Origin of the sequence: Streptomyces sp. CB03238, from assembly GCF_002099185.1 — a bacterium.
Lineage (GTDB): Bacteria > Actinomycetota > Actinomycetes > Streptomycetales > Streptomycetaceae > Streptomyces.
Genome location: NZ_NBCN01000018.1, coordinates 53,639 through 111,309 on the forward strand (window position 1 = coordinate 53,639; position 57,671 = coordinate 111,309).

45 protein-coding genes, 1 pseudogene and 1 riboswitch (2 of these 47 running past the window's edge) are annotated in these 57,671 nt (G+C 72.0%); of the genes and pseudogenes, 21 read left to right on the forward strand and 25 right to left on the reverse strand.

Features of this window, described 5'->3' with window-relative positions; translation table 11 throughout:
• Together BKD26_RS28330 and BKD26_RS28335 are read right to left on the reverse strand one after the other, a co-directional pair.
• On the reverse strand, window positions 1-2,357 hold the 5' portion of the coding sequence (locus tag BKD26_RS28330) for a nitrate- and nitrite sensing domain-containing protein (RefSeq protein WP_084903859.1). 193 nt of this gene lie to the left of the window's left edge; 2,357 of the gene's 2,550 nt are visible here — the first part of the coding sequence; its start codon is at window positions 2,355-2,357; its stop codon lies off the left edge, out of view.
• A gap of 65 nt (window positions 2,358-2,422) precedes the next feature.
• A complete protein-coding gene (locus BKD26_RS28335; RefSeq protein WP_084903862.1) occupies window positions 2,423-3,199 on the reverse strand; it encodes an MHYT domain-containing protein in 777 nt (258 codons plus the stop codon).
• A gap of 162 nt (window positions 3,200-3,361) precedes the next feature.
• On the opposite strand from BKD26_RS28335, the gene BKD26_RS28340 reads away from it, so the two are divergent.
• The 3 genes from BKD26_RS28340 to BKD26_RS28350 all read left to right on the forward strand — a co-directional run bounded on the left by BKD26_RS28340 (window position 3,362) and on the right by BKD26_RS28350 (window position 5,493).
• On the forward strand, window positions 3,362-3,961 hold the full coding sequence (locus BKD26_RS28340; protein ID WP_084903865.1) for a methyltransferase domain-containing protein: 600 nt from the start codon (window positions 3,362-3,364) through the stop codon (window positions 3,959-3,961).
• A gap of 164 nt (window positions 3,962-4,125) precedes the next feature.
• Window positions 4,126-4,461: a hypothetical protein gene (locus BKD26_RS28345; protein WP_241518887.1), complete on the forward strand. Its 336-nt coding sequence runs from the start codon at window positions 4,126-4,128 to the stop codon at window positions 4,459-4,461.
• A gap of 96 nt (window positions 4,462-4,557) precedes the next feature.
• The gene (locus BKD26_RS28350; protein ID WP_084903867.1) at window positions 4,558-5,493 is read left to right on the forward strand and encodes a hypothetical protein; all 936 of its coding nucleotides are present in this window, start codon (window positions 4,558-4,560) and stop codon (window positions 5,491-5,493) included.
• 20 nt (window positions 5,494-5,513) lie between these two features.
• On the opposite strand, the gene BKD26_RS28355 is transcribed toward BKD26_RS28350, so the two are convergent.
• The 4 genes from BKD26_RS28355 to BKD26_RS28370 form a co-directional block, all read right to left on the reverse strand.
• On the reverse strand, window positions 5,514-5,708 hold the full coding sequence (locus BKD26_RS28355; protein WP_084903870.1) for a hypothetical protein: 195 nt from the start codon (window positions 5,706-5,708) through the stop codon (window positions 5,514-5,516).
• Between the two features lie 50 nt (window positions 5,709-5,758).
• Window positions 5,759-6,301, reverse strand: a complete 543-nt coding sequence (locus BKD26_RS28360; RefSeq protein ID WP_084903873.1) for an MOSC domain-containing protein — start codon at window positions 6,299-6,301, stop codon at window positions 5,759-5,761.
• 126 nt (window positions 6,302-6,427) lie between these two features.
• On the reverse strand, window positions 6,428-6,610 hold the full coding sequence (locus tag BKD26_RS28365) for a hypothetical protein (protein ID WP_073759351.1): 183 nt from the start codon (window positions 6,608-6,610) through the stop codon (window positions 6,428-6,430).
• An 86-nt stretch (window positions 6,611-6,696) separates the two neighbouring features.
• The gene (locus BKD26_RS28370; RefSeq protein WP_084903876.1) at window positions 6,697-7,794 is read right to left on the reverse strand and encodes an acyl-CoA desaturase; all 1,098 of its coding nucleotides are present in this window, start codon (window positions 7,792-7,794) and stop codon (window positions 6,697-6,699) included.
• 259 nt (window positions 7,795-8,053) lie between these two features.
• Here BKD26_RS28370 and BKD26_RS28375 point away from each other — a divergent pair, with 259 nt between their 5' ends.
• Entirely contained in the window at window positions 8,054-11,020 is a 2,967-nt protein-coding gene (locus BKD26_RS28375) for a DEAD/DEAH box helicase (protein ID WP_241518888.1), read from the forward strand.
• Entirely contained in the window at window positions 11,017-12,324 is a 1,308-nt protein-coding gene (locus BKD26_RS28380) for an SWF or SNF family helicase (RefSeq protein WP_084903881.1), read from the forward strand. Before BKD26_RS28375 ends, BKD26_RS28380 begins: the two co-directional genes overlap by 4 nt.
• Window positions 12,325-12,426: 102 nt before the next feature.
• On the opposite strand, the gene BKD26_RS28385 is transcribed toward BKD26_RS28380, so the two are convergent.
• A complete protein-coding gene (locus BKD26_RS28385; protein WP_084904068.1) occupies window positions 12,427-13,254 on the reverse strand; it encodes a bifunctional 5,10-methylenetetrahydrofolate dehydrogenase/5,10-methenyltetrahydrofolate cyclohydrolase in 828 nt (275 codons plus the stop codon).
• Between the two features lie 52 nt (window positions 13,255-13,306).
• Window positions 13,307-13,395, reverse strand: a riboswitch (ZMP/ZTP riboswitch).
• A gap of 119 nt (window positions 13,396-13,514) precedes the next feature.
• Between BKD26_RS28385 and BKD26_RS28390 the strand changes: the two genes are divergently transcribed.
• The 4 genes from BKD26_RS28390 (at window position 13,515) to BKD26_RS28405 (ending at window position 18,160) form a co-directional block, all read left to right on the forward strand.
• Window positions 13,515-14,816 (forward strand): GAF domain-containing protein, encoded by a 1,302-nt coding sequence (locus BKD26_RS28390; protein ID WP_084904071.1) that lies wholly within the window; start codon window positions 13,515-13,517, stop codon window positions 14,814-14,816.
• A 49-nt stretch (window positions 14,817-14,865) separates the two neighbouring features.
• Window positions 14,866-16,389, forward strand: a complete 1,524-nt coding sequence (locus tag BKD26_RS28395; protein ID WP_084903884.1) for an aldehyde dehydrogenase family protein — start codon at window positions 14,866-14,868, stop codon at window positions 16,387-16,389.
• 74 nt (window positions 16,390-16,463) lie between these two features.
• Window positions 16,464-16,697, forward strand: a complete 234-nt coding sequence (locus tag BKD26_RS28400; protein ID WP_084903886.1) for a hypothetical protein — start codon at window positions 16,464-16,466, stop codon at window positions 16,695-16,697.
• Between the two features lie 242 nt (window positions 16,698-16,939).
• Window positions 16,940-18,160, forward strand: coding sequence for a metallophosphoesterase (locus BKD26_RS28405; RefSeq protein ID WP_084903889.1), 1,221 nt, complete (start codon window positions 16,940-16,942; stop codon window positions 18,158-18,160).
• Between the two features lie 168 nt (window positions 18,161-18,328).
• Here BKD26_RS28405 and BKD26_RS28410 read toward each other — a convergent pair whose 3' ends face one another.
• The 6 genes from BKD26_RS28410 to BKD26_RS28435 form a co-directional block, all read right to left on the reverse strand.
• The gene (locus BKD26_RS28410) at window positions 18,329-19,285 is read right to left on the reverse strand and encodes an amino acid ABC transporter permease (protein ID WP_084903891.1); all 957 of its coding nucleotides are present in this window, start codon (window positions 19,283-19,285) and stop codon (window positions 18,329-18,331) included.
• Window positions 19,282-19,947 (reverse strand): amino acid ABC transporter permease, encoded by a 666-nt coding sequence (locus BKD26_RS28415; RefSeq protein WP_084903894.1) that lies wholly within the window; start codon window positions 19,945-19,947, stop codon window positions 19,282-19,284. The genes BKD26_RS28410 and BKD26_RS28415 overlap by 4 nt, the downstream gene beginning before the upstream one ends.
• Window positions 19,948-20,022: 75 nt before the next feature.
• A complete protein-coding gene (locus tag BKD26_RS28420) occupies window positions 20,023-20,859 on the reverse strand; it encodes a glutamate ABC transporter substrate-binding protein (RefSeq protein WP_084903897.1) in 837 nt (278 codons plus the stop codon).
• A gap of 72 nt (window positions 20,860-20,931) precedes the next feature.
• Window positions 20,932-21,660: an amino acid ABC transporter ATP-binding protein gene (locus BKD26_RS28425; protein ID WP_179166741.1), complete on the reverse strand. Its 729-nt coding sequence runs from the start codon at window positions 21,658-21,660 to the stop codon at window positions 20,932-20,934.
• A 235-nt stretch (window positions 21,661-21,895) separates the two neighbouring features.
• Window positions 21,896-22,756: a hypothetical protein gene (locus tag BKD26_RS28430; protein WP_084903901.1), complete on the reverse strand. Its 861-nt coding sequence runs from the start codon at window positions 22,754-22,756 to the stop codon at window positions 21,896-21,898.
• A gap of 476 nt (window positions 22,757-23,232) precedes the next feature.
• Window positions 23,233-26,511 (reverse strand): DEAD/DEAH box helicase, encoded by a 3,279-nt coding sequence (locus BKD26_RS28435; RefSeq protein ID WP_084903904.1) that lies wholly within the window; start codon window positions 26,509-26,511, stop codon window positions 23,233-23,235.
• A gap of 164 nt (window positions 26,512-26,675) precedes the next feature.
• Between BKD26_RS28435 and BKD26_RS28440 the strand changes: the two genes are divergently transcribed.
• Entirely contained in the window at window positions 26,676-27,164 is a 489-nt protein-coding gene (locus BKD26_RS28440; protein WP_084903907.1) for a hypothetical protein, read from the forward strand.
• Entirely contained in the window at window positions 27,161-30,283 is a 3,123-nt protein-coding gene (locus BKD26_RS40570) for a tetratricopeptide repeat-containing protein (RefSeq protein ID WP_084903909.1), read from the forward strand. Before BKD26_RS28440 ends, BKD26_RS40570 begins: the two co-directional genes overlap by 4 nt.
• A 300-nt stretch (window positions 30,284-30,583) precedes the next feature.
• Here the strand turns inward: BKD26_RS40570 and BKD26_RS28450 are convergent, their stop codons facing one another.
• From BKD26_RS28450 to BKD26_RS28480, 7 genes and pseudogenes are all read right to left on the reverse strand, one after another.
• A complete protein-coding gene (locus BKD26_RS28450) occupies window positions 30,584-31,099 on the reverse strand; it encodes a hypothetical protein (RefSeq protein WP_084903912.1) in 516 nt (171 codons plus the stop codon).
• Window positions 31,096-31,479, reverse strand: coding sequence for an NAD(P)-binding domain-containing protein (locus BKD26_RS28455; protein WP_084903914.1), 384 nt, complete (start codon window positions 31,477-31,479; stop codon window positions 31,096-31,098). The genes BKD26_RS28450 and BKD26_RS28455 overlap by 4 nt, the downstream gene beginning before the upstream one ends.
• Before the next feature lie 175 nt (window positions 31,480-31,654).
• A complete protein-coding gene (locus tag BKD26_RS28460; protein WP_084903917.1) occupies window positions 31,655-32,074 on the reverse strand; it encodes a DsrE family protein in 420 nt (139 codons plus the stop codon).
• A gap of 101 nt (window positions 32,075-32,175) precedes the next feature.
• A complete protein-coding gene (locus BKD26_RS28465) occupies window positions 32,176-35,046 on the reverse strand; it encodes a helix-turn-helix transcriptional regulator (protein ID WP_084903919.1) in 2,871 nt (956 codons plus the stop codon).
• Between the two features lie 9 nt (window positions 35,047-35,055).
• Complete coding sequence (locus BKD26_RS28470) at window positions 35,056-35,277, reverse strand: hypothetical protein (RefSeq protein ID WP_084903922.1); 222 nt, start codon at window positions 35,275-35,277, stop codon at window positions 35,056-35,058.
• Window positions 35,278-35,616: 339 nt separating this feature from the next.
• Window positions 35,617-36,888 (reverse strand): annotated as a pseudogene (locus BKD26_RS28475) (FAD-dependent monooxygenase); the annotation flags it as partial.
• A gap of 16 nt (window positions 36,889-36,904) precedes the next feature.
• The gene (locus BKD26_RS28480; RefSeq protein WP_084903924.1) at window positions 36,905-38,278 is read right to left on the reverse strand and encodes a deoxyribodipyrimidine photo-lyase; all 1,374 of its coding nucleotides are present in this window, start codon (window positions 38,276-38,278) and stop codon (window positions 36,905-36,907) included.
• A 160-nt stretch (window positions 38,279-38,438) separates the two neighbouring features.
• Between BKD26_RS28480 and BKD26_RS28485 the strand changes: the two genes are divergently transcribed.
• Window positions 38,439-38,960, forward strand: a complete 522-nt coding sequence (locus BKD26_RS28485) for an SRPBCC family protein (protein WP_084903927.1) — start codon at window positions 38,439-38,441, stop codon at window positions 38,958-38,960.
• Window positions 38,961-39,020: 60 nt separating this feature from the next.
• On the opposite strand, the gene BKD26_RS28490 is transcribed toward BKD26_RS28485, so the two are convergent.
• A complete protein-coding gene (locus tag BKD26_RS28490) occupies window positions 39,021-39,407 on the reverse strand; it encodes a VOC family protein (RefSeq protein ID WP_084903930.1) in 387 nt (128 codons plus the stop codon).
• A gap of 432 nt (window positions 39,408-39,839) precedes the next feature.
• Between BKD26_RS28490 and fusA the strand changes: the two genes are divergently transcribed.
• The 7 genes from fusA to BKD26_RS28525 all read left to right on the forward strand — a co-directional run bounded on the left by fusA (window position 39,840) and on the right by BKD26_RS28525 (window position 49,918).
• A complete protein-coding gene (gene fusA, locus BKD26_RS28495; RefSeq protein ID WP_084903933.1) occupies window positions 39,840-41,918 on the forward strand; it encodes an elongation factor G in 2,079 nt (692 codons plus the stop codon).
• Between the two features lie 136 nt (window positions 41,919-42,054).
• Window positions 42,055-43,218 carry an L-rhamnose isomerase gene (gene rhaI / locus BKD26_RS28500; RefSeq protein ID WP_084903936.1) on the forward strand — a complete coding sequence of 388 codons (1,164 nt, stop codon included), beginning with the start codon at window positions 42,055-42,057 and terminating at the stop codon, window positions 43,216-43,218.
• A gap of 153 nt (window positions 43,219-43,371) precedes the next feature.
• A complete protein-coding gene (locus BKD26_RS28505) occupies window positions 43,372-45,417 on the forward strand; it encodes a bifunctional rhamnulose-1-phosphate aldolase/short-chain dehydrogenase (protein WP_084903938.1) in 2,046 nt (681 codons plus the stop codon).
• Window positions 45,418-45,470: 53 nt separating this feature from the next.
• Entirely contained in the window at window positions 45,471-46,892 is a 1,422-nt protein-coding gene (locus BKD26_RS28510; protein ID WP_084904074.1) for a rhamnulokinase family protein, read from the forward strand.
• Between the two features lie 271 nt (window positions 46,893-47,163).
• The gene (locus BKD26_RS28515) at window positions 47,164-47,457 is read left to right on the forward strand and encodes a hypothetical protein (RefSeq protein ID WP_084903940.1); all 294 of its coding nucleotides are present in this window, start codon (window positions 47,164-47,166) and stop codon (window positions 47,455-47,457) included.
• A 230-nt stretch (window positions 47,458-47,687) separates the two neighbouring features.
• Window positions 47,688-48,371 (forward strand): triacylglycerol lipase, encoded by a 684-nt coding sequence (locus tag BKD26_RS28520; protein WP_084903942.1) that lies wholly within the window; start codon window positions 47,688-47,690, stop codon window positions 48,369-48,371.
• Between the two features lie 86 nt (window positions 48,372-48,457).
• A complete protein-coding gene (locus BKD26_RS28525) occupies window positions 48,458-49,918 on the forward strand; it encodes a carboxylesterase family protein (RefSeq protein WP_084903945.1) in 1,461 nt (486 codons plus the stop codon).
• 49 nt (window positions 49,919-49,967) lie between these two features.
• On the opposite strand, the gene BKD26_RS28530 is transcribed toward BKD26_RS28525, so the two are convergent.
• A complete protein-coding gene (locus BKD26_RS28530) occupies window positions 49,968-51,413 on the reverse strand; it encodes a glyceraldehyde-3-phosphate dehydrogenase (RefSeq protein ID WP_084903948.1) in 1,446 nt (481 codons plus the stop codon).
• A 134-nt stretch (window positions 51,414-51,547) separates the two neighbouring features.
• Complete coding sequence (locus BKD26_RS28535) at window positions 51,548-53,056, reverse strand: MFS transporter (protein ID WP_084903950.1); 1,509 nt, start codon at window positions 53,054-53,056, stop codon at window positions 51,548-51,550.
• A gap of 126 nt (window positions 53,057-53,182) precedes the next feature.
• On the opposite strand from BKD26_RS28535, the gene BKD26_RS28540 reads away from it, so the two are divergent.
• Complete coding sequence (locus BKD26_RS28540) at window positions 53,183-53,776, forward strand: TetR/AcrR family transcriptional regulator (protein WP_241518889.1); 594 nt, start codon at window positions 53,183-53,185, stop codon at window positions 53,774-53,776.
• Window positions 53,777-53,843: 67 nt separating this feature from the next.
• Here the strand turns inward: BKD26_RS28540 and BKD26_RS28545 are convergent, their stop codons facing one another.
• Together BKD26_RS28545 and BKD26_RS28550 are read right to left on the reverse strand one after the other, a co-directional pair.
• Window positions 53,844-55,565 (reverse strand): acyl-CoA dehydrogenase family protein, encoded by a 1,722-nt coding sequence (locus BKD26_RS28545; RefSeq protein WP_084903955.1) that lies wholly within the window; start codon window positions 55,563-55,565, stop codon window positions 53,844-53,846.
• Between the two features lie 41 nt (window positions 55,566-55,606).
• Window positions 55,607-56,173: a PadR family transcriptional regulator gene (locus BKD26_RS28550; RefSeq protein ID WP_084903959.1), complete on the reverse strand. Its 567-nt coding sequence runs from the start codon at window positions 56,171-56,173 to the stop codon at window positions 55,607-55,609.
• Window positions 56,174-56,371: 198 nt separating this feature from the next.
• On the opposite strand from BKD26_RS28550, the gene BKD26_RS28555 reads away from it, so the two are divergent.
• Window positions 56,372-57,671, forward strand: the 5' portion of a protein-coding gene (locus BKD26_RS28555; protein WP_347105695.1) for a sulfatase. Its footprint extends 338 nt past the window's final position; the window shows 1,300 of its 1,638 coding nt (coding positions 1-1,300); its start codon is at window positions 56,372-56,374; its stop codon lies beyond the right edge, outside the window.

Sequence of the window (57,671 nt, forward strand, 5' to 3'; positions counted from 1 at the left end):
GCCGTGGGCGCCTCGCGCAGCTGCGGGACGAGGTGTGCCTGGCGTACGCGGCGGGGCAGGCCTCCCTGGTCGCCGCCCGGGGCGGGGCCGGGGGCGGGGCCCGAGGAGGTGGGGCCGGGGGCGGGGTCGACGGCTGGGGGCGCGGCCGGGGCGGGTGGCGGGCGCAGCGTGGTGACGGCCGCGGGCGGGGGCCCCTCGTGGTGGGTGGGGAGGACCGTACGGGCGGTCACGTCCGCGGGGACGCGCGGGGGCCTGCCGTATGCGGGCGGTGGTGTGGGGGCGGACGGGGCCGGGGCCTCGGCGCGGCCGGCCGGGAGGGCGTTTTGCAGCAGCGCGGTGGGCAGCAGGACCACGGCTGTCGTGCCTCCGTAGGGGGAGGTGCGCAGATGGACCTTGATGTCGTGGCGTGCGGAGAGCCTGCTGACCACGAACAGGCCGAGGCGGTCGCTGTCGAAGAGGTCCAGTGCCTCGGAGTGCTCGATGCGGCGGTTGGCCTGTTCCAGGGCCTCCTTGCCCATGCCCAGGCCGCGGTCCTCGATCTCCAGGGCGTAGCCGTTGCCGACGGGTTCGCCGGTGACGCGGACCTTGGTGTGCGGCGGGGAGAACTGGGCGGCGTTCTCGACGAGTTCGGCGAGGAGGTGGGTGAGGTCCGCGACGGCGGTCCCGATGATCGCCGTCTCGGGGAGTTGCCGTACCTCCACGCGCGCGTAGTCCTCGATTTCGGAGACCGCCGCCCGTACGACGTTGGTCAGTGGCACGGGGGTGCGCCATGCCCGGCCCGGGGCAGCGCCGGAGAGGATGATGAGGCTCTCCGCGTGTCTGCGCATCCGGGTCGTCAGGTGGTCGAGCCGGAAGAGGTCGCCGAGCTCGGCCGGGTCGTCCACGCGGCGTTCCATGCTGTCGAGGAGGTTCAGCTGCCGGTGGACCAGGACTTGGCTGCGGCGGGCGAGGTTGACGAAGACTCCGGAGATGCCGCGGCTGAGTTCGGCGCGTTCGACGGCCGCGCTGAGCGCTGCCCGGTGCACGGTGCCGAGGGCTTCGCCGACTTGGCCGATCTCGTCGTGGGCGGTTCGTCCCGGCGGGGCTTCGGCGTGGATGTCGAGCTCTTCACCGGCGCGCAGCCGCCGCATGGCGTGCGGGAGTTTGCGGCGGGCGATCTCCAGGGCGGTGTTGCGGAGGGTGACGAGTTCGACGACGAGGGCGCGGCCGATGCGTACGGAGATGACGAGGGAGGCGGCCACCGCGGCGAGGCCCAGGAGGACGGCCGCGCCGGAGGGGGTCAGGAGGCCGCCGGCGAAGGGCTCGGCGCGGTCGGCGGCGCTCCGGCGGGCGTCGGTCTCCAGGGCGGCCAGTGCGTCCCGTACGGCGGTGTGGTCCCGGTCCCAGGCGGTGGCGGGAACGGCGGTGGCTGCCCGGCGCCCCGCCGGGGCGGCGGCGACCGCGTTCTCGGCGTCCGTGAGCTGCCGGTACGCGCGCTGTACGGAGAGCCGGTGCCAGGCGTCGCGTCCGGGGCCGGGCAGGTCGGCGGTCGCGGATTGGAGGAGGGTACGGCGGGTCTCGGCGGCGCCGGTGAACAGCCGCAGCCGCTGGGCGGTGAGGTTGTCGGTGAGGTGGGCGGAGGTCAGCAGGGCGTCCTCGCGGGCGAGCATCTCACCGGCGCGGGACAGTTCGAGGAGCACGCGCGCGTGGGAGCCGGTTGTGGCGTCCTGGATGCCGGTGAGGGCGCCGCTCACCTCGAAGCCCGCCGTGATGGTGGCGGTGTACTGCGTGTAGACGGTGTCCCACTGTGCCGTGCGGGCGAGGGCGGCTTTACGGAGGGTGGTCAGCCGCTGGACCTGGTCGGTGAACTTCCGTATTCGGGCGGCCACTTCGGCCGGCAGGTCGCCTCCGTCCGCGACGGTGTGCCGGTCGTCCAGGCGGAGCTTCGCGACGGCGGCGTCCGTGCGCCGGGCCTGCTGCTGGAGTTCCGCGGCGGTCGCGGCGGTCCCGGTGCCGGGCGCGGCCACCTGACGTACGGCGGCGCGGCGTTCGGCCTGCAGGGACGTGACAGCGACGGCCACCGGCTCGCGTATCCGGTCGTCCACGCGGTTCAGTTCGCGCAGCCGTGCCACGTCCTGCGCGGTGGTGACGGTGGCGAAGCCCCACAGGGCCAGGAGGGACACGACGGGCACCATCAGCAACGAGATGATCTTGGCGCGTACGGTTCTGGGCCGCAGGTGCCGCCGGTTTTGGCGTGGTGCGCGTGGTGCGTGTGGTGCTCGTGGTGCGTGCGCTGCCGGTGCCGTGGCCGGTGGGCCGGCGTGTGCCCGCCTCCCGGGGCGGGCCGTAGGGCCGTGGGTGGTACGGGGGGTTGGCATGGCCTCCTCGTTCCGGGTGCGGGCTGGTGGGGGGCGTCGCCCTTGCGGGGCTTTGGAAGGGGCGCTCAGGAGGCGGCCGCCGGTTCGGTGGGCCGTTCGGCCGAGGCGTAGTCGGCGCGCTCCCGGGCCGTCGGGGAGAGCGCCACGAACGCGGAGGTGAGGAAGAGGTACGACCCGAGGCCGACGGCGAGGGGGAAGATGAACTGCATCGCCGTGGCCCCGGGCAGCTCGCCCGCGGACGGGACGACATCGACCCGGACGGCGAGCATGCCGGTGTAGTGCATGCTGCTGACGGCGGCGCCCATGACGAGGGACGCGACGGTGACCGCGCGGGGCGATGTGATGTTGAGGGCCGCCCACAGGGCGGCGGTTGCGGCCACGACCGCGATGACGACGGACAGCGCGACCAGGAGCGGGTCGTAACCCACCGTCCCGTTCAGGCGCAGGGCGGCCATGCCCAGGTAGTGCATGCTGGCCACGCCGAGGCCCGTGGTGAACCCGCCGAGCAGCAGTGCCCGCACGCGGTCCCGGCCGTATCCGACGGCGAACACCCCGCCGCCGACGACGAGCATGGCGACGAGCAGGCTGAAGAGGGTCAGCGGCACGTCGTAGCGGATGTCGGTGCCGGTGACGCCGAAGCCGAGCATGGCGACGAAGTGCATCGTCCAGATGCCGGTACCGATGGCGGAGGCGGCGGTGAGCAGCCAGTTGCGGCGGGAGGCTCCGGTCGCTTCGAGCGCTCGTACGGTGCAGCGCAGCCCGAGGGCGGCGCCGATGCAGGCCATCGCGTACGACAGCACGGGGGTCAGCCAGCCGAAGGTGGCGTGGTCCAGGTGTCCCATGGCTCAGGGACGCTAGACCGGCAGGGGGCGCACACGAGGGGCGCGTTTCGAAAGCAGACGGAATATGACAGGGAGAGGTTCCTGAACGATCGCTCCGCGCGCGCGTCACGCTCGGACATGTGCACCGTATGGTCGGCGACGTCAGTGAGGGATCATGTCCGTATGGCCGACGACCACACACATGTGCAGGACTTCTTCACGGCCCGCGCGGCGGACTGGGACGCGCGGTTCCCCGGCGACGGGCCGGCGTACGCCGCGGCCGTCGCGGAGATGGGGCTGCGCCCGGGCGACGCCGTGCTCGACGCGGGCTGCGGGACCGGCCGCGCGCTGCCGCCCCTGCGCGAGGCCGTGGGGCCGCGGGGGACGGTCATCGGTGCGGACCTGACGCCGGCGATGCTGGCAGCCGCGGTACGGGCCGGGCGGGACGGCAGCGGGGCGCTGCTGCTCGCCGACGTGGGGCGGCTCCCGCTGCGCGACGGGGCGCTGGACGCGGTCTTCGGGGCGGGGCTCGTCTCGCACCCGGCCCGGCCGGCCGAGGACCTGCGGGAGCTGGCCCGGGTCGTACGACCGGGTGGCCGGCTGGCGCTGTTCCATCCGGTGGGCCGAGCGGCGCTGGCCGCCCGCCATGGACGCCGGCTCACCGACGATGACCTGCGCGCGGAGCCGAACCTGCGCCCGCTGCTGGCGGGTTCGGGCTGGCACATGGTCTCGTACGCCGACGAGGACGACCGTTTTCTCGCCCTCGCCGTACGTCAGGACTGACGCGTCGAGCGCACGTCCTCGAACATCACGTCGTCGCGCGCGTCCATGAACATCCGGCGCACCCTCGCCCACCCCTTCTGCGGTCGCGGGTCCGACTCTACGTTGGAGGTCCAGAGTCGGAAGACCGGCGGTGAGCGCCGCCGCGCAGGGGGAAGGTGGGCTCGGTGTTCAGCAGACTCCGCACGTTCTTCAGCTCCTTCACGTCCTTGTTCGGGTCCGGCGGAAGTCGCTCGGCATCGGAGCGGGAGGACGGCACCGGCTCCGCAGGGCGGCACAGCGGCCGTCAGCACAACATCTTCGAGGCGGCCGCGGCGTACGTGGCGGCGTGCGCGGACGACGACCAGGAGGCGATCGACGAGGCGGAAGGCTGGGTGTCGCCCGAAGCCCTGTCGTTCGGGGTGAGCGAACTGGCCTGCCGGGCCGTCATCGCCCTCGCCCGGGAGCGGGACGAGTCCCCGCAGACCGTCGCCCGTGGCCTTCTCGGCCTGCCGGCGGCATGACGTCGTCGTGGTCGGGGGCGGCCGGGCCCTCGACGACGGGGTTACTCGCTGGTTAAGGTGCGCCGACGAACGTTGGGAGCGGGAGGGGAGGCGGCCATGGCCGGGGCGGAACCGGTGGGCGTCGGCGACGCGGAGGACGACGCACTGTACGTGCTGACCGCCGTGCTGCTGACACCCGCGCAGTACCCGAGCCTGCTCGGTGACGACTATCCCGAGGCGTGCGCGGCGCTCGGGCTGGAACCGTATGCCGAGGGGTACGGGCTGGTGCTCGGCCAGGATGGCGACGGCGCCCGGTGGACGGTCGTCATCGACGACGTGTCACTGGTCGCGGTGGCGATCGCCTCCTGGGACTGCGGCATGAAGTACGACCTGTCCCCCGACGAGCGCAGCGTCGTCGTTGCCCTGCCGGGCTGGCCACTGGCCCTCGCGGTCGCCGCGCCGCACGTGCCCGCGCCGCACGATCCCGAGACGGCGCCCGGCGAGCGGAAGCCGCTGACGCCGCCGGACCCCGGCGAATGGGGACCTGCCCAGCGCCGGATGGGCGCGGACGAGGTCGCCCTCCAGTGGATGGCCTGGCGTGATCAGCTCGGCGAGGACGACCTCGCCAAGCCGGCGGACGGCGACGGCGCCCGCGACGGCGATGCCTTGCCGGAACGGCAGGGCACGACCGGCGACCGGGCGCCCGAGGGACGGCCCTCCGAAGCGCAGCCCCCGGCCGGACAGGCGCCCGGTGCACCGGCATCCGGTGTCCCGGGGGACGACGGGCACGGCGCCTTGCGGCGCGTTCTGGCGGAGCTGCGTGGTTATCTGGAGGTGCCGCCCCCGCCCGGTCGGGTCCGGTCGGGTTTCGCCCCTGGTGGGGCGCGGACGCTACGGGCGGACGGGCCCGGCTGGTCCGTGGTGGCCAGGACGGACGACATCGCCTTCGTACTGCTGGACGAGTTGCCCCGCGAGGTGCTGCCGATCGGTCGCGGTCCGAACCTGCCCGCCCTGCTGGCCGCACTCGACGACATGGCGGTACGTCCGGCCTGACGAGCACGTCTGCCGTCCGCTCAGGCGGTGGGCTCCTCGGGGGCGCCGTCCTCGGGCGTGTCCTCTGCGGGTGTCCGCTCGGCTGTGTCGGCGTCCGGCTCCTCGGTCAGATCCGGGTCCCAGTGGTCGGGGCCGCTGCCGGCCTGCTCGTCGGGCAGGTCCCTCGGTACGCCAGGCCCCGCTTCGCCCGCGCCTTCGAACCGCTTGTCGTCCATGGTGTCTCCCTCCGGCGTTCCGCCAGGGCGGGTACCCACGGGCGCCCTGATCAGACCCGTTCGAGGGGGCGGTGCGGGCCTTCCGGGAACTCGACCTGCACCGCATCGCCCGGCCGTACCCGTCCCCCGTTCCGCACAATGCCCATGATCCCGGCCTTGCGGACGATGGCGCCCGCGTCGTCGCGGCCGACGACCTGCTTCAGCAGCCCGTCCTGGAAGGCGTCGATCTGCACACAGGGATTGCGCAGTCCCGTGACCTCGACGACCGCTTCCGTGCCTATGTGCAGCAGCGTGCCGGTGGGCAGGCCCAGCAGGTCGACGCCCTGGGTGGTGATGTTCTCCCCGAGATCGCCGGGGCGGACGGTGAAGCCCGCCTCTGCCACCTCCTCGAACAGCTCCTCATGGATGAGGTGCACCTGCCGGAGGTTGGGCTGTGTCGGGTCCTGTGCCATGCGGGACCGGTGCTTGACCGTCACGCCCGCGTGTACGTCACCCTCCACTCCGAGTCCGGCCAGCAGGGTGATCTCCGGCCGGTTCGGCTTGGTGAACGCATACTCCCCGTTGCTGCTGACCGCCGTGACCGTACTGCCCATGGCGACCCCCCTGTGTCGTACCGATGATCTGTCGTACCCATGATGCCCGGCGCCCATCATCCATGATCGCGCGCGGGTGACTCCGCCTGCCGGCCGCTCCCTGAAAAGCGTGCACCGGGCGGGCGATCAGCGGCCGAGCTCCTTGCGGCTGACGCGGCGCAGCCGACGCCGCTGGCTCGGGTCCAGTGCCAGGTAGGCGACGGCGGGAACGCCGATCAGCACCAGCAGGGACATCCAGAATCCGATCAACGGCCACAGGAGAAGGCCCACGGCCACTCCCCCGATGACGATCTTCGTCCTTGTCGACATGTTCGACGCCTCCTTCACGGCCGGCCACGGCCGCTTCCTTCTGTGTGAACGCGTGATCGAGCCCGCCGGTTCCCAGGATCCGCCGCTCAGGCCGTACGGAGCGGTGTGCCGACCTGGTGGAGGTGTCCCAGTGCCTGGCGGTACGAGTCGACCAGCCCGGTCTCCGTGTAGCGGATGCCCAGGGAGCGGCAGTGGGCACGGACCGCGGGCTGCGCGAGCCGCAGGTGGGGGCGCGGCATGCTGGGGAAGAGGTGGTGTTCGACCTGGTAGTTCAGGCCGCCCAAGAACCAGTCGGTCAGTGCCGCACCGCGGATGTTGCGGGAGGTGAGCACCTGGCGGCGCAGGTGGCCCCAGGGCTCGCCGTCCGGGTCGGGCACTTCCATGCCCTTGTGGTTGGGGGCGAAGGCCATGCCCAGGTGCAGGCCGAGCAGCATCTGGTGGATCAGCGCGAAGACGACCGCCTGGCCCACCGACATGGTGGTCAGCAGCAGGGTCACGTATCCGGCGACGTGGGCGAACAGCAGGCCGCCCTCGGTCAGGCGCTGGCGCGGGGTCTGGCGCGGCCCGTCCTTGGAGAACAGCGCCTGGAAGCCGTACACCTTCAGGGCGAGGCCTTCGAGCGTGGTCAGCGGGAAGAACAGCCAGGCCTGGTGGCGGGCCAGCCAGGCGCGGAAGCCGGTGCGCCCCACCGCCTGGTGCTGGTTGAAGACCAGGACGTCCGGAGCGACGTCCGGGTCCTTCTCCTCATGATTCGGATTCGCGTGGTGCCGGTTGTGCTTGTCGTTCCACCACTCCTGGCTCATGCCGAGCAGCAGATTGGCGTGCAGCAGCTGGATGAGGCGGTTCCTGCCCCTGTCGGCGCTGATCTGCGAGTGCCCGGCGTCGTGGCCGAAGAAGGCCGCCCGCGCGGACAGCACGGCCAGCGGGAGGGCGAGCAGCAGCGACCACCAGGAGTGCCCGAACAGCACCAGGCCGACGGCGACCGCCGTCAGGGCGAGCAGATTCGCGGTGATACCCCGTGCGTACCAGCCGGTGCGCCGCTCCAGCAGCCCCTGGTCCCTGACCGTACGGAGGAGGGGTGCGAACTCGCTGCGGGGGCCGCGCTTCTCCGGAGCGAGAGCGGGTGTGGGTGCGGGAGGGTGAGCGGGTGCGGGGATGGTGAGGGCAGAGGTGGCCTGTGACATGGCTTTCTCCGGGTCTGATAGGTCCCGTGCGCAGACGTGCGCCGACCTGATGAACGTACGGATGAGCGATCGCCCAGAGCCATGGCACCACCACCCCGAAACGGGGTGGGGCTTCCCAGGGTACTGGGGTGGTGCTGCCTGCACCCCGCCCGTGACGTGGGCTATGTCACGGCACATTCGCCCACGTCAGACAGGGGTCATCCGGTACCCTCGGCGCTTCGACTCCCTGCTAGTCAAATTTGAGGAATGCGTCAGCGCTGTGCACAGGCTTCCGGAAGCAACGTCCCACGAGACTCCCGATGTGTCCCAACTCGCCCGCTGCTCCACCGTCTTCCTGCCCGCCGATCCGCCCCGCACGGGACGCTTCGCGTTCCTGCTCGCCGACGGTGCCGAACCGCCCTCCGGTGACGGCCCCGGCTCCGGCTCCGGCTCCGTCGAGGAGTTGTCCGTCGTCGCCCCGGACGGGCGTCCGGCTCCCGTACGCGCGCTGATGTTGCCCGTACGGGACGCGTTGCCCGTCCTGACCCGCGCCGGGCGCGCCGTGGACGCCTCCCCCGCCACCGCGTTCTGGGGTGCCGCCACCCTGCTAGGTCTCCAACTCGTGGCACGCGGACTGCTGTTGCCGGGCCTCAGCGCCACCGACCACGACGCGTGGCGAGCCGGCCCGCTCGCCGCGGAGGACCTGGAGCGGGTGCGTACGCTCGCCGCCTCCATGCCGCCGGACGCCCACGCGGTACCCGTGGGCACCGCGGTGGACGGCATGCTCCTGCTGCCCGAGCCCGAGCGGCTGTTGCGGTCCTTCCTGGACGCGGTCGCCGACGCGCTGCCGCGCACGCCCGCGGCTCCGCTCGCGACCGGCGGCCCGGCCTTCGCGGCGTACGAGCCGCAGCACGTACCCGGGCAGCGGGCCTGGGCGGCGGACGTGGCGGCGGGCCACGACGCGGGCGTGCGGCTGTCGTTGCGCGTCGAGGTGCCCGGGCTGGACACGGCCCGGGACCCGGCCTTCCGCGCGGTGCTCCAGATGCACAGCGTCAGCGACCCCGCGCTCGTCGCCGACGCCGCCGACGTGTGGTCGGGCACGGCCGGGGACGGGTTCGGGCCGCGCGCCCGGATGGACGCGCTGCTCGCGCTGCGCCGCGCCGCCCGCGCATGGCCGCCGCTCGCCCCGCTGCTGTCCGCCTCCGTACCGGACGCCGTCGACCTGGCCGACGAGGAGGTCACCGAACTGCTGGGCGAGGCCGCGCGGGCGCTGGCCGCCACCGGCGTACAGGTGCACTGGCCCCGGCAGTTGGCCCGTTCGCTCACCGCGCGTGCCGTGATCGGGCCGCCGGACGAGGACCCGCACGGAGGTCTGCACGGGGGTCTGCACGGGGACGAGCACACGGAAGGCGACCGGCACGGCAGGCGCGGGTCGGGCCTGCCGTCGTTCCTGTCCGCCGACGCGCTCCTCGCCTTCAACTGGCGTTTCGCGCTGGGCGACCGGGAGCTGACCCGCGCGGAGCTGGACCGGCTCGCCGAGGCCGGGCGGCCCGTGGTGCGGCTGCGCGACCAGTGGGTGCTAGTCGACCCGGAGGAGGCCCGGCGCGCCCGGGACCACCAGGACCGCAAGGTCACCCCGATCGACGCGCTCGGCGCCGTACTGACCGGCACCACCGAGGTGGACGGCCACCAGGTCGACGTACAGCCGTCCGGGTGGCTCCAAGCGCTGCGCGACCGGCTCGCCGACCCCGAGGGCGGCCGGCCGGAAGCGGCCCGCCAGGAGATCGGGCAGCCCGCCGCCCTTGCCGCGACCCTACGCGACTACCAGTTGCGCGGTCTCAACTGGCTGCACCGGATGACCTCGCTCGGGCTCGGCGCCTGTCTCGCCGACGACATGGGCCTCGGCAAGACCATCACTCTCATCTCACTGCACCTGCACCGGCAGACGGACGTGTCAGCCGCCGGCCCCACCCTGGTCGTCTGCCCGACGTCCCTGATGGGCAACTGGCAGCGGGAGGTGGAGAGGTTCGCCCCGGGCACGCCCGTGCGCCGCTTCCACGGCTCGGGGCGGGACCTGGAGGGACTGGCGGACGGTGAGTTCGTCCTGACGACGTACGGGACGATGCGGCTCGACGCGGCCCGGCTCGCGCGGGTGGGCTGGGGCCTGGTGGTCGCCGACGAGGCGCAGCACGTCAAGAACCCGTACTCGGCGACCGCGAAGCAGCTGCGCGCCATCGGCGCCAAGGCGCGCGTGGCGCTGACCGGTACCCCCGTGGAGAACAACCTCTCCGAGCTGTGGGCCATCCTCGACTGGACGACACCGGGTCTGCTGGGCCGCCTGGGCACCTTCCGCAGCCGGTACGCGCAGGCCGTGGAGGGCGGTGCCGATCCGGCGGTCGCACGGCGACTGGCGGCCCTGGTACGGCCGTTCCTGCTGCGCCGCCGCAAGTCCGACCCGGGGATCGCCCCGGAGCTGCCGCCCAAGACGGAGACCGACCGGGCGGTGTCGCTCACCGCCGAACAGGCGGGCCTGTACGAAGCGGTCGTACGCGAGACCCTCACGGCGATCGCGGAGGCGGACGGGATGGAACGCCGGGGCCTCGTCGTCAAGCTGCTGACGGCGCTCAAGCAGATCTGCAACCACCCGGCGCAGTACCTCAAGGAGGAACGGCCGAGGATCGCCGACCGCTCCGGAAAACTGGAGCTGCTGGACGAGCTGCTCGACACCATCCTCGCCGAGGAGGCGAGCGTGCTGGTGTTCACTCAGTACGTGCAGATGGCGCGGCTGCTGGAGCAGCACCTGGCGGCCCGGGGCGTACGCACCCAGTTCCTGCACGGCGGCACTCCGGTCGCCGAGCGGGAGGCCATGGTGAACCGCTTCCAGGCCGGCGAGGTACCCGTCTTCCTGCTGTCGTTGAAGGCCGCGGGCACCGGCCTGAACCTGACCCGCGCGGGTCATGTCGTGCACTACGACCGCTGGTGGAACCCGGCCGTCGAGGCGCAGGCCACGGACCGGGCGTACCGCATCGGGCAGACCCAGCCCGTACAGGTCCACCGGCTGATCGCGGAAGGCACGATCGAGGACCGGATCGCGGGCATGCTGGCGCGCAAGAAGGAGCTGGCCGATTCCGTACTGGGCGCCGGCGAGGGCGACGCCGTGAGCGAGCTGACCGAACTGACCGACGCCGAACTGGCGGAACTGGTGGAACTGCGTGGAGTGCGAGAGGTGCGGGGGGACGCGCGATGAGTCGTGACGAGGACATGGAGCGTACGTTCGCGGCGCTGCCTCCCGCGGGGGGCGGGGGTTTCGCGCAGACCTGGTGGGGACGGGCATGGCTGAAGGCGCTGGAGGACACGGCGCTCGACCTCCAGCAGTTGAAGAAGGGTCGCAAGCAGGCCCGGGACGGTGCGGTGGGCGCGGTGTCGGTGCGGCCCGGGCGGATCACGGCGGTGGTGAAGGACCGGGACGGCACCGCGCAGCGCAGTGATGTGCTGTTGCAGGAGCTGACCGAGGAGGAGTGGGACCGGTTCCTGGACATGGCGGTGGACCGGGCGGGTCATATCGCCGCGCTCCTGGACCGGGACATGCCGCCGCACCTGGTGGAGGACGCGGCGGCGGCGGGCGTCGAGCTGCTGCCCGGTATCGGTGACCTGGAGCCCGAGTGCACGTGTGACGCGTGGGACCACTGTCCGCACACGACGGCGCTCTGCTACCAGGTGGCCCGGCTGCTGGACGAGGATCCCTTCGTGCTGCTGCTGATGCGGGGCCGCGGGGAGCGGCGGCTGCTGGACGAGTTGCAGGTGCGCAGTGTGGCGCGGGCGGGGAAGGCGGACCGGGCGGCCCGGGCCGTCCAGGACGGGCAGGAGACGGCCGCTCCCGGTCCCGAGGGGGTACGGGCGGACGAGGCGTTCGCCGCGGCGGGCATCCTCCCGCCGCTGCCCACGCCGCCCCCGCTGCCTGAGGCGCCCGGTGAGCCGCCGTCGCTGGACACCGAGGCCGGTCCCGCGCCGGGCGTCGACCCGGCCGCGCTGGAGCTGCTGGCGGCGGACACGGCGGCACGGGCGTACCGGATGCTGGCGGACGCGCTCGCCGACGGCCACGAGCACCGGCCCATGGAGGTGCCGTTGAGCGCGGACCAGGACGCCGTCCGGCTGGCCGCCTCCGGCGCAACGTGGGCGCCGGCCGCCCTGGACCGGCTCGCCGCCGGAACCGGCCGCCGGCGCGCCGGCCTGGAACCGGCCACGCGCGCGTGGCGGCTGGGCGGCGCGGAGGCCCTTGCCGTACTGGAGGAGCAGTGGACGCCCGAACCGGAGCTGCTGGCACGGGCCACCGCGCAGCTCGCCGCCGCCTGGGAGGACGGTGAACGCCCGTCGCTGCGGGCGGACCGCCCGGGCCGCTGGACGGTGGCGGGCGCGGACGTACAGGTCCGGTTGGACCGCGACGGCCGCTGGTGGCCGTACCGCAAGGAGTCCGGGCGCTGGACACCGGCGGGCCCGCCCGGCCCCGACCCGGCCGCCGCCCTCGCCGGAGCGCCGGCGGACGACGCCTGACACCCGGGCGTCCCTTGACGCCCCGGCAGCCGGAACGCCCCTCCCGCGGGGCGCCGGCCCCGGGGGCGGGGCCCGGCTCCGGCCTGACCCCGACGCCGGGGGCTACGCGAGCTGCCGCTCCGCCGCGTCGACGGTCTGGGCGAGCAGCACCGCGATGGTCATCGGTCCGACGCCGCCCGGCACCGGCGTGATCAGGCTCGCGCGGGCGGCCGCGGTCTCGAAGTCGACGTCGCCGACGTTGCCGGGGTTGTAGCCCGCGTCGATGACGACGGCGCCGGGCTTGATGTCCTCGCCCTTGATGAACCGGGGCCGCCCGACCGCGGCGACCACGATGTCGGCCTCCCGTACGGCTGCCGCGAGATCGGCGGTGTACGAGTGGCAGTACGTCACCGTCGCGTTCCGCGCCAGCAGCAGCATCCCGGCGGGCTTGCCGAGGATGGCGCTGCGGCCGACGACGACGGCCCGCTTGCCGGCCGGGTCGACGTCGTACGCGTCGAGCAGCCGCATGATGCCGCCGGGCGTGCAGGAGACGAAGCCGGGCAGGCCGAAGCTCATCGTGGCGAAGGAGCTGAACGTCACGCCGTCGACGTCCTTCTCGGGGGCGATGGCCTCGAAGGCGGCCCGCTCGTCGATCCCGGGGCCGACCGGGTGCTGGAGCAGGATGCCGTGCACCTCGGGGTCGCGGGACAAACCCTCGAGGGTGGCGACCAGTTCGGCGGTGGTCGTCGTGGCGGGCAGCTCGATGTGGCGGGAGCGGATACCGGCCTTCTCGCAGCGGGCGCGCTTCATCTTCACGTAGGTCACGGAGGCCGGGTCCTCGCCGACCAGGACGGTGGCGAGGCAGGGCTGCGTGCCGGTGCGGGCGGTGAGGCCGGCGGCGCGGGCGGCGGTCTGCTCGACGAGGCGGCGGGCGAGGCCGCTGCCGTCCATGAGGCGTGCGGTGGCAGGGGTGGTGGACACGGGAACTCCCGGGCGTTCGTCAGTGGATCGCCCAGGCGCGCGGCAGTGGCGTCGGTCCGCCGGGCCGCTCCCCGGTGGTACTCCACCCAAGCGCCAGTCACGGCCCGGCGCCCACTCTACGGGACGGTTCTCGGCCGCCTCCTATGAGCCCGGTCGAAGGCCCGCTTGTGGGGGCCGGTCGGCGCGGCGACGATGGCACGGGCGCGGACGACCTCAATGGGGAGGGCGATGTGAACGACCCCTGGGTGGCCTTGGAGCGGGGCGCGGATCCCGTGGAGCGGGCGAGGGCGCTGCGCCGGGCGCACGAGGCGTTCACGGCGGGCGGCGGCCGGCCGCGGGAGCCGGTGCGGCCGGTGGTACGGCCGGTGGTGGCCGATTCGTGGCGGCGTTCGGCGCGGGCCCGGGTGTGTCCGGACGGGAACGCGTGCGTGGAGCTGGACGAGGAGGAGTTGGCGGCGTACCGGGAGGGGCATCCGCTGGCGGCCGTGATGCCGGTGGTACGGGAGTTGATGGGCGCGTACGCGGCGGACGGGGAGCACCTGGTCGCGGTCTGCGACACATATGGGCGGCTGCTGTGGGTGGAGGGGCACCCGGGGGCGCTGCGCCGCGCGGGCCGGATGAACTTCGTGGCGGGCGCGCGGTGGGCCGAGTCGGCGGCCGGGACGAACGCCCCCGGTACGGCGATCGCCGTCGACCGGCCGGTCCAGGTCTTCGCCGCCGAGCACTTCCGGCGGCCGGTGCAGGCCTGGACGTGCGCGGCGGCGCCGGTGCACGACCCGCGTACCGGGCGGGTGCTGGGGGCGGTGGACATCACGGGCGGGGACGGGCTGGCGCATCCGCACAGCCTGGCGTTCGTGCAGGCGGTGGCGCGGGCGGCGGAGTCGCAGCTCGCGCTGCTGGAGCGGCCGCCCGGGGCCGGCGACCGGCTGGGGCTGACGGCGCTGGGCCGGGACGAGGCGGTGCTGGTGGCGGGCGGGCGGCGGACGCGCCTGAGCCGCCGGCACAGCGAGATCCTGGTGGTGCTCGCCCACCACCCGCAGGGCATGGGCGGCGAGGAGCTGCTGGCGGCTCTGTACGACGACGAGTCGGTCACCCCGGTCACGCTGCGCGCCGAACTGTCCCGGCTGCGCGCCCTGCTGGGGCCCGGCGTGCTGCGCTCGCGCCCGTACCGGCTGGCGGCGCCGGTCGACGCGGACTTCGACGCCGTGGGCCGCAGGCTGGCCTCCGGTGCGGTCGCCTCGGCGCTGGGCGGGTACGCCGGGCCGCTGCTGCCCGGCTCGTGCGCGCCCGCGGTGACGCGGCTGCGGCGGCGGCTGGCCGACGAGCTGCGCGCCGCGCTCATCGCACGCGGCGACCCGGCGCTCCTCGCCGACTGGGCGCACAGCCCCTGGGGGGAGGACGACCTGGAGGTGTGGCGGGCGCTGGCGGGCGCCGTACCGCCGGGTCGCCTCGCCCCCGTACAGGCGCGCCTTCAGGCCCTCAATGCGGAACTGGGGGCCGGCGCAACGCGGTTGCAACGTCCGCGTCCCTAGCCTCGCCGCGAGCACCCGTCCATGGTGCAGCCCCAGGGAGGCCCCGCAGATGACCCGTTACGCAGCGCCCGGCACCGAGGGTGCGATCGTCTCGTACGAGTCCCGCTACGACCACTGGATCGGCGGCGACCATGTGCCGCCCGCCCGAGGCCAGTACTTCGAGAACCCCAGCCCGGTCAATGGCCGCCCCTTCACCGAGATCGCCCGCGGTACCGCCGAGGACGTCGAACGCGCCCTGGACGCGGCGCACGCGGCGGCGCCCGCGTGGGGCCGTACGGCGCCGACCGAGCGGGCGGCCGTCCTGCTGCGGATCGCCGACCGGGTGGAGGCGAACCTGGAGCGGCTGGCCGTCGCGGAAAGCTGGGAGAACGGCAAGCCGGTCCGCGAGACGCTCGCCGCCGACCTGCCGCTGGCAGTCGACCACCTCCGCTACTTCGCGGGCGCGCTGCGCGCCCAGGAGGGCTCGCTGAGCGAGATCGACGACGACACCGTCGCGTACCACTTCCACGAGCCGCTCGGTGTCGTGGCGCAGATCATCCCGTGGAACTTCCCGATCCTGATGGCGGTCTGGAAGCTGGCCCCGGCGCTCGCCGCGGGCAACGCGGTCGTCCTCAAGCCGGCCGAGCAGACCCCGGCGTCCATCCACGTCCTGATGGACCTGGTCGCCGACCTGCTGCCGCCGGGCGTGGTGAACATCGTCAACGGCTTCGGTGTGGAGGCCGGCAAACCGCTCGCCTCCAGCCCGCGCGTGGCCAAGATCGCCTTCACCGGCGAGACGACCACAGGGCGGCTGATCATGCAGTACGCCTCCGAGAACATCAAACCGGTCACCCTGGAACTGGGCGGCAAGTCGCCGAACATCTTCTTCGACGACGTATGGGCGACGGACGACGACTTCCGCGACAAGGCCCTGGAGGGCTTCACCATGTTCGCCCTCAACCAGGGCGAGGTGTGCACCTGCCCGTCACGCGCACTGATCCAGCGCGGCCACTACAGCGAGTTCCTGGAGGCCGCCGTCGCCCGTACCGAACGCATCGTGCCCGGCCACCCGCTGGACACGGACACGATGATCGGCGCCCAGGCGTCCAACGACCAGCTCCAGAAGATCCTCTCGTACCTCGACATCGGCCAGCGGGAAGGCGCCAAAATCCTGACAGGTGGTCAGCGCATCGAGTACGACGGCGAACTGGCCGGCGGCTTCTACGTCCAGCCGACCATCTTCGAGGGCGACAACCGTATGCGGATCTTCCAGGAGGAGATCTTCGGGCCGGTCGTCGCGGTCACGTCGTTCACCGACTTCGACGACGCCGTCTCGACGGCCAACGACACCCTGTACGGCCTCGGCGCCGGCGTCTGGACCCGCGACATCACCACCGCGTACCGCGCCGGACGCGCCATCCAGGCGGGCCGGGTCTGGACGAACTGCTACCACGCGTATCCGGCGCACGCGGCGTTCGGTGGCTACAAGCAGTCGGGCATCGGACGCGAGGGGCACAAGATGATGCTGGACCACTACCAGCAGACGAAGAACATTCTTTGTTCCTACAGCCCTCAGAAGCTTGGCTTCTTCTAGAGCCTGAAGTCGGGTTGCCTGGAGGCGTCGTTGCGTTCCAGGCAACCCGACACGGTGGGTACCCACTGTGATAGTTGGGTTCCTCGAGTTCCTGTCTGGAACCGCCGCAGTACGTCGATGAAGACCTCATCGAGGAGCTGGAGGCCAAGCAGGGCCAGACCCGGCTCAGTCCGGACAAGCTCTTGCAGCTCGTCCGTGAGCTGAACGCCTGTTTCCGGGGCGGTCACGCCTACGCCTGTCACGCCCTGGTGCGGGCCATCATCGACCTGAACGCCCTGTTGCGGGAGTGCATTGACCGGCTTCAGTGAGGCCGACACTCGCCATCATCGGCTTAGGCCATCGTCCCGCCGGCGCGCGCTCCACTGGTGGCAGTACCCAGCCGGGGCAGTAGCGGCCTGATCGCGGCTCATGCCAAGGAAGGTATCTGTGGCAGAGTCTTGCCATCCCGCAGAGAACCCTTCGCCCCAAGGGTCCATGAACGCCGGTCCGGCCGGCCCGAGGGCGACCGGATACAGTGCGCGAGACGGCAGCCTGGTCAGAGAGGGGAAGCGTGACCGACACCAGCAACACCCGACCCGCCGACAGCGAAGCGCAAACTCCGCGGCAGAGCCGACTTCACCGCCTGATGCGCTACATCCCCCTGATCGCCCCCGTACTTCTGTGGACCGTGCCCTGCTGGGTGCTCCTGTACACCGGCCAGCACTGGCCGCTGCCCGTCACGCTGGTCGGCACCGTCCTGTTCGTCCTCGGCCTCGTCGGTATGCCGCTCGCGATGGTGCGCGGCCACGGCCGGCGTCAACAGGACCGGGCGGCGATCGTCGGCGACACCCTGCTGGGCACGAGCTGGGTTCTGTTCACCTGGTCCGTTCTGCTCGGCGTCTTCTTGCGGCTCACCCTGGCCGTGGCCGGCGTCGGCGAGAGTCAGGACCGGGCCCGAATCGTCACGTGGGCCGTCCTCGGCGTAACCGCCGTGCTGCTCGCCTGGGGGTACGCCGAGGCACGCCGCGTGCCACGCGTGCGCCGACTCGACGTGCAACTCCCGCGGCTGGGTGCCGGATTGGACGGCATCCGCGTCGTCCTCATCACCGACACCCACTACGGCCCACTCGATCGCGCCCGCTGGTCGGCACGGGTGTGCGAGACGGTGAACACTCTGGAAGCCGACCTGGTCTGCCACACCGGCGACATCGCGGACGGCACGGCCGAACGCCGCCGCACCCAAGCCGCCCCACTCGGCACCGTGCGGGCCACCAGGGCCCGGGTCTACGTCACCGGCAACCACGAGTACTACAGCGAGGCGCAGGGCTGGGTCGACCTGATGGACGAGCTGGGCTGGGAGCCGTTGCGCAACCGACATCTGCTGCTCGAACGCGGAGGCGACACCCTCGTGGTCGCCGGCGTGGACGACGTCACCGCCGAGTCCTCCGGGCTGGCAGGCCACCGTGCCCACCTCGCCGGAGCCTTGAACGGTGCCGACCCCGACCTACCCGTCCTGCTCTTGGCACACCAGCCCAAGTTCATCGACCGGGCAGCAGCAGCCGGCATCGACCTCCAACTCTCCGGTCACACCCATGGCGGCCAGATTTGGCCCTTCCACCACCTGGTCCGCATCGACCAGCCCGCCCTCGCCGGCCTCAGCCACCACGGCCCCCGCACCCTCCTCTACACCAGCCGCGGCACCGGCTTCTGGGGACCCCCGTTCCGCGTTTTCGCCCCTAGCGAGATCACCCTGCTCGTGCTCCGCTCACCGCACCTGCCCATCTCGATGTAGCACTCGACGGGCCGACACATCCACGGCGAGCACGTCGTCGAGTTCGCGCAGGGGCACCCTGACCGCTCGGTCGATGACCTGCCCCATACGTAGCAGGTGGCTCGCGATGGTCCTCAGCCGTACGGCCGGCGACCCGGACGAGGGCCTGACCCTGGTGCGGCTGTACGGCTACTTCTCCTCGCCGTTCCGCTCGGCCTTGCCGCCCGGCGCGCGCCTGCCCGCTCCGCCGTGCTCATCCGGGACGACGTGCTCGCCCGGTGTCGCGAGCTCCGCGACCGCGTCGGCGCCGACCACCGCGCCGGTGGACTTCTTGCCGCGGCGTAGCCTGCCCTCCAGCCAGCTCGCGAAGGTGGTGAGCAGGAAGTTCAGCACGACGAAGATCAAGGCCACGACGGTGAAGCTGGCGATGGTGTTCGCGCCGTAGTTGGCGCTCATGGGGCGGACCGATGCCAGCAGTTCGGAGAATCCCAGGAGCGCGCCGCCGAGCGCGGTGTCCTTCACGATGACCACGAGCTGACTGACGAGCGCCGGCAGCATCGCCGTGACCGACTGCGGCAGCAGGACGTACGTCATGGTCTGGCCCTTGCGCATGCCGATCGCCTTGGCCGCGTCGGTCTGGCCGCGGGGCAGGGACAGGATTCCGGCTCGTACCACCTCGGCCAGAACCGAGGCGTTGTAGAGGACGAGACCGGTGACCACGGCGTACAGCGGCCGATTCTCGGGGCTGATGTTGGTGAACTCCGCGTACGCCGCATTGGCGAAAAGCATCAGGATCAGCACCGGGATGGCGCGGAAGAACTCCACGACGGTCCCGCCGAGCCCGCGTACCCACCAGTGGTCGGAGAGCCGGGCGATCCCGAAGAGCGCTCCGAGGGGCAACGCGATGACCATGGCGAGCGAGGCGGCGATGAGCGTGTTCTCGAGTCCCGGAAGGAGGAAGGTGCTCCAGGCCCGGGCGTCGGTGACGAACGGCTCCCACTTGACCCATTCGAGCTGGCCCTTGTCGGCCAGAGCCCGGCCCACCCACCAGATCAGCGCGGCGAGGGCGACCAGGAACACCACGGCGTACAGGACGTTGCGCCGCTTGGCACGGGGGCCCGGGGCGTCGTAGAGGACGGAGGTCATCGCTTCACCGCCACCTTCTTGCTCACCCAGCCGAGAATCAGCCCGGTCGGGAGCGTGAGGCAGATGAACCCGAAGGCGAAGAGCGCCGAGATCAGGATGAGCTGTGCCTCGTTCTCGATCATTTCGCCCATCAGCAGCGCTGCTTCGGCGACCCCGATAGCGGCGGCCACCGTGGTGTTCTTGGTCAGTGCGATCAGTACGTTCGTCAGCGGGCCCACCACCGAGCGGAAGGCCTGCGGGAGGACGATCAGCCTCAGGGTCTGGGTGAACGGCAGTCCGATGGCCCGTGCCGCCTCCACCTGGCCGATGGCCACGGTGTTGATGCCGGACCGCAGCGCCTCGCAGACGAACGCGGAGGTGTAGACGATCAGGCCGAGCACGGCGAGCCGGAAGTTGATGGTCTTGAAGTCGTCCGCGCCGAGGGTGACGTTGAGCGTCTGGAAGAGGCCCAGCGACGTGAAGACGATGATCACCGTCAGGGGGATGTTCCGCACGATGTTGACGTACGCGGTACCGAAGCCTCGCATCAGGAGCACTGGGCTGACCCGCATCGCGGCCAGCAGGGTTCCCCAGACCAAGGAGCCGATGGCGGAGTAGACGGTGAGCTGGACCGTCACCCAGAAGGCGCCCAGCAGGTCGTAGCCCTCAAGAAAGTCGAACACGATCTCCCGCCCTTTCGCGCGCGGGGACGGCTCGGCGCGCCACCCTCAGCGGCGGCGCGCCGTGCCGGTCCTGCTTCACTTGACGATGTTGCCGATCTTCGGTGCGGGCTCGTTCTTGTAGTTCGCCGGGCCGAAGTTCTTCTTCACTGCCTCGTCCCAGGAACCGTCCGAGACCATCTTTTCGAGCGCAGTGTTGATCTTGTTCTTCAGGTCACTGCCCTTCTGGACACCGATGCCGTAGTTCTCGTTGCTGAGCTTGAAACCGCCGAGCTTGAACTTGCCCTGGTGCTCCGGTTGCGCGGCGTAACCGGCGAGGATCGAGTCATCGGTGGTCAGGGCATCGACAGCCTTGTTCTCCAGGCCGGTCAGGCACTCGGAGTAACCGCCGTACTCCTGGAGCTGGGCCCTGGGGGCGATCCTGTCCTTGACGTTCTGTGCGGACGTGGACCCGGTGACCGAGCAGAGCTTCTTGTTGTTCAGGTCCTCGGGCCGCTTGATGGTGTTGTCGTCCGCACGGACGAGGACGTCCTGGTGCGCCAGGAGGTAGGGGCCGGCGAAGTCGACCTTCTTCGCACGCTCGTCGTTGATCGAGTACGTGGCCGCGATGAAGTCGACGTCGCCGCGCTGCAACAGCGTCTCGCGGTCCGCGCTCTTGGCTTCCTTCCATTCGATGTCGCCGGGCTCGAATCCGAGCTCCTTGGCCACATAGGTCGCCACGTCGATGTCGAAGCCCGTGTACTTGCCGTCCGGCGTCTTCAGGCCGAGGCCCGGCTGATCGAACTTGATGCCGACGGTGATCTTGTCGCCACCGTTACCCGCACCACCGCCGCCATCGTCGCCGCCGCATGCGGCGGCGGTGAGGGACAGCGCGACTGCGGCGGTGGCCGCGACGGCGGCCTTCAGAGGTTTCATGGTGATCATCCCTGCGGATTACTGTGTGGGGGGTGGGACTGCGGGGCCGGACCGGTTCCTCACCGGGCCGGCTCAGTGGTGAAGGATCTTCGACAGGAAGTCCTTGGCGCGATCGGTCCGTGGGTTGCTGAAGAACTGGTCGGGCGTCGTCTCCTCCACGATCCTGCCGTCCGCCATGAAGACCACGCGGTTCGCGGCCGAACGCGCGAAACCCATCTCATGGGTGACGACGGCCATCGTCATGCCCTCACGGGCGAGCTGCTGCATGACCTCCAGTACCTCGTTGATCATCTCGGGATCGAGTGCCGAGGTCGGCTCGTCGAAAAGCATGATCTTGGGTTCCATGGCCAGCGCCCTGGCGATGGCCACGCGCTGCTGCTGGCCACCGGAGAGCTGAGCAGGGTACTTGTCCGCCTGGGAGGCCACGCCGACCCGGTCGAGGAGTGCGCGCGCCCGCTCCTCGGCAGCGTGCTTGTCCTTCTTGCGGACCTTGATCTGCCCGAGCGTCACGTTCTGGAGCACGGTCTTGTGTGCGAAGAGGTTGAACGACTGGAAGACCATCCCCACATCGGCACGCAGTGCGGCCAGCTCACGGCCCTCGGCGGGCAGCGGCTTGCCGTCGATGGCGATCTCTCCCGTGTCGATCGTCTCCAGCCGGTTGATGGCTCGGCACAGGGTGGACTTGCCACCGCCGGACGGCCCGATGACGACGACCACCTCGCCGCGGGCAATGCTCAGGTTGATGTCCTTCAGCACGTGCAACGCGCCGAAGTGCTTGTTGACGTTGCTCAGCACCACCAGGTCGCCGTGCGTGCCCGGCGTCTCATGTGTCTTGACCACGGCTGCTCCCTCATCGGCTTCATCCTCCATCCACCTCCGGTCCGTCGCACGCCGAGACCGGCGCGGGGAGGGGATGGGCGGCCGGGACGCCGCACCAGTGGCAGACCGCCCCGTTTCCGCCGGGAGCGGCCGGCGGATCATCGTGCCGGTGGAGGATTCCGCGGGGTCGCGGAGGGCAGTAAGGGCCGCGGGCGGGTCAGCGAGTGCGTACCGCTGTGACCGTGAAGCGTTCGACCTCCGCGATGTGTCCACCGGTCGTCGCGACGACGGTCAGCACAGGGTCGGTGGCGCCGGTGAAGGACACGGTCAAGGACCAGGGCTGGCCCGTGCCGCCGCCCGGGGTGCAGCACGACGAGCCGAGTGGCGCCTCGGACGACGGCTGGCGCACCTGTACGCGGATCGATTCGTCCACGCCCGAGATCCGACCGCCGGTCCGCAGCGGGGAGAGCGCGAACGATCCGTACGCCGGCCTGGTGAGGGAGAAGTGCGTGTCATCGGTTCCCACGACCTCCCACGGGGCGTCCGGGCCGGTGCCGTACCGCACGAGGTGGACGACCGCCGCGGTACCCGTGGTCTCGGGGCCGCTCAGCCCGACGCCGATACGGGCGTGCAGAGCGCTGACCGTGCGCTTGGTGATGCGGTCGATCTCATGGAAGCCCAGGTAGTTCCGTGTGAACGCCAGTGCCGTCTGCTCAGGGCTGAGATGCCAGGGCTGGTGGCCGCCGGACCGGTATTCCCGCTGCCAGGCCCGAGCTTGGTCGAGTGACGTGAACGGCCACAGAGGCTGCAAGCGGCCCACGCCGATCAGCGGCGCGCTCGTGCCGGGGGCGGGCATCGTCGGAGGCGGGGTGCTCGGTGCCGGTTTCGGCGACGACGGTGACGGTGCCGGAGCAGAGGTGCTCGGTATGGATGTTCCGGGCGCGGGTGTGCTCGTGGTGGTCCCGGTGGACGGGGACGTCGGCGCGCCCCGGGAGCCGTCGGAACCGCTGCAGGCGGTGAGGGCCAGGACGGCCGCCGCCGCGGCGGCAAGGAGCCGGAAGGGGAGCCGGATGTTCATTGATGCCCCAGAGAACACGTACCGACCGTCGGTACTGCTCGGTGGCCATGGTGCCACCAGCGCGTTCCGCTTCACAGACCCTGGCGGGACGAACCCCACACCATGCACACCATGTGCCGGACCGGCCCGGCCGGCCGCCTCGTCGGTGGTGCGACCCGCCCCACCAACGCTCCAGGGCCCGCCCGCTCAGCGATCTGGACAACTCGTTGATGCGGCGGTTGTCTCCGATGAGGCCATGGACAGGTGTTCCTGCCCGAACCCGAGGGAGGGCGCTTTCCCCGGGGCGCTTCCCCGGCGCGCAGTCGGCCCACTGCTTCGCGGCGCTCCAGGACGAGGTCTCGGTGAAGGTGCGTGTATACCCATGTATCCGCCGCCAGGCGGCATGCCGGCCGGGCCTCATCCCCGATGTTCGAAGGCGTACTTACTGAACGCGACTGCAGGGCTTTCGCGAAGGACTGCCCCAACCGGGACGGCTTTCAGCCCAAGCCGTTGTACGCGGCCAGCCAGCCCGTGGCCAAGCGGTCGCTGCGAGTGAAGACAACGGCGCCACGGTGGCCGGCCTCCGGGTCGTCCGGTGCCGGGCGCGGGTAGGGGAGTTCGACCGGGGAGTGCTCGGCCGGGTGAAATTCCACGGACGTGCCGTCCCACAGCTGTACGGTCGCGCCACGCGGGCAGCCCCGGACCAGGACACCGTCCGGGCCCGGGGTCAGGAGCGCGCCGGTCGTCCGCTCTGCCAGGAGGTGCCGGTAGCGCTGGGAGGGCAGGGCGCAGCCGTTGGGTGGTGTGGTGCCCGGCCAGTCGGGGGCGCCTATGCCCCGCTTGCGGGCGGCACGCCACATCTGCGGCACGAGCCGGGCGGCGAGCGGCGCGGTGGCCATCTGCTCGCAGATCCACAGCAGGCGCCCGGCGCCGCGGCGCGGGGCCAGTTCCCGCCAGCGGATCCGGGCGGCCAGGTCTGCGGCGACGATGGCGGCCCAGGGGTGCACGGTGCCGAGCGGGCCCTGTGCGCCGAGCCAGGCCAGGTAGCGCTGGGATTCCTCGTAGATGCCGGTAAGGCTCTCGGAGGGAATGCCGAGGACGTACGGAGAGCGAGTGCGGAACACCTTGGGGCTGTGGGCGACCAGGAGCAGCGCGGCCCGCGCCAGGTCCCCGGCGACCACTGGTTCGTCCACCGGCCGCGCCGGGGCACCGCCCGTCGCCGGGTCCGGGGGGTCCAGGTGGCCGCCGTTGCGCAGCACGCGCAGCAGCACGGCGCGGGCCCGGTCGGTGAACTGCGCCTGTTGCAGGTTCGGCAGGTGCGCGGCGAGCAGCGCGGTGAGCAGCTGCTCGGCAGCGTCCGGGTCCTGGGGCACGTGGGCGGCGCGCAGCGCGTCGGACAGGTCGTCGGCGAGGTCGGTAGCGAGCATGAAACGGCTGGTGAGGGTGCCGAGCTCGGTGGCCATGAGGGTGTCGTCGTGCTCGAGGCCGGGGCTGCGGCGCAGGAAGCGGGCCTCGGTGAGGAATTCGACGGCGTCGTACAGCGGGTCGAAGCTCTCGTTGCCCTGGTGGTAGGAGAGGGTGCGGGTCCACCAGTCCTCGGCCTCGCGGAGCGTGCACACGCGTCCCTGCACCGCCTCGGCCAGCAGGTGGTCGGGCAGGCGTTCGCGGATGCGGGAGCGCACGGTGTAGCCGGCGGCCAGACGGGCCTGCCACTCGGGCCGGTCGGTGCCGTCGGTGAGGAGGAAGGCCCAGCCCTCGCGCTCCCCGGCGCCGACGCGCCCGGCGCGGCCGAACATCTGCTGGACCATGGAGACTTCGACCCGGTCCATGCCGATCTCGGTGTCCCGTACGACGACGGCGCGGGCAGGGAGGTTGACCCCGGCCGCCACGGTGGACGTCGCCACCAGGGCGTTTGCCTCGCGGCTCCGGAACGCCTGTTCGGCCCCGCGTTTGTAGGGCCAGTCCCGGTAGTGGAGGCGCACGCCCGTCGGCGAGCAGAGCCGCTCGACGACCTCCGGGTCGTCCTTGTCGACGCCCTTGGTGCGGGCCCCGCGCTCCTCGGCGAGGGCGAGCGCGGTCATGCGCACGCCACGCTTGCTGCCGCAGAACACCAGGGCGCTGCCGCCCTCGTCGGCGATGGCGCGGACCTGGCGTACGGCGGCACGGGTGCGGGCCGCGGCACGGGCGCCCCGGTCGCTGTTGATGGACGCGGCGGGGACGGGGATCTGCCAGATCAGCCGGGTGGGCCGCCACGTGGTGCGCACCAGGCGGGCGCCGAGCCAGTCGGCGACCTCGTCGGCATTGGCGACCGTCGCGGACAGGCCGACGATGCGCACCTGGGAGGTGTCCTGACCGACGCGCGCGAGCAGGGCCTCCAGGATGGGGCCGCGGCCGGGGTCGCCGAGCAGGTGGACCTCGTCGACGACGAGGCAGCCCACGTCGGCGAGGGCGTCGCGCAGCGAGCCGGTGCGGCAGATGGCTTCGAACTTCTCGGTGGTGGCGACCCAGATGTCGGCCTTGCGGATCAGCTCGGCGTCGACGGCGTACTCGCCGGTGAGGCGCACCACGCTCAGTCCGTTGCCGCGCCACAGGTCGAGTTCGTGGTCGAGTTCGTCGGTCAGGGAGCGCTGCGGCACGAGCCAGGCGGCCTTGCGGCCCTGCGCGCTGGCCTTGAGGGCGGCGACCATGCCGATCGGGGTCTTGCCCGCGCCGGTCGGGGCGACGACCACGACGTTCCCGTCGTCCTCGAGGATCGCCGGGACGGCGTCGGCCTGCGCCGGATTGAAGGTCGGGTACTTCAGGAACTGCGCCCAGCCCGGCGGCACCAGGTCGGCCACCGGAACGTAGGCGTCGTCGGCGTCCTCGGGCAGTTCCTCCAGGGCGTCCCACTGCAGCGCGAACGCGTCACGGGCGGCATGGGCGCCGGGTCCCGCGACCGGGGCGGCGGGCAGTGCCCCGGAGCGGACGGGGAACGCGACGAGGTCGGTTCGGCCACCCACGTCGTTGACCGTGCCGACGACTTCCGCCTCTTGCCAGTGCCGCGCACAGCGGTAGGGGACGTCCTCGTCGGCCAAGTGCGCGCGCAGGGCGTCGAATTCCGGGCCGTCCGGCATGATGACGCGGATGTCCTCGGCCGCGTCGATGGCCGCGACAGGTGGCCGCCAGTGCGGGTCGGTCACCTTGCACCAGTAAAGGAGCCGCGGTTCGGGTTCGGCCGGCAGCGGCAGGTCGGTAGGCCAACCGGGGGCGGGAAAGGTCAGGTTGGAGGCGATGATGCGCGCGGGGCCGGGCGCAGGCCGGAGTGTCGCGCCGGGGGAGACATGGATCGGTGTGATGGTCAGGCCGCCCGGCTCGTCACCCGTGGGGCACGGGCCGAGCAGCATGTTCCAGGCGTCGTCGGCACCGGGGCCGGGATTCGGGTTCGCGGCGGGAACGGATGCCGGGGCCGGCGCCCGGCCGCTGCGGCCCATGAGTTTGTCGTACGTCTTCACACCGAGATCCGCCAGGGCGTAGGCGGCGGGGCAGCACGGGCAGACGACGGCGACGTAGCGGTAGACGCGCCCCTGGGACTCGTACGGCCTGCGCAGAGAGTGCAGTTCGCCACCGCAGGCGGGGCAGCCGCGCGGCACCCTCTCCTCGTAACTCCAGCCCGGCTCCTCGAATCGGGCCGGCAGCGGGTCAGTCAGGCGGACCCCCCACCGCGTGCTGACCACGTCCGGTACGGATTCCCCCGACGCGGCCGCTCCATCCTGCTGTCCCCCACCAGCCGTGCGCATGAACCAACTCTGACACAGGGGCAACCGTGGAGCGAGTGATCGCTCACACGTGGTGAGAACGGCCGGCCCAGCCCCCGGTTTCCGGCTGGATGTTCTACGGTCGTCGGTGCGGGACGCGGCGCACGGAGTGCGCGACGTCAGCGGGGCCCGCAGAGGGAGGAATTGTGCTCGACGAACTCGTGATGGCTGGCGGTACGGCGGTGGTCGGAGCCATGGCCACCGACTCCTGGATACTCGCCCGCACCCGCGTGGCGGAGCTGTTCCGGCGCCGTGGAAGCGAGGAACGGCAGCAGGCGATCGAGGGCCAACTCGACAGCAACGCCGCGCTCGTGGCGGAGGCCGAGGACAGCGACCAGGTGCGCCAGACGCTCCTTCCACTGTGGCAGCTCGAGCTGCGCTCGCTGCTGCAGCGCGACCCGGCCGCGGCCGAGGAGTTGCGGGCCCTGATCGAGGAGGTCCGGCCCGCCGGGAACCGCGAACCGACGTGGGTGCAGGACGTCGTCGTGCGGGACAACGGGAAGGCGTTCCTGGTGCAGGGCGGAAACATCGTCAACCATCACCACAGCCCCGAGTCGGCGCCGGACCGTACCGCCGAACCGCCGCAGAGGGAAAGGGAGGTCAGGAGCGAAGGTACCGGCGGGGCCGCTCGGTGACAGGGGCTGACGAGGACACCCGGCAGGGCCGTCGGGTCAGCACTGGCGGCGGTGCCGCACCGCCGCCCGCCCCCGCCGCAGAGGCGGCCGTCCACCAGACGATCCGTGTGGAGAGCGGCTTCGGGTACGGCGTCGTAGGCGCCGACCTGCATGTCTTCCCGGATCGTGGGCCCGTCTACCTGCTCGGCGAGCGCCCCACGGCCCCCGCACCGGACGACACCTGGCTGCTTCACCAGCCCAGCCGGATGCTCAACGCCCGCTACCGGCTGGTCGACTTCACCGGCCGGGAGCGGGAGCGCGCCGAGCTCGCAGCCTGGCGGGACGCCCCCGGGCCGCGGCTCTCGGCGACATGGCTGCACGGCCCCGGCGGGCACGGAAAGAGCCGCCTCGCCGACGAGTTCGCCGCCGAGAGCGCCGCCGCGGGCTGGAAGGTCGTCACGGCCACACATGGCCCGGGCGCCGTCCTGGACACGAGCCAGGAGAGCGGCGCGGACCTGCGGCCCCACGGGGCTCGTGGCCTTCTTCTCATGGTCGACTACGCGGATCGCTGGCCTGTCTCGCACCTCACCTGGCTGTTCAGCAACCGGCTGCTCGCCCGCTCACTGCCGACCCGGCTGCTGCTGCTCGCCCGCTCGGCCACCGCCTGGCCCGCCGTTCGCTCCGCCCTGGAAGACGTCATGGCCGGCACACGGGACCAGGAGCTGAGCCCGCTGGGCGCCCCCGGCGGCGACCCGCGGGCCCGGTCGGCCATGTTCGTCGCGGCCCGGGACTGCTTCGCCGCCCGGTACGGCGTTCCCGACCCGGCCGTGATCGCACAACCGAAGGATCTGGAGAGCCCGGAGTTCGGGCTCGTCCTCGCAGTGCACATGGCCGCCCTGGTCGCCGTCGACGCCCACGTACGCGGCGAACAGGCCCCGAACGACCTGGCCGGCCTCTCCGCGTACCTCCTGAACCGGGAGCGACGGCACTGGTCCCGGCTGTGGGAGAACCGCCTGGAGGGCCTGGACTTCAGCACCGCGCCGAGCGACATGAACCGCGTCGTGTTCGCGGCCGCCCTCTCCGGGGCCGTGTCGCCGGAGGACGGGAGCGCCCTGCTCGCGGGGATCGGCCTGGAGCGGCCGCTGCGGCTGCTCACCGACCACGGCACCTGCTACCCGGCATCGGAGCCGGGCGCCGTCCTCGAGCCGCTCTACCCGGACCGGCTCGCCGAGGACTTCCTCGCCCTCAGCCTCGACGGGCACCGCGTGACCGGCTATCCAGCCGCCCCCTGGGCCGCACCGACAGCGCGCACGCTCAGCGCCCGCGGCCCGGACGGTGCGGTCGCGCCGTCGGTCACGCGCGGCTTGACGTTCCTGGCCGCCGCGGCGGCACCGGGGCGCTGGCCGCACATCGCCGGGCACCTGGAGGAGATCCTGCGGCAGGACCCGTCGGTGGCCGTCGCCGCGGGCAGCGCGGCCCTCACGGCGCTCGCCGAGACCACCCTGCCGGCCTCCGTACTCGCCTCCGTGGAGGCCTGCTTCCCGGAGTTCGGGCAGCTCGACCTGGACGCGGGCATCGCGACGTTCACTGCCCGACTGGTCGCCGAACGCCTCCCCGACACCGCCGACCCCGCCGAACGCGGCCGCCTGCACCAGAGCCTCGGCTTCCGGCTCGGCCGGGCGGGTCGGGCACAAGAGGCGCTGGCCGCGGACGAGGAGGCGGTGCGCTGCTTCCGGAAGGCGGCGGCTGCCGGTGCACACCCGGCTGGGTCACCGTCTTCGTCCCCTTCCACAGCCGCGTTCTCGTCCGCAGCACCGCAGACAGCCCCGACCGCGACCCTGGCGACCGCGCTGCTGCACCTGACCCAGCACGCCTTCGACGCCGACGCCCCCGACCGCGCCCTGCACGCGGCTGAGGAGGCGGCCGCGCTCTTCCAGGACCTGGCCGGGGCGGACCCGGCGGCCCATGAGCCCGGCCTTGCCCTGGCCCTCGCACAGGTGGGCCGGGGGCTGGCCGCGGCGGGATACCCGGACCGGGCCATGGCCCCCACGGAGCAAGCGGTCGGGATCTTCTGGCGTCTGACGGCGACCCGACCCGGCCAGTACGAGACCGGCCTCGCGCTCGCCCTGAACAGCCTCGGGATCTTCTCCTGGCGGCTGCGCCGCCTCTCGGACGCCGTGGCCGCGCAGGCGCGGGCCATCGAGTTCGCCCGGCGCGGCCTGGCGGCCGGCCCGCCCGCCGGGTCACTGCTCGCCCGCGCGTTCGTACTCGGCGAGGCCGAGCTGGCGCAGTGCCTGGGCAACCTGGCCGTCCTGCTGTGGGCGTCGCGGCGCAGGGAGGAGGCGGTGACCGCGCTGGAGGAGGCGGTCACGACCGCCCGACGGCTGGCCGCGGTGGCGCCCTCCGTGCATGAGCCCGTCCTGGCCGACCTCGCGTCGCAGCTCGTCACCTATCTGGGGCGGCTGCAGCGGTGGCGGGAGGCCCTCGTCCTGGCCGACGAGGCGGCGGGGATCACCGCACGGCTCGCGGCGGCCGACCCGGTCCGGTACGAGAGCGGCCACGCGAAGATCCTGCGCCAGTCGGCCCAGGCCCGGCTCGGCACCGGGGGTGACCTGGCCGCCGCGCGCCGGGACGCCGACACGTCCGTAGCGATCTACCGGCGCCTGGCGGCCGAGGACCACGCGCAGTACTGCCTGGCCCTCGAAGAGGCCGCGGAAACCCAGGCGTTCGTGCGATCAGCGGGCAGCAGCGGACCCGTCGCGCCGACGGCACGCTGGACCTCGGAGGAGCACTGGGTGAACCTCCTGAACCAGGACGAGGTCTGGCAGGACGTTCAGGACCGCCGCCACCGACTGGACGAGATGTCCCCGCCCTACTGCGGCAACGTCCTGCGCTTCATCCGTAAACAGGCCGACCAGCTCATCGAGTTGCTCGCCGACGGGCTCGACGTGACGCCGGAGGCCCTCGGCCTGACCGACCACGACGATGCGGCGTCCTGGCTGGACCGCCAGCCCCTGATCATCGCCCTGACCCGGCGCGCCCGGGGCGAGTCGGCCCGGCCCGAATTCTGCCACTGCGGTTACCCGGTGGCCCCGGACTGGCACCACGAGCAGTGCTATCCGGGCATCGTCGTGGACTGACCCGGACGACCCCAGTGAAGCGGTACGAGGCCGAACAGGCCACTGGGATCCCTCCGGGCGCGGGCAGGAAGGTACGACAACACGCACCCCCTGCCCGGCAGGCGACCATCCTGCCTCGGGCTCCCCGCAACGACTGCACCCCGGCCGAAGCCGTCATCGCCCCTGTTCACGTTTCCGCAGCGGACCGGGCCGGCCAGGGACGGCCCGACCACGCGTGTCTCACCGAAAGAACCGGCGTGCCAAGATCCGGACCAGGAGCGGATCATCTCCGGATCAGCGCCTGGCCTGGGCTTTTGCCCGTCAGGCAGCCCTCCTGAAGTGTTCGATCAGACGCGAGTAGCTGTCATTGGCATGGCCGTCTTCCACGGCCTTGTTCACGAGGCCGAGGGTGTAGGCCGGGAATTCGACGTCGATGTTCCGCGCCCCGCTCTCCCGGACCAGGTCCTCGACCGAGGGCCGGTGGTGCTGGAGCGCTCCGTACTGCGTCGCGTACTCACCACGGTCGACCTCGTCGGCGATCACCGGGAAGGACGCCAGCAGTGCGGCAACGGACGGGCCGGCGCCGTCCAGGAACCGCTTCACCTCGATGCCCTCGCTGGACAGCAGAGCGGTCGCGTGCAGGAATCCGTTGAGCGCGCCCCACATGGTGCCGTGCACGGCCATCCCGTACAGGACCGGTACGCCGGCGTCGGCCGAGACCAGCGTTCCCCGGCCGCCGATGAGCTGGAGTGTTGGGTGGAAGTGGTGGAACACGGCGTCGGAACCGCCATAGAAAATCACTGTCTCCGCTCCCCCGATGCCCGGAGCGATCGTCATGATCTGCCCATGGAGATACTGCGCGCCCTGGTCCGTGACCACTCGGCCACGGCCCTGGCCTCTGCGGAGGTCCCATCCGTGAGGTTGAGCACGGAGCGGCCGGAAAGCGCGTCGCCCGACGATTCCAGAACCGCGCGGACCGTCGCATTGCCTTTCACACTGACGACCACAAGAGGACTGGCGGCAACGGCGTCGCGGACCGTTGCGGACCGCTCAGCTCCCTTGGCGACCAGGGGGTCGGCCCTCTCCGGCGTACGGTTCCACACCGTGGTCGGGTGCCCGCCGTCCAGGAAGGCACCGGCGAGTGCGAAGCCCATCTCGCCCAGACCGATCACGGTGACGGCCGGCTGGGCGTCGGTACGTTCTGAGGCAGTGTTCATCAAAGTCGCTCTCTTCCCCGGTTGCAGTGGTCCAGCCCGTCCATGGGCCGCCACTGGTCTGCGTGAAACATCACGCTAGAACCTGAACCGAAGGTGAGGTCAACAAGTCTCCCTTGCGGCCGGCCGGGCGCGCCGGGCGCCCGGCGGTGGACAGGGTGCCGTGGACGGGGTGCTGTCAGAAGTACTGGCAGTGGTCGGCAGCGCTCGCCTTCTCCTCGAGGAACCAGGTGGCGTCCACGATGCCCGCCGCCTCGGGGATCAGGTTCGACTCCTCGACGCCGAACGTGTCGGCGGCGAGGCGGCAGGCGTAGAGGTTCACGTGACCGGTGCCCTTGAGGTGGGTGAGGTAGTCCAGGATCTCGGTCGGCTCCCCGTCCTCGATCATCTTCTGCCGGAGCGCTTCCTCGTCCGCTCCGCGGTGTCGCCCTTCGACCTCCAGTGAGGCGGCGCCCTCCTTGGTGAGGGCGCGCACGGCCCACAGCACGAAGAGCACGTCGACCTGCACGCCCTTTTCCGCGTACAGCCAGGCGAAGGTCAGTGGGGTGAGCATCTTGTCGTAGGCGTCGTCCCGCACGACGATGGCCAGCTTTTCCATGGCTGCCTCCCGGTCTCGGGTGCCTGTTCTCGGTGTCCGGCCTTCACGCTAGGGAGCGGGGAAGGAGACAGCATGCGTCGTCCTGCCGTATTCGCGGCCCGCTAGTGCCGTATTTTCGACTGCTGCTCAGGGGCGCTTTCGGCCCGGCCGGCACGTACCTGGGCCAGTCCCAGGTCGACCGCGTATCGGACGGCCTCCACGCGCGAGGAGCAGCCGAGCTTGCCGAGCAGGTTGCGCACGTGCATGTCGATCGTGCGGGGGCTGACGAAGAGTTCCCGGGCGATGTCCCGGTTGGTACGGCCGTCCGCGAGCAGGCGCAGCACCTCCTTCTCCCGGCGGGTGAGGCCGACCGGCTCCAGCGAGCGGGCTGCGAGGCGCCCCAGCCGCTGGTCCACCTGTTCCCCCCGCTGGGCCAGCTCGGCCGCGCAACGGCGTGCCAGCGGCCTGGCTCCCAACCGGCGTGCAGTCCGGTAGGCACTGGTCACGGTGGAGACCGCGGTGTCCCGGTCGCCCTCACCCGCCAGCGCGACCCCCCGGCGCAGCTGGCTGAGCGCCCGCTCGAAGGGCGCGCTGATGCCGCCCATGAGGTCCACCGCCCGGCCGAAGTGTGCCGCCGCCTGGGCCGTGTCGCCGTCGGCCATGGCGAGCTCGCCGCCCGCGTGGGCGAGGGCGGACAGTACTTTGGGCGAACTGTTCTGTGTCGCGGCCGTGGCCAGCACGCGGTGGCATTGGGGCGGCCCGTCGCCGTCGTGCCGCTCGGCCAGGAACGTGGCGGCCCACCGCAGCGCGGGCAGTGAGTAGTGCCATTCCTCCTTCAGGAGACATCGCGCCAGCATGGCGGTCACCGTGTTCAGGGCCGTGCGCTCGTCGCCGTCGAGATCGGCGACCATGGCCAGGCCCCAGGTCGCACCGACTTCCATGCCGAAGACCTCGTTGTCGCGCCCGAAGGCGGCGGAGCGCCGCAGCGGCGCTCTCGCGCGCCGGCGGTCTCCCCGGAGCACGGTGATCAGGCCCGACTCCTCCTCGGCGACCATACGCAGCACCTGTGGGATCCGGTCGTCGCCGAGCACCTCGCCGCAGATGGCCAGTGAGCGGTCCCAGTCGCCCATGAGCCGGACCACCGGTGACATGCAGGTGAAGCAGACCTGCGCCAGCTCGGTGACACCGTGCGCCCGGCACAGCTCGAGTGCCGAGTCGATGGCGTCCGCGGCTGCCCCGTAGTCGGCTGCGTACGCGAGGGCTTCCCCGAGCTCGTAGTACGCCTCGCCCGTCGCTTCGGGCAGCTCATCCGCGAGGGCGAGCTCCAGCCCGGACCGTGCGACCGCGACCCCGCGCACGCCGTCTCCCAGGGCGGAGTGGAGCGAGCCCTGCAGGGCGAGGGCGCGCGCCTTGAGGTCGGTGCGCTCCGCCGCCTCGGCGTCCTCGGCCGCGGCCACGGCCTGGTCCAGTGCTTTCGAGTGCCGCGCCGCGGACTTCAGCTGGTCCGCCAGCGCGAGCCGTTCCACCGCCGCTTCACCGCGCATGCCGGCTGCCGCGTACGTGTCGGCCGCGCTCTCGCGTGCGGTGACGGCACGGGCCCAGTCGCCCTGCAGCCCGGCGGCGTTCGCCAGTCTCCGGTACGCCGCCCCGGCCGGCGCGAGGTCACCGCTGGAGTGGCGAAGCCGCGCGACGTCGGTCCAGAGGGCCACGGACGAGTCGAGCTCCCCGCACAGCTCGGCGCACTCCGCCAGGCGCTCCATGGTGGCCGTCCGGCCGGCCGGGTCGGTCTCCTCCGGCCAGAGGGCGAGAGCTCTCCGCGCCAGCGCGGCGGCGTCCTTGTAGGCGTACACGGAACAGTGCCTCTCGGCCGCGCTGAGGAGCAGCGGCTTCGCACGTTCGGGTTCGTGCGCGGCGATCCAGTGCTCGGCGACCGTCTCGGGCGGGGCGCCCCGGGCGGTGAGGCACTCGGCGGCCAGGTGGTGGTGGTGACGCCGGCGGGCCCAGGGAATGGTCCGGTACAGGGCGTCCCGTACGAGCGCGTGGCGGAATTCCGCCGAGCCGGGATCGTGCGCCCGTTCCGTGAGCAGCCCACTGTCGAGGAGCTGGTCGATGTCGGCCGCTTCCACGAGGTCGGAGAGCGCCGGCAGATCCACCCGTACGCCGAGGACGGCGGCGAGCTCGACCGCGGCCTGGTGCCGCTGCCGCAGCGCCGCCGTGCGGACCAGCACCGCGTCCAGCACGCTCTCCGGCACCGGCAGCTCGGTGCCTGCCGCGAAGTCGAGCCCGCCGTCGGACTCCCGCAGGGCACCGCTCTCCGCCAGGGCGGCGGTGAGTTCCTCGACGTAGAACGGCAAGCCCTCCGCCCTGTCGTGTACGGCGGACACGAGCCCGGCAGAGGGCGCCGTTCCGAGCAGGCCGGTGAGCAGCTCGCCGGTCTCTTCGGCGGTCAGCGGACGCAGTGCGACCTCGACGAAGTGGCCGCTGCGGCGCAGCTCGGTGCGCATGTGCCGGATGGGATGCGTACGCGACAGCTCTTCACCGCGGTACGTGCCGATCAGCAGCAACGGCTCGGCCGCCATCGACACCGCGAGCGCCGGCAACAGGTCGACGGCGGCGGCACCGGCCCAGTGCAGGTCCTCCAGGACGACCACGGTCGGCTGTCGCCGCCCGAGGTTGCGAAAGGTGCGCTCGACCGTGCCGAGCAGGGCCGACTGATCACCCGCGCGGTACGCCGGCACCTCTCCGCCCTCGTCGGACACGGCGCGCAGCACATCGCCCAACGGCGCGTACGCGCCCGCGCTCGGCGTGGCGGCGCCGGACACCACGCCTCCGGGCCAGTCGGCGAGGGCGTCCGCGACGAGCCTGCTCTTGCCGGACCCGGAGTCCCCGCTCAGCAGGAACAGGCCGCCTTCACCGGCACGGCATCGCGCGAGCGCGTCGAGCAGTTCTGCCCGCTCGGCCGCTCGGCCGACCAGCGGCGACCGTCTCCCCACACGAAAAGTCTAGAGCGTGGCGGCGTCGAGGGGTGGGGCGAGGCTCCGCCGGCCGGGTGCGCGGGCAGGTGCCCCGTCGTCGACCAGCCGGACCTGGAACCGGCCGCGCTGCGGGGCCACCGGAAGGCGTCCGGCCCCCGGATCTGTCAGCAGAGCGGTGGGCTCGGTGGTGAGACGGACGGTGCGGGGTGAGCTGTCGAGCGGTGCGCGCAGCAGCCCGGGGAGCCGCATCGTGTACCGGAGCGCGCCGCGCTGCCCCTGAAGTCGGTGACGAGGTCACGGAGCAGCCCGATCGCCGGATCGGCCGCCGGTTGCCGCGCCGGTGGTGTTCCGGGTGGGGGCAGGGGTGTCCGCTGCGGCCACAGCTCCTTCACCACGACGAGCAGTCCGCGAACGGCGCCCGCGTCGAGGCCCGGTACGGCCGAGGACGTCACCTCCGACAGGACCGCTCGCAGGGCCGGCGGCGGGCGCCCGTGCCGTCACGCGGAGCGAGGAGGCGCGCGTGGGCACCAACGGGCGGAGCACAGGCGGGATCGACAGCGGGGAGAAAAGCCGCCGTTCGGCCGGCTCTCACTTGTCAGGGTGCGACGCTCGGCCGGTGGCGGCGCCGAACCACGTGGGCAGGCGGGCGAGCAGGTCCTGCTGGTCTGCACCGGCCCACGCCACGTGGCCGTCCGGCCGCAGCAGCACCGCCGGCGCGTCCAGTTCCTCGCTGACGTCGACGACGTGGTCGACCCGGTCCGCCCAGCCCTCCACCGAGAGCCGGCCGGTCTGGTCGAGCAGCAGGCCGCGGCCGCCGTGCATCAGCTCGTAGAGGCGACCCTGCTTCAGCTTCACGTCCCGCAGTCGCCGGCCGAGCAGTTCGTGGCCGTCACCGCAGTCGTAGCGGACCCCGACCGCGGTGATCATCTCGGTCACGTACCGGTTCACCTCCTCGAAGTCCATCAGCTTCGAGAACAGTTCCCGAAGCGCGGTCGCACCCGGATCGGTGCCCAGCAGCGTGATCTGCGCGCGGGTGTTGTCCAGCACGCGGGCGCCCACCGGGTGCCGTTCGGCGTGGTAGCTGTCCAGCAGCCCCTCCGGCGCCCAGCCGCCCACCTCGGCGGCCAGCTTCCAGCCGAGGTTGAACGCGTCCTGCACGCCGAGGTTCAGCCCCTGCCCGCCGGTCGGCGGGTGGATGTGCGCCGCGTCGCCGGCCAGCAGCACCCGGCCGACCCGGTAGCGCTCGGCCTGACGGGTGGCGTCGCCGAACCGGGAGAGCCAGCGCGGCGAGTGCGCGCCGAAGTCGGTGCCGGCGACGGCCCGCAGCTGCTGCGTGAACTCCTCGAGGGTCGGCGCGGTCGTACGGCCCTCGGACACCCCTTCGGCGGGCACGACGATGCGGTACACACCCGCGTGGCCGTCCACGTCGGGTATGGCGCCGAACCGCAGTTGGGTCTTGCGGACGTCCGCGACGACGGCGGCGACGGTCGCCGGATCCTCGGTCAGCTCCATATCGCCCAGCAGCGTCTCGACCGTGGCGGGCTCACCGGGGAAACCGACGCCGAGCCGCTTGCGCACCGTACTGCGGCCGCCGTCGCACCCGACGAGGTGGCGTGAGCGCAGGCGCGTGCCTCCCCCGCCGGCTACGCCCTCATGGGCGGGGGTGCCCCCACTCGCCAGCTCGACGGTCACCCCGTCCTCGTCCTGGCTCAGCCCGACCACTTCGCAACCGCGCCGGATCTCGGCACCGAGTTCCAGGGCACGTTCGTTGAGCAGGCGCTCGGTCACCGGCTGCGGGGTGGCGAGGCCGTACGGGTGGGCCGTGTCCAACCGGTCCGGCCACCGCTTGGTGATGCCGCCGATGCGTACGGAGCGGTCAGTCCCGCCCCCGTGCGTGTGTGAAACGCGCGAGGCCCTCCGCGAGGTCGATCAGCGGTTCGGGGTAGTCCAACGCGGCCCGCTCGGCCTCCGGCAACCGCCACGGTTCGTGGATCCGGCGCGCGTCCACGCCCCGCAACTCGGGCACCCACCGTCGTACGTACTCGCCCCTGGGGTCGAACCGCTTGCCCTGGGCCACGGGGTTGAGGACGCGGTGGGGCCGCGTGTCGGTGCCGGTGCCCGCCACCCACTGCCAGTTGAGCTGGTTGTTGACGATGTCCCCGTCCACCAGGAGGTCCAGGAAGTGCCGGGCGCCGATGCGCCAGTCCACGTACAGCGTCTTGGTCAGGAAACTCGCCGCCAGCAGACGGGCCCGATTGTGCATCCAGCCTTCGTGCCGCAGCTGACGCATCGCCGCGTCGACGACCGGGTAGCCGGTGCGGCCCTCCCGCCAGGCGGCGATCTCCTCCGCCGCCTCCCCCGGCGAACGCCACCGGTCCTGCCGCGGGCGGTAGTCCCGCACCGACGCCGCGGGCCGGGCCGCCATCACCTGGTAATGGAAGTCGCGCCAGCACAGCTGCCGCACGAATGCCTCCGCGCCCGGCCCGCCGTGGGCCGACGCCCGGCGGACGAGTTCGACGGCGGAGAGGGCACCGAAGTGGAGGTACGGCGACAGGCGTGACGTCGCGTCCCCGGCCAGGTCGTCGTGCAGGTCCGCGTAGTGCGCGAGGCCCGAGCGCGTCCAGCGGGAGAGCCGTTTCCTGCCCGCGGTCTCACCGCCCGGCCCCAGCCCCGGCGAGACCCCGGCAACGTCTTCCCGGGACGGGACCTTCTCCCCCCGTACCGCCTCCGGGACCCGTACGGTGCTCGGCGCGTCGTAGATCTCCCGCAGGCCTGCCCGGGACCAGCGCCGGAAGTACGGGGTGAACACGGCGTAGTGGTCGGAGCCGGCCGGTGTCACGGCGCCCGGGGCCACCGCCGTGACCACCGCGTCGTGCACCTGCAGGGCGACGCCACGCGCCTGAAGCTCGGCGCTCAGCGCCTCCTCCCGCCGGTGGGCGTAGCGCGTGACACCGGCCGCCATGTGCACCTGGCCGGCCCCGCACTCGGCGACGACCGCAGCCACCTCCCGGGCCACCGGCCCGGAGCGCACCACGAGCCGTCCGCCGCGCTCCCGCAGACGCGCGTCGAGGTCGGTCAGGCAGTCCGCCAGGAAGGCGCGGCGGTTCGGCACGTCGAACCCCGCCGCGCTGATGCCGGGGTCGAGGACGAAGAGCGGCACGACCTCGTCGGCCGCGCGCAGCGCCGCGCGCAGGGGCGGATGATCGTGCAGGCGCAGATCCGACGTGAAGAGGACGACCGCGACGGTCATGGCACCACTCCCGGGGCTGTACGGGGCCGGCGACGTGCCCCTGTAGCCGATCATCACCGCACCGGCCCGCTGGTGCCCGTCGGGCGCGCGGCATTACTGCCGAGTAGGGTGTGGATCCCCACCGGCTGTGCCGGACAGCCGTGGACCAGGAGGTGCCGCCATGCCCCGCACCATGTCCGTGTCGGACAGCATCGTCATCGATGTGGCCCCCATGACGGTGTACGAGCGGCTCAGCGACCCCACCGCCATGGGCCGCTGGAGCCCGGAGAACCGTGGGGCGACCGTACGAGGGGAGCGCCGGGGCGCGTACGTGGGCATGGTCTTCGAGGGCCGCAACAAGCGTGGTCCCTTCGCGTGGGTGACGAGGTGCACGGTCACGGCCGCCGACCCCGGTGAGCGTTTCGCGTTCCGCGTGCACGCGATCGGGGCGCGGCGTCCGTGGCTGCCGGGGGCGATCGCCACCTGGGAGTACCGCTTCGAGCCGGTCGAGGGCGGCGCCACCCGGGTCACCGAGATCTGGACCGACGACCGGCGGGCGTGGCCCGACGCCGTTGCCGGCGCGTTCGACCGGATCGCGACGCGGGGGCGTACGTTCGCCGACTTCCAGCGGGGGAACATCCGCACCACGCTGGAGCGGCTGAAGGCGGCACTGGAGTCGGACGGCCGGCGAGCCGTGAGCTGACCGCCTCGCGTCGTCCGGCAGGGCCGCCCTGCCGTGGCGGGCGGCGCGGGGCGTTGCGGTTCAGCCCTCGGCGTCCTGCGGGTACCAGCGCAGCTCGACCGTGTTGCCGTCGGGGTCCTTGACGTAGACGGACTGGGCACTGCCGCGTGCGCCGAAGCGGCTGACCGGGCCCTCCAGCACGTCGAACGTGCCCGAGTCGATGACCTCCTGCCAGTCCACGGGGTCCACGACGAGGCAGATGTGGTCCACGTTGGATTCGCCACGCCGGCGGCCGAGCAAGTCGATGATCATGGTCGGGCTGACCCGCACGGACGGGAACGGGACCTTCCCGGCGCGCCACTCCTCGACCCGCACCGGCTCCAGGCCGAGGGGGCCGCAGTAGAACGCCAGCGACCGCTCGACGTCCTCGACGTTGAGCACGACGTGATCGAAATCCTTGACCCGCAAAGGGCCACCCCCTCCGGTGATCGGCCGTCCTGACGCGAGGCCGGGATGAACAACCCCACGTTACTGGACCTCTCGGACGCGGCCCGTCACGCGCGGCGCCCTGACGCGACGTCAATATTGGCAGGCGCCGGGCCTGGCCGGCTCACTACACTCGCCGTGGCGCGCTGCTGCCGCCAGTGGAACAAGAGAGGGGGCCCGATCATGCGTTGTCGCGCTGCTTTCGTGGTTCCCCGGTCGCGGTTCGATGTGATCCCGGTGTCTTCGTCCGCCCGACGACGGCTGCGCGGCCGTCGCCGGATGCCCGTGACGAACACCTGATTTTCCCCTGCCCCAGCTGCCACTGCCCGGACGCGTTCCGACGTACGGGCCGGCCGCGTTCGTCCCGGGAATCGCGCCGCCCTTTTCTCGAACACTGACGAAAGGCCTCGGGCCGTGCGTACCACTCCTCCTCTCTCCGGCATCCGCAATCTCGGCATCCTCGCCCACGTCGACGCCGGCAAGACCACCCTCACCGAACGGATCCTGTACGTCACCGGTGCCACCCACCGGCGTGGGGAGGTCCACGAGGGAACCACCGTCACCGACTTCGACCCGCAGGAACGCGATCGGGGGATCACCATTTTCGCCGCCGCGGTGAGCTGTACCTGGGACGGTCACCGGATCAACCTCATCGACACACCGGGCCATGTCGACTTCTCCGACGAGGTGGTCCGGGCGCTGCGGGTCCTCGACGGCGCCGTGGCGGTGTTCGACGCCGTCGCGGGCGTGGAGCCGCAGAGCGAGGCGGTGTGGCGTCAGGCCGACCGGCTGGGGGTGCCGCGCATCGCGTTCGTCAACAAGCTGGACCGCTCCGGTGCCGACCTCGACCGGGCGGTCGAGTCCATCCGTACCCGGCTGAGCACGGTCCCGCTGGTGGTGCAGCTGCCGATCGGGCGCGAGGGGGAGTTCACCGGAGTCGTGGATTTGGTACGCATGCGCGCGCTCCGCTGGGCCGCCGGCCGCGACACGGCCGAGGAGGGCCCGGTGCCCGACGCCCTGCGGGAGGAGGCGCACCGGCGCCGCCGACTGCTGGAGGAGACGGTGGCGGAGCTCCACCCGCTCGCGCTGGAGGAGTTCTGTACGGAGTCGGCGCTCTCCCCCGACACGCTCGACGCGGCCCTGCGGGACCTGACCCGCGACGGCGAGGGTGTCGTGGTGCTGTGCGGGTCGGCCTACCGCAATCGCGGCATCGAGCCGCTGCTGGAGGCCGTGGTGGCGTACCTGCCCTCACCGCTGGACGTACCGGCGGTGCGCGGCACGTCGGGTGACACCGTGCAGGAGCGGGCGGCCGACCCCGAGGCGCCGTTGGCCGCGCTCGCCTTCAAGGTGAGTGCGACCGCGACGGGCCGGCTGACGTACCTGCGCGTGTACGCCGGAACGATACGGAGAGGAGACGCCGTGCTGGACATGGGCGGGCGGCGCACGGAGCGGATCGGCCGGATCCTGCGGGTGCAGGCCGACCGGCACGAGGAGGTGGACCGTGCGGTGGCCGGGGACATCGTCGCCGTGGTGGGGCTGAAGGCCGCCCGCCCGGGAACCACCCTGTGCGATCCGGCGGCGCCCCTGGTTCTCGAACCGCCCGGCGTGGCCGACCCGGTCGTCTCCGTGGCTGTCGAGGCGCGCAGGAGCCCCGACACCGACCGGTTGGCTTCGGCGCTGGCCCGGCTGGTGGAGGAGGACCCTTCCCTGGTCGTACGGAGCGATCCGGAGACGGGTCAGACGGTGCTGTCGGGGATGGGTGAACTGCATCTGGAGGTCGCCGTGGAGAAGATCCGTCGCGCGCAGGGGCTCGACATCACCGTCGGCCGTCCGCAGGTGGCATACCGCGAGACCGTCGTCCGCGGGGTGCGTGGGCTGGTGTACCGGCACGTCAAGCAGGACGGCGGCGCGGGTCAGTTCGCCCATGTGGTCATCGACGTGGAGGCGCTGGGTGACGGCGACGGTGACGGTGGTGGGACCGAGGGCTTCGTCTTCCGGTCGGCGGTCGTCGGCGGCCGCGTACCGCAGGAGTACATGCGTGCCGTGGAGGCCGGTTGCCGGGACGCCCTGGCCGAGGGGCCGCTCGGCGGGCACCCGGTGACCGGGCTGCGGGTGACGCTGACCGATGGGGCCACCCACTCCAAGGACTCCTCGGAGATGGCGTTCCGTACCGCGGGCCGGTTCGCGGTACGGGACGCGCTGCGCGCCGCGGAGATGGCGTTGCTGGAGCCGGTCGTCGAGGTCACGGTCACCGTTCCCGATGACGCCGTGGGCGGTGTGCTCGGGGACCTCGCGGCACGGCGCGGCCGGGTGTCGGGCTCGACGGCCCGGGCCGGCACGGCACTGATCACGGCGACCGTGCCGCTGGCCGAACTGTTCGGCTACGCGTCCCGGCTGCGGAGCCGGACGCACGGCCGGGGCACCTTCACCACCCGCCCCACCGGTTACGCTCCCGTGCCGCCGGCGGTCCGCCACGCGCCGCTGACACGGTAGACCCGGCGTGCGGCCCTGCCCGGGAGGGCGGGGTCGCACACCGGATGCTTGAATCCATTCAAGCAGTAGATCCTGACTTCTTGACGCCCTTGCGCCCTGCACTTAGCCTCTCGATGAAACGATTCATGAGGTGGCTATGACTGACGCGAAGGCGGCCGCCAAGGCCGCTCTGAGGGCCCAGGCCGTCGAGACGCCCTCCTGGGCCTACGGCAACTCCGGCACACGCTTCAAGGTCTTCGCCCAGCCGGGAGTCCCGCGCACCCCCTGGGAGAAGCTGGACGACGCGGCGAAGGTGCACGAACTCACCGGGGCCGCCCCGACGGTGGCGCTGCACATCCCGTGGGACGAGGTCGACGACTACGCCGCGCTGGCCGCGTACGCCGAAGAGCGGGGCCTGCGCCTGGGCACGATCAACTCCAACACCTTCCAGGACGACGACTACCGGCTCGGCAGTGTGTGCCACCCCGACGCCAAGGTCCGCCGCAAGGCCGTGGACCACCTGCTCGCCTGCGTGGACATCATGGACGCGACGGGTTCCGGGGACCTGAAGCTGTGGTTCGCGGACGGCACCAACTACCCCGGCCAGGACGACGTCCGGGAGCGCCAGGACCGGCTGTCCGAAGCGCTGCGGGAGGTGTACGACCGGCTGGGCGAGAACCAGCGGATGCTGCTGGAGTACAAGTTCTTCGAGCCCGCGTTCTACACCACCGACGTCCCGGACTGGGGCACCGCCTACGCCCACTGCCTGAAGCTCGGGCCCAAGGCCCAGGTCGTGGTGGACACCGGGCACCACGCGCCGGGCACGAACATCGAGTTCATCGTCGCGACGCTGCTGCGCGAGGGGAAGCTCGGCGGCTTCGACTTCAACTCCCGCTTCTACGCCGACGACGACCTCATGGTGGGCGCCGCTGACCCCTTCCAGCTGTTCCGCATCATGGACGAGGTGGTCCGGGGCGGGGCGCTCACGTCCGGCGTCGCCTTCATGCTCGACCAGTGCCACAACATCGAGGCCAAGATCCCGGCGATCATCCGCTCCGTGATGAACGTGCAGGAGGCCACCGCGAAAGCGCTCCTGGTGGACCGTGAGGCCCTCGCCGCCGCCCAGCGGTCCGGTGACGTCCTGGCCGCGAACGCCGTGCTGATGGACGCCTACCACACCGACGTACGCCCGCTGCTGGCCGAGCTCCGTGAGGAGTCGGGCCTCGACCCGGACCCCGTCGCCGCCTACCACCGCTCGGGCTGGGCGCAGAAGATCGCCGAGGAGCGGGTCGGCGGCGAACAGGCGGGCTGGGGCGCCTGAGCAGCGCGCCCTTTACCGAAGCCCTTCACCGAAGCCCTTCACCGGCGCCCTTCATCGGCGCCCTTCATCGGCGCCCTTCACCGGCACGCGAACCCTTCGCCCACACGCCGCTCCCCCTCCCTCCCCCTCCTCCCACGGCTCGAAGGACACCCCATGTCTTCCGCACTCCATCCCGCGCCGGCCGCGCTGCTGGCGCGCTCGCACCGCCTGGGCACGGACCCGCGCAACACCAACTACGCGGGCGGCAACGCCTCCGCGAAGGGGACCGCCACGGATCCCGTGACCGGCGGCGACGTCGAGCTGCTGTGGGTCAAGGGCTCGGGCGGCGACCTCGGTACGCTCACCGAGGCGGGCCTGGCGGTCCTGCGCCTGGACCGGCTGCGGGCGCTGGCCCAGGTGTACCCGGGCGTGGAGCGTGAGGACGAGATGGTCGCCGCGTTCGACTACTGCCTGCACGGCAAGGGCGGCGCCGCCCCGTCCATCGACACGGCGATGCACGGCCTGGTGGACGCGCCGCACGTCGACCACCTCCACCCGGACTCGGGGATCGCGCTCGCCTGCGCCGCCGACGGGGAGAAGCTGACCGCCGAGTGCTTCGGCGACACGGTGGTGTGGGTGCCGTGGCGGCGTCCCGGCTTCCAGCTCGGGCTCGACATCGCCGCGGTCAAGGCGGCCAACCCGCGGGCCATCGGCTGCGTCCTCGGCGGCCACGGCATCACCGCCTGGGGCGAGACCTCCGAGGAGTGCGAACGCAACTCACTGCACATCATCCGCACCGCCGAGGCGTTCCTCGCCGACAGGGGCCGGCCGGATCCCTTCGGCCCGGTGATCGAGGGGTACGAGGCGCTGCCGCCGGCCGAGCGCCGTGAGCGGGCGGCGGCGCTGGCCCCGTACATCCGCGCCGTGGCGTCCCAGGACCGCCCGCAGGTCGGCCACTTCACCGACTCCGACGTGGTTCTCGACTTCCTGGCGCGCGCCGGGCACGGCCGGCTGGCGGCCCTGGGCACGTCCTGCCCGGACCACTTCCTCCGTACGAAGGTCAGGCCGCTCGTCCTGGACGTGGCCCCCGGCGCGCCGCTGGAGGAGGCGGTGGCGCGCCTGAAGGAGCTGCACGCCGCCTACCGCGAGGAGTACGCGGCCTACTACGCGCGGCACGCGACGGCCGACTCGCCGCCCATGCGCGGCGCGGACCCGGCGATCGTCCTCGTACCGGGCGTGGGCATGTTCAGTTTCGGCAAGGACAAGCAGACGGCGCGCGTGGCCGGTGAGTTCTACGTCAACGCGATCAACGTGATGCGCGGAGCCGAGGCGGTCTCGGCGTACTCCCCCATCGAGGAGTCGGAGAAGTTCCGCATCGAGTACTGGGCGCTGGAGGAGGCCAAGCTCCGGCGGATGCCGGAGCCCAGGCCGCTCGCGGCGCGGGTGGCGCTGGTGACGGGCGCGGGCAGCGGTATCGGGAAGGCCGTCGCACAGCGGCTGTCGGCCGAGGGCGCGTGCGTCGTCGTCGCGGACCTGAACGGCGAGAGTGCCGAGGCGGTGGCCGATGAACTCGGCGGCGCGGACCGGGCGGTCGCCGTCACCATGGACGTCACCTCCGAGGACGAGATCACCGAGGCGTTCACGGCGGCTGTGCTGGCGTTCGGCGGGGTCGACCTGGTGGTCAACAACGCGGGCATCTCCATCTCGAAGCCACTGCTGGAGACCACGGCGAGGGACTGGGACCTGCAGCACGACATCATGGCCCGCGGTTCCTTCCTGGTCTCACGGGAGGCCGCGCGGACCATGATCGCGCAGGGCCTGGGCGGTGACCTGGTGTACATCGCGTCCAAGAACGCCGTCTTCGCGGGCCCCAACAACATCGCGTACTCGGCCACCAAGGCCGACCAGGCGCACCAGGTGCGCCTCCTGGCGGCCGAGCTGGGCGAGCACGGCATCCGCGTCAACGGTGTCAACCCCGACGGGGTGGTGCGCGGTTCCGGCATCTTCGCGGGCGGGTGGGGTGCGCGGCGGGCGGCTGTGTACGGGGTGGAGGAGGACAGGCTCGGCGAGTTCTACGCCCAGCGGACCCTGCTCAAGCGGGAGGTACTGCCGGAACACGTGGCGAACGCGGTGTTCGCGCTGACGGGCGGGGAGCTGACGCACACGACCGGGCTGCACGTTCCGGTGGACGCCGGCGTGGCCGCCGCGTTCCTCCGGTGAGCGGTACGGCGTCGTACGCGGCGGTCGATCTGGGCGCGTCCAGCGGGCGCGTCATGGTCGGCCGGGTGGGCACCGGCCCGGCCGGGGCGGAATCGCTGGACCTGCTGGAGGTGCACCGCTTCCCCAACCGGCCGGTACGGCTCGCCGAAGGGCTGCGGTGGGACGTCCTCGGCCTGTACGCCGGAGTCATCGACGGGCTCCGTGCGGCCGGGCCGGTCGACTCGGTCGGCATCGACAGCTGGGCGGTCGACCACGGCCTGCTCGACGCGGACGGAGCGCTGCTGGGCAATCCGGTGCATTACCGGGACGGCCGTACCGAAGGCGTGGCGGAGAAGGTGTGGGCGCGTGTGCCCGCGGCCGAGCTGTACGCGGTGACGGGCATTCAGTACGCGCCCTTCAACACCCTCTACCAACTCGTCGCGGCACAGGGCACCGCCGGGCTCGCGGCGGCCCGGCGCCTGCTGCTGATTCCCGACCTCATCACGTACTGGCTCACCGGCCGGCAGGGCACGGAGCTGACGAACGCCTCGACCACCCAGCTGATCGACCCGCGCACCGGCGACTGGGCGCGGGACGTGGCCGCCCGGCTGGGCATCGACCTGTCCCTGTTCCCGCCGCTGCGGCGCCCGGGCGACCCGGCGGGCACCCTCCTCCCCCACGTACGGGAGGAGACCGGGCTGCCGGGCCCCGTGCCGGTCACCACCGTCGCCTCGCACGACACCGCGTCGGCGGTCGCCGCCGTACCCGCGACGGGCGGGGAGAGGTTCGCCTACATCTGTACGGGCACCTGGTCGCTGGTGGGCCTGGAGCTGGACGCCCCGGTCCTCACCGAGGCCAGTCGTACCGCCAACTTCACCAATGAACTGGGCCTCGACGGCACGGTGCGCTACCTGCGCAACATCATGGGCCTGTGGCTCCTCCAGGAGTGCCTGCGGGAATGGGGCTCGCCGGAGCTCGCGCCGCTGCTCCGTGACGCGGCCGGGCGGCCGCCCCAGCGGTCGGTGGTCGACGCGGGCGACCCGGGTTTCCTGGCGCCCGGCTGGATGCCACGGCGCATCGCCGACGCGTGCCGGGCCACCGGCCAGCCGGTGCCCTCCACCCCCGCGGAAGTCACGCGCTGCATCCTGGACTCCCTCGCGCTGGCCCACCGGCGCGCCGTCGAGGACGCGCAGCGGCTCGCGGACCACCCCGTCGACGTCGTCCATGTGGTCGGCGGCGGGGCCCGCAACGCCCTGCTGTGCCAACTCACCGCCGACGCCTGCGGCCTGCCCGTGATCGCGGGGCCGGCCGAAGCCGCGGCGCTGGGCAACGTCCTGGTGCAGGCGAGGGCCGGCGGCCTGGTCGGCGACCGGCCCGCGATGCGCCGCCTGCTCGCCCGGACCCAGCCCCTGACGCGCTATGAACCGACGGGTGACCGGACCGCCTGGGACGCGGCCGCCCGCCGGACCCTGGATCGACCGACCATAACTTCCTGAAGGCAGAAGGGAGGGAGGCACCTGCGTGTTTTGGACGCCTTCGATGCGCCGTGCGGCCGGACACCACCATTGAAGGTGACACGAGAACCACCTGGTGGGTTCCCGAGGACCTGAGGCAAGGGCCAGGCCTGTCCCATGGCCGCCAACCTCCGGAAAACTTGCGCAACTTGGCGAAAACTTTTTCAGCCATGGCGAGGCGTCCCCATACTGAGGGTGACTCATTCGACCTATGAAGGCTGGAGCTCTCGTGTCCCAGGCTGTGCGTTCAGTCATGTACGGAGTTGTGGGCGTGGTGCTGTCCGTCGCAGGCGCCACGCCGGCCGTGGCGGAGGCGACGGAGGCCGGCGGTGCGGCACCCGCGTGCGTGGGGTACTCGGCGGGTTGGCGCTACACGTTCGTCAGCAACGGCTGTGAGGGTACGCAGCACGTGACGGTCGAATACCGGGACGGCACCTCGGCGCCCTGCCGTACGGCGGCTCCCGGCGACACCGTGACCTTTCCCGGTTACGGCACGACCGGAAACGACGTCCTCGGTGTGGCGCTCTGCGACACCACCACCCTCTGACCTCAGCCCCGCCACCGTGGCGCCGGTCCGCCGACCGGCGCCACCCGCGGCTCCCGAAGTACCTGCCGCACGCCTCTTGCCCTCTGCCGTATACCTGGCAGTAACCTTTCGGCACCTCCTCGGCACCTTGTGCCGCTCGGTCTTTCCGTGACCCGGGAATGACGCGCTCCGCAACAGCCCCCCCTCCGCCCCAGGCGTTGCTCCGCGCCCCCTTCCCCGTGAGGTCACTCGTGAGAAAGCCCGCAATCGTCGCCTGCCTTGCTGTCGCCGTCCTGGCCCTGCTGTCCTGGGCCCCCGCCGGCGCGGCCGGAACATCGACGTTCCATTCCACCAGCCATCCGGTCCTGTTCGTGCACGGCTACAACGGCAGCGCGGCGAACTGGGACACCATGGCGAGCCGGTTCAGGAACGACGGCTGGCCCACCTCGCACCTGCGTCAGTGGCAGTACGACTCGCGGCAGTCGAACGCCACCACCGCCCAGGAGCTCGCCGCGGAAGTCGACCGGCTGCTGGCCGCCACCGGCGCCTCGAAGGCCGATGTCGTCAGCCACTCCATGGGCGGACTCTCCTCGCGCCACTACGCCAAGCACCTCGGCGGCAGCGCCCAGATCGACGCCTGGGTCTCGCTCGCGGGTCCCAATCACGGTACCGACACGGCGAACACCTGCTTCGACGCCTCCTGCCACGACATGCGCATCGGCTCGGACTTCCTCACCGCCCTCAACTCCGGTGACGAGACCCCGGGAAGCCCCCGGTACGCGACCTGGTGGTCACCCTGCGACACCTTCATCAACCCCGACAGCAGCGTCTCCCTCGACGGTGCCACCAACAGGCAGACCGCCTGCATCGGCCACAGCGCGTTCCTGACGGACGCCACCGTGTACGCCGAGGTCCGCGACGCGATCAACCGCTGACCCGTCACCCCCGGCCCAGCCCCCGGCCTAGCCGCCTGAGCGACCGCTCGGTATGTTGTGGGCTCCATGACGTCGAGGGGGTACGAATGGATACGGTCGTCACCATCGAGCAGGGCCGCCTGCGCGGGCGCGTCACCGACAAGGTCGCCTCGTTCCTCGGCATCCCGTACGCCGCCGCTCCCAGGGGCGACGAGCTGTACCGGGCGCCCGCCCCGCCGGAGAGGTGGGACGGGGTCCGGGACGCGGTCGGGTTCGGGCCGACGGCGCCCGCGCCGGCCTACCCGCCGGCCTTGGCCCGGCTGCTGCCCGAACCGTCCATACCGGGCGAGGACTTCCTCAACCTCAATGTGTGGACGCCCGACCCCGGGGCCTCGGGTCTGCCCGTCTTCGTGTGGATCCACGGGGGTGCCTTCATGCACGGCTCCTCGGCCGTGCCCACGTACGACGGGCACGCCTTCGCCCGGGACGGCGTCGTTTTCGTCTCCCTCAACTACCGGCTCGGCGTACCCGGCTTCGCGCTCTTCCCCGACGCCCCCGCCAACCTGGGTCTGCGCGACCAACTGGCGGCGCTGGCCTGGGTCCAGGAGAACATCGCCGCGTTCGGGGGCGACCCGCGCCAGGTCACCGTGGCCGGCGAGTCCGCGGGGGCGATGAGCGTCGTCTCCCTGCTGTCCAGTGACCACAGCGCCGGCCTGTTCCACCGCGCCGTCGCGCAGAGCGGCGCCGGCCAGGGATTCGTGACCGCCGAGGACGCCCGGCTGGTGACCGCGGAAGCGGCACGGCTCCTCGGGGTGGAACCGACCGCCCGTGCGTTCGCCTCCGTAGCGCTGCCGGACCTGCTCACGGCCCAACGGCGCATCTCCGCCGACCTCGGCTCACGGCCCGGTCGCGGCCGCTACGGACCCAGCGTGGTGGCGGCCGCGATGCCGTTTCCGCCGGTCGTGGACGGCGACGTCCTCGAGCGGCCACCGCTCGACGCCATCGCCGCCGGCGCGGGCCAAGGTGTTCCGCTGCTCACGGGCACCACCACCGAGGAACAGCGGCTGTTCCTCGTCCCGACCGGTGCCGCCGGGGCCATCGGTGCCGACGCGCTGCGGTCCCTGGCCACGCCGGCCGTCGCGGACGCCTACGCCGGGGCGCGGCCCGATGCCACGCCCGGCGATGTGCTGGCCGCCGTACTCACCGACCGCTATTTCCGGCTGCCCGCGATCCGGATGGCGGAGGCCCGTGCCCGGGCCGGCGCCACCACCCATATGTACGAGTTCGCCTGGCGCACTCCGGTCGGCAACCTCGGCGCCTGCCACGCCCTGGAGATCGGCTTCGCCTTCGACACCCTGGACAGGCCGGGCGCCGAGGGGCTGGCCGGCCGCGAGGCACCGAAGGACCTCGCGCGCCGGATGCACGCCGCCTGGGTGGCGTTCACCGCGCACGGCGACCCGGGCTGGGAGCCGTACGGTCTCCGGCGCCGCCCCGTGATGGTCTTCGACCACCCGGAACAGGGCGTCGTGGAGGACCCGCGCGGGGAGGAGCGGCGGTTGTGGAACTGATTCCGTGAGGCAGACCAGCGGGGTCCGCCTCACGGAGAGTCCGCCGGTGTCAGACCGCCGGGGCCGGGTAGGTCGGGTACTCCACCCCGGAGACGTGCTGGACGACGCGGATGACCTGGCAGGAGTAGCCGAACTCGTTGTCGTACCACAGGTAGAGGATCGCGTTGTCACCGTCGACCTTGGTGGCGCCCGCGTCGACGATCGAGGCGTGGCGCGAGCCGATGAAGTCGCTCGAGACCGCGTCGGGTGCGGTGATGAAGTCGATCTGGCGCTTGAGCGGCGAGGTCAGCGAGACGTTGCGGAGGTAGTCGAGGACTTCCTGGCGGGTGGTCTCGCGGCCGAGCCGCAGGCTGAGGATCGCGATCGAGACGTCCGGTACGGGGACGCGGATCGAGCTGCCGGTGATCGGCGCCTTGAGGTCGGGCAGCGCCTTGGCGACCGCGGAAGCGGCACCGGTCTCCGTGATGACCATGTTGAGCGGCGCGGAGCGGCCACGACGGTCGGCCTTGTGGTAGTTGTCCAGAAGGTTCTGGTCGTTGGTGAACGAGTGGACGGTCTCCACGTGGCCGCGCAGTACGCCGAACTCGTCGTCCATGGCCTTCAGCGGCGGGACGATCGCGTTGGTGGTGCAGGACGCACACGACAGGATCTGCTCGTCCGGCTTGATCATGTCGTGGTTGACGCCGTGGACGATGTTGGGGACGTCGCCCTTGCCCGGGGCGGTCAGGACCACCTTCTCGATACCGGGGCGCAGGTGCTTCGACAGGCCCTCGCGGTCACGCCACTTGCCGGTGTTGTCGATGAGGATGGCGTCCTTGATGCCGTACGCCGTGTAGTCGACCTCCGACGGGTCGCCCGCGTAGATCACCTTGATCTCGTTGCCGTTGGCGACGATCGTGCTGTTCGCCTCGTCCACGGTGATCGTGCCCTGGAACTGGCCGTGGATGGAGTCGCGGCGCAGCAGCGAGGCGCGCTTGACGATGTCCTGCTCGCCGCCCTGGCGGACGACGATGGCGCGCAGTCGGAGGCCGTTGCCGGAGCCGGCCTTCTCGATGAGCAGGCGGGCGACGAGGCGGCCGATGCGCCCGAAGCCGTAGAGGACGACGTCGCGCGCCTGACGGCGCTCGATCTTGTTGGCACCCGTGGCGCCGGCGACGGCCTCGGCGGTGAACTCCGCCACCGAGAGACCTCGGTCGTCGGTCCGGTACGTGGCGGCGAGCATGCCGATGTCGATCTGGGAAGGGCCGAGATCGAGCGTCGTCAGAGCCTGCAGGAACGGCATCGTGTCGGTGACGGAAAGTTCCTCACCGGCGATCTGCCGCGCGAATCGGTGGGTCTTGAGGATGCTGACCACCGACTTGTTCACCAAGGAACGGCTGTGGAGCAGGACTGTGACGTCCCGCTCCCGCTGCAGCTTCCCGATGATCGGGATCATCGACTCCGCGATCTCCTCGCGGTTTTTCCAGCTGGTGAACGAGTCCTCATTGACAGTCACAGGTTCATCTTTCGAGCTAGGCGGTGCTCATATGCTAACCCCCCACCATTTTGATCATTCAAACGGGCCACCTGAGTGGGATACCCGGGCCTTCTGCTGGAATTTGTCCCTATTTGCCCCGTCGGGCGCGGGTGTCAGTGGGCGAACACCGGACCTGCCGACGGGTCCGGGCGCCCCTTGGGCAGCAGAGCCGGGCTCGCCACGGCGACCACGGCACAGATGACCGCGCAGGTGGCGAACGCGGCTCCGAAACCCTCGACCGACGGGGCGCCCGCCGCCCCGCCGCCCTCCAGACTCGCCCCGGCGACGGCCGCCACCACCGCGATACCGAGGGCGGCACCCAGCTCATGACCGGTGTTCACCAGCCCGGAACCCAGGCCCGCGTCGGCGTGCTCCACACCGTGCATGGCGCTGGTGACGGCGCAGACGAAGCCGGCTCCCAGCCCAAAGGCCAGCAGCAGGAATCCGGGCAGCACCTGGGTCCACGCGTTGCCGTCCCGCTCCAGTCCCGTCAGCAGGAGCGCCCCGGCCGCGGCGACTCCGAGCCCGGCACCGGCCGTCACCCGCCAGCCCAGCCGCGCGACGGCCTGTGAGCCGAGGTGGGCGCCCACGGTGGTGACCACGGCGACCGGGAGGAAGACGAGGCCCGTCTTCAGCGCGGAGAAACCGAGCACGTGCTGGAGGTAGAAGGAGCACAGGAAGAAGGCCGAGATCAGGACGCCCGACGCGGCAAGCATGACGAGGCAGCCGCCCAGCAGCGGGCGACGGGCCAGGAACGGCAGTCGCACCAGCGGCGCGGCCGCGGACCGCTCGGCCACGACGAACACAGCGGCTCCGACCAGCGCGCCGACGAGCGGCAGCCACGCGGACGCATCGCCGAACCCGTGGTCCCTGGCCTGGATCAGACCGTAGATGAGCAGCGCGGGTGTGGCGGTCATCGTCAACGCGCCGGGGATGTCCACACCGGGCATCACCCCGTGTCCGTGCCTGTGGCTGTGGCCGTGGCCGTGGCCACGTCCGTGCCCCTGTCCGGCCGTCTGCTCCTTGAGCAGGGCCGGGACCGCGACCAGCACGAGGACACCGATCGGGACGTTGACGTAGAAGACCCACTCCCAGCCCGGGCCGGACACCAGAACCCCGCCGAGGAGGACACCGAAGGCGGCACCCGTGCCGCCGACAGCCGCCCACACACCGAGGGCGCGATGGCGCTCCGGACCGTGGAACACCGACATGACCAGGGCCATTGCCGCCGGTGACATGATCGCGGCACCCACGCCCTGGGCAGCGCGGGCGCTGATCAGCACACCGCCGCTCTCCGCGAGCCCGGACACCAGCGAGGCGACCGTGAACACGGCCAGTCCGGCCAGGAACACACGCCGCCGGCCGAGCAGATCGGCGACCCGTCCGCCGAGCAGCAGCAGGCTGCCGAAGAACAAGGTGTACGCCGTGACGACCCAGGTCAGCGCGCCGGCGCCGAGCGTCAGCTCGTCACCGATCGTGGGCAGCGCCACGTTCACCACGGTCACGTCGACGATCAGCATGAACTGCGCCGTGCACAGCAGCGCCAGGATCACCCACCGGCGTGGGTCCGGTGGACCGGTCTGTGCCTGAGCAAGGTGCTGCGTCGCCTGATGCTGTGTCACCGGAACTCCTTAACTTGAACAACACTGTTAAGAATCAGCGTAGGGCAACACACCCTTAAACTGAACAGCATTGTTCAAGATATTCGGTTGGTGGCACGTGGCACCGGGGTGACATACGCTCCCCACATGCCCAGCCCGCATCAGAAGGTCCGCCGCGCCGACGCCGAGCGCAGCATCGCCACCATCGTGGCCGCTGCTCTCGACTGCTTCGTCCAGGACCCGCACGTCAGCATGACCGCGGTGGCCGGCGCGGCCGGCGTCAGCCGGGTCACCCTGTACGCGCACTTCCCGTCCCGCGAAGCGCTGCTCGACGCGGTTCTGGCGCACTCGGTGGAACAGGCGGACGCCGTCCTCCAGGACCAGCACCTCGACGAGGGCCCGGCCGACGAGGCGTTCTCCCGCCTCGTACGGTCGAGCTGGCGCATCCTGGAGCGACACGCCTTCCTGCTGTCGGCGTCCGAAGGCGTCATCGCCCCGGCCCGCCGCCGCGCGCACCACGAGAAGGTCCTCGGACGGGTGGAGCGCATCCTGGTGCGTGGCCAGGAGGAAGGGGTGTTCCGCTCCGACCTGCCCGTGGGCTGGCTGGTGACCACCTTCTACAGCCTGCTGCACGCGGCCGCGTCCGAGGCCGAGGCCCGCCGGCTCAGGAAGAGGGACGTGCCCGACATCCTCGACCGCACGCTCTCGTCCATGCTGCGGAGCCCACAGACATCCGCATGAGTCGGGCCGGTGGGACCGGGTGACTGACCACCCGGTCCCACCGGCCCGCACACGGTTCGCCGGAGGGCTACGGCGTCATCTCGTACGCGCCGGACAGCGCCTCGACGCGCTCCCAGACCCGGGCCGAGCGGGCCTCGTCGACCACCGGGCGGCGGACCGCGCCCAGCGACCAGAGCTGCTGCTGCTCGGTGGCGGAGTCCTTGCCGTGGAGCTCGACGGCGTGCGCGGAGAAGTCGCGGACGAGAACGGCGAACAGCTCGTCCAGCACGTCCTCGTCGAGGCCCGTCAGGCGCGCCTGCTCCAGGATGAGCTGACCGTGGACGACGAGCGCGAACAACTGACCGACGGCGAGCAGCAGGTCCAGGTCACGGCTCTGCTCCTCGTCGGGCGCCGCGGTGGTGACGAACTCGCACAGGGCGTCGGCCTGCTCCCGGAAGCGGGCGACGTTGGCGAGGTGGGCGTACGCGTCGAAGGCGGGACGCCAGTCGTGGAAGCGTACGGAGCCCAGGCCACGGGCCGGTCCCTGGCGGAAGAGGAAGTCGTCGTCCGCCGCGTCGAGGCGGGTCGGGACCGGCTCGTACTCGGCGGGGTTCAGCAGGTGGTTGCGCAGGAACTTCAGGATCAGCGCGAGGTTGACGTGGACCGTGCCCTCCAGCTTCGGCAGGCCCCGGATCTCGATGGCGGCCTGGGCGAAGTAGTTGTCCTTCTCGAAGCCCTTGGCGGCGATGACGTCCCACATCAGGTCGATGACCTTCTCGCCCTCCGTGGTCACCTTCATCTTCGTCATCGGGTTGAAGAGCAGATAACGGCGGTCGTCGGGCCCGGCGGAGCGGAAGTAGTCGACGGCGCGGTCGCTGAACAGCTTCATCCCGACGAGACGGACGTACGCGTCGGTCAGCTCGCGGCGCACGTGCGGGAAGGCGGTGACGGGGCGGCCGTAGAGGATGCGGTTGTGGGCGTGGGTGACGGCCTCGTACATCGCGTGCTCGCAGATGCCGATCGAGGCGGTGCACAGGTTGAACTTGCCGACGTTGACGGTGTTGAGGGCGGCGTCGAAGGCGGCGCGGCCGGTGTGCAGGATGTCGTCGGGGCCCACGGGATAGTCCTCGAGGCGGAACTCGCTGACGTACTTCGACGAGTCGACGACGTTCTTGACCAGGTGGTACGCCGGGTGGCGGCTGTCGGCGGCGAAGAAGACGTACCCGTCCGGTCCCTCGACGTCGGTGCGGCGGCCGAAGACGGAGACGAGTCCGGCCGCGTTGCCGTTGCCGATGTAGTACTTGGAGCCGGTCGCGCGGAAGCCGCCCTGGCCGTCGGGCTCCAGCAGCATGTCGGTGGAGTAGATGTCGGCGCCGTGGGTCTTCTCGGACAGGCCGAAGGCGAACACCTCGCCCTGGTCGAGGAGTTCGGCCGCGCGGGCGCGGGCGGCGGCGTTGTCGCTCTGCCAGACCGGGCCGAGGCCGAGGATGGTGACCTGCCAGGCGTACCAGTAGTCGAGTCCGTAGAAGCCGAAGATCTCGTTGAGGGCGGCGATCCGTGCGGTGTCCCACCGCTTGTCCGGGTGGCCGTCCCCGGCCGCCGCGGGGGTGAGGAAGGTGGCGAACAGCCCCTCCTTGGCGGAGAAGGCGAGGAAGTCCGCGAGCCAGGCGCGGGAGCGGTAGTCCTCGATCAGCTTGCGCTTGCCGCGCTCCTCGAACCAGTCGACGGTGGCGCGCAGCAGCCTGCGGGTCTCGGGGTCGAAGTGCGCAGGGTCGTAGGTGCGCGGGTTGAACAGCAGCGGGTCGGCCATGGGTGTCCGCCTTTCCGGGGAGGTGTGTGCGTGAGGGGTGGTCAGCGACCGGCGGCGAGCCGGCGGAGGGTGGCGAGTACGTCGTCGAGCCAGGCGAGCGTCATCCGTTCGTACGCGATGCCGCCGCGCAGCACCACGTGCTGGAGCTCCCGCCCCGCGTCGGGCGGTCCGGGCGCGCGGGGCGCGTCCGGTCCCGTGAAGTCCCGGTGCTCCCCCGTGAGGTAGTGCGCGAGCCGCTCGGTGTGGACCTGCCGGTACCGCTCCACCTCGCGGATCAGCGCGGCCGGGTCGTCGAAGGCCGCGCCACGGATCTTCACGGCGAGGTCGTGCCGGACGCTCTCGGGTTCGATCGGCTCGTGCAGCCACGCGGAGAGGGCGGCCCGCCCGAGCGCGGCGACGGAGTACTCCTTCTTGTCCGGTCGGCCCTGCTGCGGTACCTCGCGGACATCGATCCAGCCGTCGCTCTCCATGCGCTTGAGCACGCGGTAGATCTGCTGGTGGGTGGCGGTCCAGAAGTAGCCGATGGACCGCTCGAACCGCCGGGCCAGCTCATAGCCGGAGCCCGGCTTCTCCAGCAGGGACACGAGGATCGCGTGGTCGAGCGCCATGCCCCGATCCTTCTATGCAACTCGTTGCATAGACAAGCGCCACCGCCCGGGTGAGACGCGGCTCACCCGGGGCCCGCGCCCCTTCACCGTGTTCCGGCCGTGAACGGCACCGGCCGGCGGGCCGTACCTTCCACGGCGGCCCCGGCTTGCGCGCCGGAGCCCGCCGTAACCCTGCGCTTCGTACGGAAGGACCTTCGGGTGTCGATCGGGACGTCTCGTCAGCTGCCGCGCGTCGCGGCGTCACGGGTGGGTACGGGGCTGGCCGCCGTGCTGGTGGTCGTGGCCCTGCTGCTGCCCGACCGGCTGGAACGCCTCTCGCCCGGTGCGTTCGCGCGCCTACCGGTGGAGGCGATATGTGGCGCCGCGCTGCTGCTGGTGCTACGGCCGAGGGCCAGGCGGGTGGTGGCGGTGCTCGCCGGGGTGGTCCTGGGCCTGCTGACCCTCCTGAACGTCCTCGACATGGGCTTCCACTCCGTCCTCGCCCGGCCGTTCGACCCCGTGCTCGACTGGATCCTGTTCGACGACGCCGAGGCGTTCCTCAGCGACTCCATAGGCCCGGCCGGCGCGATCGGCGCCGTCGTCGGGGCCGGGGTCCTCGTCGTCGCCCTGCTGGTGGCGATGGTGCTGTCGGTCGTCCGGCTGAGTCACGTCGTGGTCCGGCACAGTGCGGTGACGACCCGTACCACCCTGGTGGCAGGGACCGTCTGGGTGCTCTGCGCGGCCCTCGGGGTGCAGGTGTCGGGCACGGCGGTCGCCTCCGGCAGCACGGCCGACACCGTGCGGAGCCGGGTGCAGCAGGTGCGTGCCGGGGTGGCGGACAGGGAGGCGTTCGCCGAGGAGTCCGCCGTCGACGCCTTCCGCGGCACGCCCGCCGACCGGCTGCTGACCGGGCTGCGCGGCAAGGACGTCCTGTTCGTCTTCATCGAGAGCTACGGCCGCAACGCGATCGAGGACCCCGACATGGCGTCGGACGTCGGCGCGGTGCTCGCGGACGGATCGCGCCGGCTCGGCGCCGCCGGGTTCTCCTCCCGCAGTGCCTTCCTCACCTCCCCCACGACGGGCGGCGGGAGCTGGCTGGCCCACTCCACCTTCGCGTCGGGCCTGTGGATCGACAACCAGCAGCGCTACCGCGACCTCACCTCCGGCGACCGCCTCACCCTCACCAGTGCCTTCCGGCGGACAGAAGCCTGGCGGACGGTCGGCATCATGCCGGGCGTCACACGGGCCTGGCCGGAGGGGCGGTTCTACGGTCTGGACAACGTCTACGACTCCCGGAACCTCGGCTACCGGGGCCCCAAGTTCAGCTGGACGCCCGTGCCCGACCAGTACAGCCTGGCGGCCTTCGAGCGCCTGGAGCACGGCAGGCCGGCCCGTGACCCGCTGATGGCGGAGATCATCCTCACCTCCAGCCACAACCCCTGGGCGCCCATTCCGGCCATGCTCGGCTGGGACGAGATGGGCGACGGCTCCGTCTACGAGTCCGTCAAGAAGGCGGGCG

Coding starts and splice junctions, on each gene's coding strand:
- BKD26_RS28420 (WP_084903897.1), bottom strand. CDS start 20,859: ATGAAACCTCTGAAGGCCGCCGTCGCGGCCACCGCCGCAGTCGCGCTG.
- BKD26_RS28380 (WP_084903881.1), top strand. CDS start 11,017: ATGAGTCGTGACGAGGACATGGAGCGTACGTTCGCGGCGCTGCCTCCC.
- BKD26_RS28335 (WP_084903862.1), bottom strand. CDS start 3,199: ATGGGACACCTGGACCACGCCACCTTCGGCTGGCTGACCCCCGTGCTG.
- BKD26_RS28435 (WP_084903904.1), bottom strand. CDS start 26,511: ATGCGCACGGCTGGTGGGGGACAGCAGGATGGAGCGGCCGCGTCGGGG.
- BKD26_RS28395 (WP_084903884.1), top strand. CDS start 14,866: ATGACCCGTTACGCAGCGCCCGGCACCGAGGGTGCGATCGTCTCGTAC.
- BKD26_RS28545 (WP_084903955.1), bottom strand. CDS start 55,565: ATGGCCGACCCGCTGCTGTTCAACCCGCGCACCTACGACCCTGCGCAC.
- BKD26_RS28540 (WP_241518889.1), top strand. CDS start 53,183: ATGCCCAGCCCGCATCAGAAGGTCCGCCGCGCCGACGCCGAGCGCAGC.
- BKD26_RS28450 (WP_084903912.1), bottom strand. CDS start 31,099: ATGACGATCGCTCCGGGCATCGGGGGAGCGGAGACAGTGATTTTCTAT.
- BKD26_RS28515 (WP_084903940.1), top strand. CDS start 47,164: ATGTACGGAGTTGTGGGCGTGGTGCTGTCCGTCGCAGGCGCCACGCCG.
- BKD26_RS28365 (WP_073759351.1), bottom strand. CDS start 6,610: ATGTCGACAAGGACGAAGATCGTCATCGGGGGAGTGGCCGTGGGCCTT.
- BKD26_RS28430 (WP_084903901.1), bottom strand. CDS start 22,756: ATGAACATCCGGCTCCCCTTCCGGCTCCTTGCCGCCGCGGCGGCGGCC.
- BKD26_RS28340 (WP_084903865.1), top strand. CDS start 3,362: ATGGCCGACGACCACACACATGTGCAGGACTTCTTCACGGCCCGCGCG.
- BKD26_RS28355 (WP_084903870.1), bottom strand. CDS start 5,708: ATGGACGACAAGCGGTTCGAAGGCGCGGGCGAAGCGGGGCCTGGCGTA.
- BKD26_RS28470 (WP_084903922.1), bottom strand. CDS start 35,277: ATGCGGCTCCCCGGGCTGCTGCGCGCACCGCTCGACAGCTCACCCCGC.
- BKD26_RS28510 (WP_084904074.1), top strand. CDS start 45,471: ATGGTCGGCCGGGTGGGCACCGGCCCGGCCGGGGCGGAATCGCTGGAC.
- BKD26_RS28460 (WP_084903917.1), bottom strand. CDS start 32,074: ATGGAAAAGCTGGCCATCGTCGTGCGGGACGACGCCTACGACAAGATG.
- BKD26_RS28480 (WP_084903924.1), bottom strand. CDS start 38,278: ATGACCGTCGCGGTCGTCCTCTTCACGTCGGATCTGCGCCTGCACGAT.
- BKD26_RS28550 (WP_084903959.1), bottom strand. CDS start 56,173: ATGGCGCTCGACCACGCGATCCTCGTGTCCCTGCTGGAGAAGCCGGGC.
- BKD26_RS28360 (WP_084903873.1), bottom strand. CDS start 6,301: ATGGGCAGTACGGTCACGGCGGTCAGCAGCAACGGGGAGTATGCGTTC.
- BKD26_RS28350 (WP_084903867.1), top strand. CDS start 4,558: ATGGCCGGGGCGGAACCGGTGGGCGTCGGCGACGCGGAGGACGACGCA.
- BKD26_RS28370 (WP_084903876.1), bottom strand. CDS start 7,794: ATGTCACAGGCCACCTCTGCCCTCACCATCCCCGCACCCGCTCACCCT.
- BKD26_RS28455 (WP_084903914.1), bottom strand. CDS start 31,479: ATGAACACTGCCTCAGAACGTACCGACGCCCAGCCGGCCGTCACCGTG.
- BKD26_RS28410 (WP_084903891.1), bottom strand. CDS start 19,285: ATGACCTCCGTCCTCTACGACGCCCCGGGCCCCCGTGCCAAGCGGCGC.
- BKD26_RS28525 (WP_084903945.1), top strand. CDS start 48,458: ATGGATACGGTCGTCACCATCGAGCAGGGCCGCCTGCGCGGGCGCGTC.
- BKD26_RS28485 (WP_084903927.1), top strand. CDS start 38,439: ATGCCCCGCACCATGTCCGTGTCGGACAGCATCGTCATCGATGTGGCC.
- BKD26_RS28385 (WP_084904068.1), bottom strand. CDS start 13,254: ATGGACGGCAGCGGCCTCGCCCGCCGCCTCGTCGAGCAGACCGCCGCC.
- BKD26_RS28505 (WP_084903938.1), top strand. CDS start 43,372: ATGTCTTCCGCACTCCATCCCGCGCCGGCCGCGCTGCTGGCGCGCTCG.
- rhaI (WP_084903936.1), top strand. CDS start 42,055: ATGACTGACGCGAAGGCGGCCGCCAAGGCCGCTCTGAGGGCCCAGGCC.